The organism is Actinophytocola sediminis (assembly GCF_054779715.1).
On record NZ_BAAGXS010000035.1, the window covers coordinates 1 to 56,605 of the forward strand.

The 56,605-nt window shown below is 69.4% G+C and carries 55 protein-coding genes and 1 pseudogene (1 of these 56 cut by a window edge); 25 read left to right on the plus strand and 31 right to left on the minus strand.

All coding sequences use genetic code 11. The features are described from left to right. Positions 1–237: 237 nt before the first annotated feature. Genes ACYVIP_RS21880 through ACYVIP_RS21895 form a run of 4 tightly spaced genes read left to right on the plus strand, consistent with a single transcriptional unit; the run spans position 238 to position 1,701 of the window. The gene (locus tag ACYVIP_RS21880) at positions 238–531 is read left to right on the plus strand and encodes a VOC family protein (protein WP_460399195.1); all 294 of its coding nucleotides are present in this window, start codon (positions 238–240) and stop codon (positions 529–531) included. Next, positions 528–881, plus strand: a complete 354-nt coding sequence (locus ACYVIP_RS21885) for an ArsR/SmtB family transcription factor (protein WP_460399198.1) — start codon at positions 528–530, stop codon at positions 879–881. The genes ACYVIP_RS21880 and ACYVIP_RS21885 overlap by 4 nt, the downstream gene beginning before the upstream one ends. 23 nt (positions 882–904) lie before the next feature. After that, on the plus strand, positions 905–1,405 hold the full coding sequence (locus ACYVIP_RS21890; RefSeq protein ID WP_460399200.1) for an SRPBCC domain-containing protein: 501 nt from the start codon (positions 905–907) through the stop codon (positions 1,403–1,405). Continuing rightward, positions 1,402–1,701, plus strand: a complete 300-nt coding sequence (locus ACYVIP_RS21895) for a YciI family protein (protein ID WP_460399202.1) — start codon at positions 1,402–1,404, stop codon at positions 1,699–1,701. The genes ACYVIP_RS21890 and ACYVIP_RS21895 overlap by 4 nt, the downstream gene beginning before the upstream one ends. On the opposite strand, the gene ACYVIP_RS21900 is transcribed toward ACYVIP_RS21895, so the two are convergent. From ACYVIP_RS21900 to fxlM, 5 genes are all read right to left on the minus strand, one after another. Next, positions 1,665–2,612 (minus strand): thiopeptide-type bacteriocin biosynthesis protein, encoded by a 948-nt coding sequence (locus ACYVIP_RS21900; protein ID WP_460399204.1) that lies wholly within the window; start codon positions 2,610–2,612, stop codon positions 1,665–1,667. The genes ACYVIP_RS21895 and ACYVIP_RS21900 overlap by 37 nt on opposite strands. A gap of 20 nt (positions 2,613–2,632) precedes the next feature. Beyond that, on the minus strand, positions 2,633–3,868 hold the full coding sequence (locus ACYVIP_RS21905; protein WP_460399206.1) for a lanthionine synthetase C family protein: 1,236 nt from the start codon (positions 3,866–3,868) through the stop codon (positions 2,633–2,635). Continuing rightward, positions 3,869–6,934: a lantibiotic dehydratase gene (locus tag ACYVIP_RS21910; protein ID WP_460399209.1), complete on the minus strand. Its 3,066-nt coding sequence runs from the start codon at positions 6,932–6,934 to the stop codon at positions 3,869–3,871. It abuts the gene before it with no gap. Positions 6,935–7,006: 72 nt separating this feature from the next. Beyond that, positions 7,007–7,156 carry an FxLD family lanthipeptide gene (locus ACYVIP_RS21915; RefSeq protein ID WP_460399211.1) on the minus strand — a complete coding sequence of 50 codons (150 nt, stop codon included), beginning with the start codon at positions 7,154–7,156 and terminating at the stop codon, positions 7,007–7,009. A gap of 12 nt (positions 7,157–7,168) precedes the next feature. Then, a complete protein-coding gene (fxlM, locus tag ACYVIP_RS21920; protein ID WP_460399213.1) occupies positions 7,169–8,443 on the minus strand; it encodes a methyltransferase, FxLD system in 1,275 nt (424 codons plus the stop codon). Between the two features lie 740 nt (positions 8,444–9,183). On the opposite strand from fxlM, the gene ACYVIP_RS21925 reads away from it, so the two are divergent. The 3 genes from ACYVIP_RS21925 to ACYVIP_RS21935 are packed head-to-tail and all read left to right on the plus strand — an operon-like array spanning position 9,184 to position 11,688. Further along, entirely contained in the window at positions 9,184–9,672 is a 489-nt protein-coding gene (locus tag ACYVIP_RS21925; protein WP_460399215.1) for a YbaB/EbfC family nucleoid-associated protein, read from the plus strand. A gap of 4 nt (positions 9,673–9,676) precedes the next feature. Beyond that, positions 9,677–10,000: a type VII secretion target gene (locus ACYVIP_RS21930; protein ID WP_460399217.1), complete on the plus strand. Its 324-nt coding sequence runs from the start codon at positions 9,677–9,679 to the stop codon at positions 9,998–10,000. Then, the gene (locus tag ACYVIP_RS21935) at positions 9,997–11,688 is read left to right on the plus strand and encodes a WXG100 family type VII secretion target (RefSeq protein WP_460399219.1); all 1,692 of its coding nucleotides are present in this window, start codon (positions 9,997–9,999) and stop codon (positions 11,686–11,688) included. The genes ACYVIP_RS21930 and ACYVIP_RS21935 overlap by 4 nt, the downstream gene beginning before the upstream one ends. A gap of 7 nt (positions 11,689–11,695) precedes the next feature. Here the strand turns inward: ACYVIP_RS21935 and ACYVIP_RS21940 are convergent, their stop codons facing one another. From ACYVIP_RS21940 to ACYVIP_RS21955, 4 genes are read right to left on the minus strand one after another with little or no spacing between them, the layout of a single operon-like run. After that, complete coding sequence (locus ACYVIP_RS21940) at positions 11,696–12,214, minus strand: hypothetical protein (protein ID WP_460399221.1); 519 nt, start codon at positions 12,212–12,214, stop codon at positions 11,696–11,698. A gap of 15 nt (positions 12,215–12,229) precedes the next feature. After that, positions 12,230–12,799, minus strand: a complete 570-nt coding sequence (locus ACYVIP_RS21945) for a DUF3558 domain-containing protein (protein WP_460399223.1) — start codon at positions 12,797–12,799, stop codon at positions 12,230–12,232. Positions 12,800–12,822: 23 nt separating this feature from the next. Continuing rightward, positions 12,823–13,215, minus strand: a complete 393-nt coding sequence (locus ACYVIP_RS21950) for a hypothetical protein (RefSeq protein ID WP_460399225.1) — start codon at positions 13,213–13,215, stop codon at positions 12,823–12,825. 5 nt (positions 13,216–13,220) lie between these two features. Next, positions 13,221–14,351, minus strand: a complete 1,131-nt coding sequence (locus ACYVIP_RS21955) for a hypothetical protein (protein WP_460399227.1) — start codon at positions 14,349–14,351, stop codon at positions 13,221–13,223. Positions 14,352–14,417: 66 nt separating this feature from the next. On the opposite strand from ACYVIP_RS21955, the gene ACYVIP_RS21960 reads away from it, so the two are divergent. Next, positions 14,418–15,203 (plus strand): class I SAM-dependent methyltransferase, encoded by a 786-nt coding sequence (locus ACYVIP_RS21960; RefSeq protein WP_460399229.1) that lies wholly within the window; start codon positions 14,418–14,420, stop codon positions 15,201–15,203. 114 nt (positions 15,204–15,317) lie between these two features. On the opposite strand, the pseudogene ACYVIP_RS21965 reads toward ACYVIP_RS21960, so the two are convergent. Then, positions 15,318–15,596: pseudogene (locus tag ACYVIP_RS21965) on the minus strand (nuclear transport factor 2 family protein); the annotation flags it as partial. A 9-nt stretch (positions 15,597–15,605) separates the two neighbouring features. Next, entirely contained in the window at positions 15,606–15,944 is a 339-nt protein-coding gene (locus ACYVIP_RS21970; RefSeq protein ID WP_460399231.1) for a hypothetical protein, read from the minus strand. A gap of 171 nt (positions 15,945–16,115) precedes the next feature. Here ACYVIP_RS21970 and ACYVIP_RS21975 point away from each other — a divergent pair, with 171 nt between their 5' ends. From ACYVIP_RS21975 to ACYVIP_RS21985, 3 genes are all read left to right on the plus strand, one after another. After that, positions 16,116–16,997 carry a helix-turn-helix domain-containing protein gene (locus tag ACYVIP_RS21975; RefSeq protein ID WP_460399233.1) on the plus strand — a complete coding sequence of 294 codons (882 nt, stop codon included), beginning with the start codon at positions 16,116–16,118 and terminating at the stop codon, positions 16,995–16,997. After that, positions 16,960–17,139 (plus strand): DUF397 domain-containing protein, encoded by a 180-nt coding sequence (locus ACYVIP_RS21980; RefSeq protein WP_460399235.1) that lies wholly within the window; start codon positions 16,960–16,962, stop codon positions 17,137–17,139. Before ACYVIP_RS21975 ends, ACYVIP_RS21980 begins: the two co-directional genes overlap by 38 nt. Positions 17,140–17,417: 278 nt before the next feature. Next, on the plus strand, positions 17,418–18,149 hold the full coding sequence (locus tag ACYVIP_RS21985) for a dienelactone hydrolase family protein (RefSeq protein ID WP_460399237.1): 732 nt from the start codon (positions 17,418–17,420) through the stop codon (positions 18,147–18,149). Positions 18,150–18,154: 5 nt separating this feature from the next. Here ACYVIP_RS21985 and ACYVIP_RS21990 read toward each other — a convergent pair whose 3' ends face one another. From ACYVIP_RS21990 to ACYVIP_RS22035, 10 genes are all read right to left on the minus strand, one after another. Beyond that, entirely contained in the window at positions 18,155–19,018 is an 864-nt protein-coding gene (locus ACYVIP_RS21990; protein WP_460399658.1) for a Vgb family protein, read from the minus strand. A 165-nt stretch (positions 19,019–19,183) separates the two neighbouring features. Continuing rightward, positions 19,184–20,398: an ABC transporter permease gene (locus tag ACYVIP_RS21995; protein ID WP_460399239.1), complete on the minus strand. Its 1,215-nt coding sequence runs from the start codon at positions 20,396–20,398 to the stop codon at positions 19,184–19,186. Beyond that, complete coding sequence (locus ACYVIP_RS22000) at positions 20,395–21,087, minus strand: ABC transporter ATP-binding protein (RefSeq protein ID WP_460399241.1); 693 nt, start codon at positions 21,085–21,087, stop codon at positions 20,395–20,397. Before ACYVIP_RS22000 ends, ACYVIP_RS21995 begins: the two co-directional genes overlap by 4 nt. Next, on the minus strand, positions 21,084–22,130 hold the full coding sequence (locus tag ACYVIP_RS22005; protein WP_460399243.1) for a peptidoglycan-binding protein: 1,047 nt from the start codon (positions 22,128–22,130) through the stop codon (positions 21,084–21,086). Before ACYVIP_RS22005 ends, ACYVIP_RS22000 begins: the two co-directional genes overlap by 4 nt. Positions 22,131–22,270: 140 nt before the next feature. Next, positions 22,271–22,840 (minus strand): hypothetical protein, encoded by a 570-nt coding sequence (locus ACYVIP_RS22010; RefSeq protein WP_460399245.1) that lies wholly within the window; start codon positions 22,838–22,840, stop codon positions 22,271–22,273. 48 nt (positions 22,841–22,888) lie between these two features. Next, positions 22,889–24,667, minus strand: a complete 1,779-nt coding sequence (locus tag ACYVIP_RS22015) for a sensor histidine kinase (RefSeq protein ID WP_460399247.1) — start codon at positions 24,665–24,667, stop codon at positions 22,889–22,891. Continuing rightward, a complete protein-coding gene (locus ACYVIP_RS22020) occupies positions 24,648–25,337 on the minus strand; it encodes a response regulator transcription factor (protein ID WP_460399660.1) in 690 nt (229 codons plus the stop codon). Before ACYVIP_RS22020 ends, ACYVIP_RS22015 begins: the two co-directional genes overlap by 20 nt. A gap of 20 nt (positions 25,338–25,357) precedes the next feature. After that, complete coding sequence (locus ACYVIP_RS22025; RefSeq protein ID WP_460399249.1) at positions 25,358–26,104, minus strand: SGNH/GDSL hydrolase family protein; 747 nt, start codon at positions 26,102–26,104, stop codon at positions 25,358–25,360. A 35-nt stretch (positions 26,105–26,139) separates the two neighbouring features. After that, positions 26,140–27,351 carry an acyltransferase family protein gene (locus ACYVIP_RS22030; protein ID WP_460399251.1) on the minus strand — a complete coding sequence of 404 codons (1,212 nt, stop codon included), beginning with the start codon at positions 27,349–27,351 and terminating at the stop codon, positions 26,140–26,142. Positions 27,352–27,490: 139 nt separating this feature from the next. After that, entirely contained in the window at positions 27,491–28,111 is a 621-nt protein-coding gene (locus tag ACYVIP_RS22035) for a DUF4190 domain-containing protein (RefSeq protein ID WP_460399253.1), read from the minus strand. A 166-nt stretch (positions 28,112–28,277) separates the two neighbouring features. On the opposite strand from ACYVIP_RS22035, the gene ACYVIP_RS22040 reads away from it, so the two are divergent. From ACYVIP_RS22040 to ACYVIP_RS22050, 3 genes are all read left to right on the plus strand, one after another. Next, on the plus strand, positions 28,278–29,474 hold the full coding sequence (locus ACYVIP_RS22040; RefSeq protein ID WP_460399255.1) for a sensor histidine kinase: 1,197 nt from the start codon (positions 28,278–28,280) through the stop codon (positions 29,472–29,474). A 19-nt stretch (positions 29,475–29,493) separates the two neighbouring features. Then, the gene (locus ACYVIP_RS22045; protein WP_460399662.1) at positions 29,494–30,150 is read left to right on the plus strand and encodes a response regulator transcription factor; all 657 of its coding nucleotides are present in this window, start codon (positions 29,494–29,496) and stop codon (positions 30,148–30,150) included. Between the two features lie 175 nt (positions 30,151–30,325). Further along, positions 30,326–30,790 carry a helix-turn-helix transcriptional regulator gene (locus tag ACYVIP_RS22050; RefSeq protein ID WP_460399257.1) on the plus strand — a complete coding sequence of 155 codons (465 nt, stop codon included), beginning with the start codon at positions 30,326–30,328 and terminating at the stop codon, positions 30,788–30,790. A gap of 26 nt (positions 30,791–30,816) precedes the next feature. Here the strand turns inward: ACYVIP_RS22050 and ACYVIP_RS22055 are convergent, their stop codons facing one another. Next, on the minus strand, positions 30,817–31,389 hold the full coding sequence (locus tag ACYVIP_RS22055; protein WP_460399259.1) for an SRPBCC family protein: 573 nt from the start codon (positions 31,387–31,389) through the stop codon (positions 30,817–30,819). 272 nt (positions 31,390–31,661) lie between these two features. On the opposite strand from ACYVIP_RS22055, the gene ACYVIP_RS22060 reads away from it, so the two are divergent. Next, the gene (locus ACYVIP_RS22060) at positions 31,662–32,705 is read left to right on the plus strand and encodes a medium chain dehydrogenase/reductase family protein (RefSeq protein ID WP_460399261.1); all 1,044 of its coding nucleotides are present in this window, start codon (positions 31,662–31,664) and stop codon (positions 32,703–32,705) included. Between the two features lie 30 nt (positions 32,706–32,735). Then, on the plus strand, positions 32,736–33,290 hold the full coding sequence (locus ACYVIP_RS22065; RefSeq protein WP_460399263.1) for an ester cyclase: 555 nt from the start codon (positions 32,736–32,738) through the stop codon (positions 33,288–33,290). A 16-nt stretch (positions 33,291–33,306) separates the two neighbouring features. Here ACYVIP_RS22065 and ACYVIP_RS22070 read toward each other — a convergent pair whose 3' ends face one another. The 3 genes from ACYVIP_RS22070 to ACYVIP_RS22080 all read right to left on the minus strand — a co-directional run bounded on the left by ACYVIP_RS22070 (position 33,307) and on the right by ACYVIP_RS22080 (position 37,592). Further along, entirely contained in the window at positions 33,307–35,085 is a 1,779-nt protein-coding gene (locus ACYVIP_RS22070; protein ID WP_460399265.1) for a hypothetical protein, read from the minus strand. Between the two features lie 133 nt (positions 35,086–35,218). Next, complete coding sequence (locus ACYVIP_RS22075) at positions 35,219–36,574, minus strand: flavin monoamine oxidase family protein (RefSeq protein WP_460399267.1); 1,356 nt, start codon at positions 36,572–36,574, stop codon at positions 35,219–35,221. Between the two features lie 172 nt (positions 36,575–36,746). Continuing rightward, entirely contained in the window at positions 36,747–37,592 is an 846-nt protein-coding gene (locus ACYVIP_RS22080) for an NmrA family NAD(P)-binding protein (RefSeq protein WP_460399269.1), read from the minus strand. An 80-nt stretch (positions 37,593–37,672) separates the two neighbouring features. Here ACYVIP_RS22080 and ACYVIP_RS22085 point away from each other — a divergent pair, with 80 nt between their 5' ends. Beyond that, positions 37,673–38,665, plus strand: a complete 993-nt coding sequence (locus tag ACYVIP_RS22085; RefSeq protein WP_460399271.1) for an AraC family transcriptional regulator — start codon at positions 37,673–37,675, stop codon at positions 38,663–38,665. Here ACYVIP_RS22085 and ACYVIP_RS22090 read toward each other — a convergent pair. The 3 genes from ACYVIP_RS22090 to ACYVIP_RS22100 form a co-directional block, all read right to left on the minus strand. Continuing rightward, a complete protein-coding gene (locus ACYVIP_RS22090; RefSeq protein WP_460399273.1) occupies positions 38,635–40,245 on the minus strand; it encodes an FAD-dependent oxidoreductase in 1,611 nt (536 codons plus the stop codon). The genes ACYVIP_RS22085 and ACYVIP_RS22090 overlap by 31 nt on opposite strands. Before the next feature lie 109 nt (positions 40,246–40,354). After that, a complete protein-coding gene (locus tag ACYVIP_RS22095) occupies positions 40,355–41,197 on the minus strand; it encodes a helix-turn-helix transcriptional regulator (RefSeq protein ID WP_460399275.1) in 843 nt (280 codons plus the stop codon). A gap of 401 nt (positions 41,198–41,598) precedes the next feature. After that, positions 41,599–42,786 (minus strand): Nramp family divalent metal transporter, encoded by a 1,188-nt coding sequence (locus tag ACYVIP_RS22100; protein WP_460399277.1) that lies wholly within the window; start codon positions 42,784–42,786, stop codon positions 41,599–41,601. Positions 42,787–43,162: 376 nt separating this feature from the next. Between ACYVIP_RS22100 and ACYVIP_RS22105 the strand changes: the two genes are divergently transcribed. After that, the gene (locus tag ACYVIP_RS22105; RefSeq protein ID WP_460399279.1) at positions 43,163–45,934 is read left to right on the plus strand and encodes a helix-turn-helix transcriptional regulator; all 2,772 of its coding nucleotides are present in this window, start codon (positions 43,163–43,165) and stop codon (positions 45,932–45,934) included. Between the two features lie 10 nt (positions 45,935–45,944). Here the strand turns inward: ACYVIP_RS22105 and ACYVIP_RS22110 are convergent, their stop codons facing one another. After that, positions 45,945–46,154, minus strand: coding sequence for a DUF5988 family protein (locus ACYVIP_RS22110; RefSeq protein ID WP_460399282.1), 210 nt, complete (start codon positions 46,152–46,154; stop codon positions 45,945–45,947). Between the two features lie 446 nt (positions 46,155–46,600). Here ACYVIP_RS22110 and ACYVIP_RS22115 point away from each other — a divergent pair, with 446 nt between their 5' ends. Genes ACYVIP_RS22115 through ACYVIP_RS22125 form a run of 3 tightly spaced genes read left to right on the plus strand, consistent with a single transcriptional unit; the run spans position 46,601 to position 48,829 of the window. Next, the gene (locus tag ACYVIP_RS22115; RefSeq protein WP_460399284.1) at positions 46,601–47,377 is read left to right on the plus strand and encodes an AfsR/SARP family transcriptional regulator; all 777 of its coding nucleotides are present in this window, start codon (positions 46,601–46,603) and stop codon (positions 47,375–47,377) included. Positions 47,378–47,401: 24 nt separating this feature from the next. Then, on the plus strand, positions 47,402–48,364 hold the full coding sequence (locus tag ACYVIP_RS22120; RefSeq protein ID WP_460399286.1) for a ribonucleotide-diphosphate reductase subunit beta: 963 nt from the start codon (positions 47,402–47,404) through the stop codon (positions 48,362–48,364). A gap of 3 nt (positions 48,365–48,367) precedes the next feature. Next, a complete protein-coding gene (locus tag ACYVIP_RS22125) occupies positions 48,368–48,829 on the plus strand; it encodes a hypothetical protein (RefSeq protein ID WP_460399288.1) in 462 nt (153 codons plus the stop codon). Between the two features lie 50 nt (positions 48,830–48,879). On the opposite strand, the gene ACYVIP_RS22130 is transcribed toward ACYVIP_RS22125, so the two are convergent. Beyond that, on the minus strand, positions 48,880–49,383 hold the full coding sequence (locus tag ACYVIP_RS22130; RefSeq protein WP_460399290.1) for a flavin reductase family protein: 504 nt from the start codon (positions 49,381–49,383) through the stop codon (positions 48,880–48,882). 180 nt (positions 49,384–49,563) lie between these two features. On the opposite strand from ACYVIP_RS22130, the gene ACYVIP_RS22135 reads away from it, so the two are divergent. Then, on the plus strand, positions 49,564–50,751 hold the full coding sequence (locus ACYVIP_RS22135) for an acyl-CoA dehydrogenase family protein (protein ID WP_460399292.1): 1,188 nt from the start codon (positions 49,564–49,566) through the stop codon (positions 50,749–50,751). A 66-nt stretch (positions 50,752–50,817) separates the two neighbouring features. Here ACYVIP_RS22135 and ACYVIP_RS22140 read toward each other — a convergent pair whose 3' ends face one another. Continuing rightward, the gene (locus tag ACYVIP_RS22140; protein WP_460399294.1) at positions 50,818–51,183 is read right to left on the minus strand and encodes a YybH family protein; all 366 of its coding nucleotides are present in this window, start codon (positions 51,181–51,183) and stop codon (positions 50,818–50,820) included. A gap of 180 nt (positions 51,184–51,363) precedes the next feature. On the opposite strand from ACYVIP_RS22140, the gene ACYVIP_RS22145 reads away from it, so the two are divergent. The 3 genes in view from ACYVIP_RS22145 to ACYVIP_RS22155 are tightly spaced (at most 28 nt apart) and all read left to right on the plus strand, a layout consistent with a single transcriptional unit that may run on beyond the window. Beyond that, positions 51,364–52,938 (plus strand): aminotransferase class III-fold pyridoxal phosphate-dependent enzyme, encoded by a 1,575-nt coding sequence (locus ACYVIP_RS22145; protein WP_460399296.1) that lies wholly within the window; start codon positions 51,364–51,366, stop codon positions 52,936–52,938. A gap of 9 nt (positions 52,939–52,947) precedes the next feature. Continuing rightward, positions 52,948–54,234: a PucR family transcriptional regulator gene (locus tag ACYVIP_RS22150; RefSeq protein WP_460399298.1), complete on the plus strand. Its 1,287-nt coding sequence runs from the start codon at positions 52,948–52,950 to the stop codon at positions 54,232–54,234. Positions 54,235–54,262: 28 nt separating this feature from the next. Beyond that, positions 54,263–56,605, plus strand: the beginning of a protein-coding gene (locus ACYVIP_RS22155; RefSeq protein WP_460399300.1) for a type I polyketide synthase. 5,775 nt of this gene lie beyond the right edge of the window; the window shows 2,343 of its 8,118 coding nt (coding positions 1–2,343); its start codon is at positions 54,263–54,265; its stop codon lies beyond the right edge, outside the window.

Below are 56,605 nucleotides of genomic sequence, written 5' to 3' on the forward strand. Positions count from 1 at the left end.
CCTGTCAGGCGGGAACAGCCCCGCGTGCGCGGGGACGACACTTTCTGAGCTGCGATGATACCTGCCTGGCTCCAGGTTTTGCTTCACTTTGACACTTTTTCAACTCTCGTTGGATTACTGCCCCGGGTGCTCGTGGCCATGCGCCGGGATGGCTGTTAGCCGCGTGGACCAAGAACCCCTTGTGTAAATGTCAGCGGATGCTAACGTTAGCCAATCCAGACGTAAGGGGGCGCGATCATGACGCAATCGGTGGCGTTCTTCGAGGTAGTCAGCACGGACCACGAGCGGACACAACGGTTCTACCGGGAACTGTTCGGCTGGCGAGTAACCGCCGACCCGGACATGGGCGGCTACGGCACAGTCCCCACCGACGCCGAGGAAACCCCAGTCGGCGGTATCGGCCTGAAGGTCTACCTCCAGGTACCCGACCTCGACACCTACCTCGAACGCGCCGAATCCCTCGGCGGTACCCGCGTAATCCCCCCGACCGGCCTCCCCTGCGACGGCAACCCGGTCGGCCTGTGGGCATGAGCACCGACCCAACCGACGACCCAACCGACGCTGCACTACGCGCCCTCGCCGAGCCCCATCGACGCGACATCGTGCGACTCGTCGCGCACGACGAACTGCCGGCGGGCGAGATCGCCTCGGCGTTCGACGTGAGCCGTACCGCGATCAGCCAGCACCTCACCGTCCTCAAGAACGCCGGCCTGATCACCGAACGCCGCGACGGCACCCGCCGCCTCTACCGCGCCCGCCCGGAGGGACTGGCTGGCCTGCGCGAACTCCTCGACGAGCTGTGGGCCGACTCGCTCGACACCGCGCGCCGCCTCGTCGAAGCCGACCGCGGGCTGACGGAAACCGACGAGCGGACCGGCTGACCAAACCACGCCAAGGAGCCAGATTGCCCACCGACAACGACTCGTCCGTCACCCGACTGCGACGCCCGCCGATCCGCCAGGCCACCACGGTCCGCAGCGACGTCGACCACACCTTCGACGTCTTCGTCCGAACCATGGGCGTCTGGTGGCCGAACCAGTTCTCCGTTGGCCACCAACGGGTACGGGACGTCACGGTCCAACCCCGCGTCGGCGGCCGCGTCTACGAGACCTGGGACGACGGCACCGAAGTCGACTGGGGAGTGCTGCTCGCCTGGGCACCACCCGAGCGGTTCGCCATGACCTGGGTGGTGACCCCGGCACCCACCGAGGTCGAGCTGAGCTTCACCGCGCTCGGCCCCGCACTGACCAGGGTCGCCGTCGAGCACCGCGGCTGGGACGCGCTCAGCGACCGCCAACTCGCCGAGGCCTGTGCCCTGCCAGCCGGCTACGACGGCGGCGCCTACGTCGAAGGCTGGGCCACCATCCTCGCCGCGTTCGCCGCCCACCCGGGGAGCCAACGATGAGCCACTTCCTGTACCAGTTCGTGCCCCACCGGCCCGACCTGCCGACCACCATGTCCGACGCCGAGGCCGCGGTGATGGGCGAACATGTCGGCTACTGGCAACAACTTGTGGACCAGGGTGTCGCCGTCGTGTTCGGTCCGGTCGCGGATCCGGCCGGCGCGTGGGGCATCGCCGTGGTGGCGGCCGACGACGAGGAGGACGTGCGCGGCATCAGCGCGGCCGACCCGGTGACCCGGGAAGACCTCGGCACTGTCCACATCTATCCGATGCCGGGCGCGATCGCCCGACGTTCCTGATCCGGTGACGCGCCGGGCAGTCCCAGAATCAGGGTGCGTGCGGCCAGCGCGAGCACGCTCTGGGTCCTGACCGGCAATCCCAGGCGGTTCCAATGGAAGATCACGTGGTAGCTGAGGACATCACGCAGACCTCGGCTCAGTGTTCCCCCGCCGGCCGCGGCCCCGAGGCGGGCGCCGGCGTCGGCGAACGCGGCGGTCCACCCGGCGACCGCGGCCAGCGGGCCCGTTGCGCCAAGCAGCGGCCCGTCCGGTGTGGTGTCGGCGAGGAGGAGCCGTTTGAGGTCGTCGGCCATCGACGTCAGGCTCGATCTCGGAACATCGCCCGGGGACGGTCGCTCCTGGGCGACCCGGTGCCAGACATCGCCCTGTTCGTACCACTCCAGTCCTGCTGCGCGCAGCAGGGCGCCACACAACAACAGCGACAACTCACGGCGGCCAAGCACGGGTTCGCCGTCGCGGAGCACATCCAGAATCGCCTGACTGTCCACACAGAACAGGTCGTGTGCGATGTCCATGGCCGGTCCGCCGCCGAAAGCGGCTGTTTCCGCCTCATAGATTCCCGGCCACCAGCGGGCGATCCGGCGGTTGGCCGCGAGCTCGTCGAGTGCCGCGCGTAGGTCGTCGAGCACGGTCGGCCCGGCGCGAAGTCGCAGCCGCCAGCAGGGGTGTTTGCGGATGAACCACCAGGCTTCGGCCCGCCCCAGCAGCGGAGCGAGGTGGTCGACCGCGGTCTGTTCGGCGGTGCTCCAGTCGGTGAACTGGATGTGGACCTGCCACCAGCCCGTGGCGGCCTGACGGGTGAGGGCGTCGAGCCCTGCCTGCCGGTAGATCTCGACGGCGTCGGCGAGTTCCGCTGGGGCCAGCTCGTCCGCGGCCTCGGCCAGCGGGGTTCCGGTCAGTACTCTCAGCACGGCGCGCTCGGTGGCCCGCGCTAGTCGATCAGTAGGCATGCGTCCCATCCGGAGATCGGGGCGACCTGGTGGGCGGCGGTGTGCATGACGAGAGCTGTTCCCGCGGCGCCCTCCAGAAATCCGGGTCCCGCCGCGGGGCCGAGGTTCGCGGCGAGGCGCGGCAGGTGGCCGGCGAGTGCGGTGGCGATGACCTCGGTGGTCGCGTCGTGTGCCGCGCGCCAGACGGTGTGATAGATCCCGGCCCAGCCGTGACACAGCCCGCTGTCGGTCACGCTGGCCTGCTGTGCGGGATCGGCGAGGCAACCCAGCAGCGCCTGTTCGAACCGCCGCTGACGGTGTGCGTCGCCGGTAGCGATCCCGGCCAGCTGTCCCGCGCGGGCGATCCCCGGGGTGCCGTAGCACCAGCTGGGACGGGCCGGACCGGGCTGGCTTGGCCGGCCGCCGCGGTTATCGGCCAGGGTGAGCCACTCCGGCCACCACGGGCCGGTTTCGCCGTACTGCTCCCAGTCGTCCAACCACGCGCAGATGGTGGCGATCGCCTCCTGGTGCCCGGTCACGGTGATCCCGTGGCGCGCGGCCCTGCTCAGGAGCGCGAGCGGTCCGGCGATGCCGTGCGCGGCCCCGAGGTTGGCGTGCCCACCCGGATACGCGGCGGAGCGCCGTCGGTGCGGGTCATGGCCGACCCACCAGCCGGGCAACAGGTCATCGCCACGCCGCAGCGGACGGGTCAGCGCCACCAGGTAGTCGAGAATCCGTTCCAGCGCACTGCCAGCGGGGTCCCGGCGCAGCAGGAGCGCGCCGATCCCGCTCAGGCCGAAGAAGATGTCGTACTCGCGGAACGCCGGGAGCCGCCCGGCCGCGATGCGTGCCATCGCCGCGGTGGCGCGGTGGTGCGCGAGTGCGGTCACTGGTCCGTTGACGTCGGTGAGCGCGTCCCGGTAGTGCCCCGAGTCGCCCGCCGCCGCGGCGGCGAGCATGAACGTGATCGCCGGTGCGCCAAGATAGAGGCCGGTGTCGCTGGCGGAGCTGATCGGTCCGGCCACCGCGTGGGTGATCCAGCGATGGGCCTGTGCCCACGTCCCGTGCCCGGCATGGGCACGTTCGATGTGCAGCAGAGCGATCCCGGCGGCGCCCTTGCTGAGGGACTGCGGAGACCATGGCTCGCTCTCGTGGGGAGGTCCTGGCCGTGCCAGCTGGGTGGCACAGCGTTCGACGCACGCCGCGAGATCGGCGTGTGTGGTGACGCGGCCGGCCACTCAACCCTCCTGGCGGGCGGTGTGCTGGAGGGCGACGGTGCGTGCCAGCCGCAGGGTGACGCGCTCGCGCTCCGGCTCCACCGGGACGGCACGACCGTGGTGCAGGTGCAGCATCGAGCGCAGGACCGTCAGCGGGTCACGTTGCGGGGCAAGGCTTTCCCGGTAGGCGGTCAGCGCGACGCCGCGCGCGTCCCACGCGGCCAGCACGTCGTCTCCGCCGGGCAGGGACCGCAACGTCGTCCACGTGCCATGTGGATCGGCCAGCTCCAGCGTCCGCGCACGCAGTGCCGGATCCAGTCGCCCGTACTCCCGGGGAAGTTCGTCGACCAGCCAACCCAGGCCCGCGCGCGCGGACCCGGCGAAGCGCACCGCCAGGTCGACCAGACTGGCGGCGACGAGGGCCTGCGCGGAGACGTCCACGGTGGCGACCCAGCTGATCTGGCTGAGTGCTGCCGCCGAGTCGGCGGTGAACACCTGCTGTGCGCGTTCCAGTGCCCCACCGTGGCCGTAGCGTCCCGGTTGGGGCTCGTTGGTGGTCAACGTGAGCCGCGCGAGCAGCCGGTCGGCACGCAGCCTGTCGGCCCACGCGGTGATCCGTTCGGCGGCCTCGCCGTAGGCGGCCGGCGTCGGCAGGTAGACGGCGAGGTACTGGTCGGCCTCTGGCCGGCGCAGCTCACGATGCCGGCGGAACCACCAGCGCACCGCCCAGCCGTCCACGGTGTCGAGCAGACCGGGGAGGTGCTCGGTCAGGATTTCGTCGAAGCGCCCTGGATGCCCGTAGAGCTGCGCGCACAGGATCGTCGAGTTGCCAGGGGGTTCGTGCTCGACGGCACGTGGCGGGGCGGTGCCCGGTCGCGCGTCGGGGTTCATCACCAGCGGGAGGAGTAGCTCGTGGGCGCGCCCCAGCCAGCCAAGCTCAGCTGGGGCCGCTGTCTCGCGTAGTTCCAGGCGGCCCGCGCGTTCCAGGCGGGTGCGCAACAGCCACCGATGAAGGCGATGGCGGAGATCCACCGGTTGCCGGCGGTCGTGCTCGACCACGGCGACATGCTCGGGAACCCGCCACCTGTCCCGCCACAGATCCAGTCCGGCAGCCCACTCGGCCGCCGACGCCGTCCGGCCGGGGAGATCGCTGGCGGTGAGTAGCCACCGTGCCGGGGACAGCGTGGTACGGCGGAATCGGATGCGGGGAAGGTAGGGCAGCCGAGCCGCGGCACCGAAATGGAACGCCTGGTAGACCCCACACCGGGCGGTCGTGATCTCGGCGAGGAACCGCGCGAGCGGCGGGGTGTGCACACCGGCCTCGAGCGCGTGCGGGACGCGCGGCTCGACTCGCCTGCCGGTGGCCGTGTGCACGAGGTGGAACCGGTGATCGTCAGCCGTGACCCCGAGATCTGCCAACCGGAGGAGGCGCTCGTGCGGTTCGCGGTACTCGGCGACGGGGATGACGTGCGGTAACAGTTGTTCGGTGCGGGAGATGTTCTCGTTGCGCCGTTTGCGCGGCGCGAAGGACAGTTGGGCGGCGATGGCGGCCGGTCCAGTGGCGGCAAGGCTTTCCGCGATCAGGTCCCGGACGTCGGCGGGCAGCAGCTGGGCGTGGCGGCCCGCCATGCTGCTGCCAGGCCTGGGAGTCCCGGTCACCGTCAACGCGAAGCGTCCACGGTTCAACGCGGCGACGGACTCCGCACGAAGCTCCACGGCCACCTCGACCCGGGCCGGCAGGTCCACAATGTCCTCACGGTCACCGGAAGTCAGGTCCTTGATGACCTGATCGGTGAGGAGGATCTCGCCGCCGCCGTCCAGAGTGGCCCGTTGGATCAGCGCCAGCAGGGTCTCGTCGCGTTCGCTCACCTTGCGGGCGGTGCGCCCGAAGGCCGAACCGAGGTAGTCCGCGGGAAAGCCGAGCCCGCTGTCGGCGACCAGCGTCAACAACGGCACCAGCGCACCGGTTCCATAGCGTGCCCGGAACCGGTCGTGGTAGTCGCGCCAGGCCGGATATCCCCACGGATACGGCGAAAGGCGAAACAGGACGTCGACGGCGTCCTCGGCGTCCCGGGCAACCTGTTCTGGCAGTTGGACCTCGCAGTCCACCATCGTGTCGACGACCAGTGGCAGCCGCGTGGTCTCGCTCAGCGTTCGCATCCGTTCGATCACGGTCGCCTTCGGTGCTGTCGCGGCGCGGAGTTCCCGGTGAATCGCGAGTAGTTCCCGCACCGTGTCCCTGATCTCGGGAATGGCGTTGGCGTCGGCGGCGGTCAACTGGGCGCAGGCGTGGCCGAGCGGGTCCGGACAGGTCATCGGCGCCCACAGGTTGCAGATCAGCAGTCCGTTGGCGAGCAGACCGGCGATCAGGTCGTCGATGCGGTCCGCCGCGGCGGGAAACTCGTCCAGTAGGAGCGCGTGTAGCTCGCTGACGCGCACCGGTTCGCGCGCGGCGGTCACAGCGGCGCGCACCGGGCGACTGTGGCGTATGGACACCTCGATCGGGGCCAGCTCGGCAACGGACTCCGTGGCGTGGCCGTCCGGTGTTGGTCCCGGTGCCACGAACCGTGCGCCGCGCACGGCACCGGCGTCGTTGGCGACCACGGACAGCCGTGCCCGTAACTGTTGGCAGCTGTGTAACTGACGTAGCACGTCGCCGAGCCAGGCCGTGTCCGCGCGCACCGTCGTGCGGTGTTCGTTGCCCCACCGCACCGACGCGTTGGCTCCGGCCCTGGCGGCGGCGACCCCGGCGAACAGACCGAACGGCGTCGGCCGGCGTTGCCAGCGAAGCAGATAGGACGCCACCGCGAGTACGGCTCGACGGATCGCCCTGGCGTCCTCTCGGTCACCGTTGGCGGTGCCGGCCACCAGCTTGTCCACCTGCCGGACCAGTGCGGGGCTCGCCACCCCCAGCGCGCCGCGAACGTCCGCGCGCTGCCACAACGACGACAACCACGCCAACCCGTTTCCGTTGGCGTCGAAGGACAGTGTCGGGTCGTCCGGTAGCTCCAGCCCGCCAGGGTCAGTGCTGGCGCGCAGCAGTGCCGCGCCGTTCCACCGGTACATCGCTGATGATCTGACGGCCACTTCTCGCCTCCATGAGGACCGCGCGGCACACCGCTGCCGGTGCGCCGGCTTGGCGCACCGGCAGTACGTTGTTCAGGACGGGGCGTCCGCGAACGAGTTGCAGGCGCTGGCGTCGCCCGCGCAGGTGTTGCCGCAGCCGTCATCGGTGGGGCAATCACCCATCACTGGGCCGTAGGCCACGACAACCCGCACGTCCAGCGCGAACTCGTCGATCTCCGGCATGGGGCACACTCCTTATTCGGTGGGGCGAACCGGGACTGCCTGACCGGCCGGGGCGATCGCCACCTGCGGCCAGGAGATCGTGATCCGGCTGTGTTTCTTGTCGATGACACGTTCGGCCGCCAGCCGGGCATCGGGAGTGCCATGTGGATAGACGCGGATCTGCGGGCCCGGTCCGCGGCGGTGGTCCCGTGCCCAGATCCGAAGCTGTTCGGCCACTTCCTCGGCGAGTTCGATCGCGTGCGAGCCGAAGGCGTGCACGCCGAACTCGACCTCCGTCTGGTCGGCGGTGTCGCGGGTCGTGACGTAGGCGAGGTTGCCGCCGGAGATCGCCGCCGCCGCGGCCGTGTGCCGGCCAGGGGGAGTGATGAGGCCGGTGTCGCGCTCGCGGTCGACCACGACGCGGCAGAACCCGGGAAGCACGGTGGCCAGCCACATCTGCGCGGTGGCCCACGGCTCGAACCGTCCGATCGTGGCCCCGCTCCACACTTCCACTCTCGGCGTGTCCAACACGCCCTGGTCGAGGTTGAAGCCAGCCGGGGGCGCGTCGTCGAAGCGGAGGGTGACTTCGCCACCGCGCATCACCAGCAACGTGCTCTCGTGCACCCCTGCACCCCGGATGGGGACAAACCCGAACAGCTTCGATGACCTGCTGATCAGGCATCCGTCGGCGCGGTCGAACGCGATCGTGCGCGACAACCCGCGCAGCGACAGGGGAACCACCAGACGTCCGCGGTCGGTGAGCTGGTCGACCCACGCCGGCGGAATGTCCCAGACGCCGGCGGTGACCAGAATCCGGTCGTAGGGCGCATGCTCGGGCACCCCGTGCTCGGCGTCGGCACGCACGACGTTCACCCGCGGGTACCCGGTCCTGGCCAACAGCAGGCTGGCCCGGTCGGTGATGTCCTGGTCGATGTCGACCGTGGTGACCTGGCCGGTCGTCCCGACGAGCTCGGCCAGCAGCGCGGCGTTGTATCCGCCGGAACCGATCTCCAGAACCCGCATGCCGGCCGTGATCTCCGCCTGCTCCAACATGTGGGCCTGGAGCTGTGGCGAGGACACGGAACTGATCGAGTTCCCGTCCTTGTCCCGTTTGATGACCACTCCGTTGTAGGGGTGGTACACGTCGTCCAGGCACACGCCCGGGACGAACGACTCCCGGGGAACTCGGCGCATGGCTGCCGTGACCTGCGCCGAGACGATCGTGCCTTCGGCAATGAGGTCGTCGACGACCTTGTGGCGCACGCGAGTGGCGCGCTCGGAATCGACGGAATCGTCATTTGTGGTCATATCAGTCACCGCGTTGTCGTCATTGTGGTCGTCGTGATGACCAGTGCGTGGTGGGTGCCAGCACGCCGGTGGCGCACAACACATCGTACCGACTTGGTGACCCTCCGCAATACGGCGGGAGTTAACTCTGTGGCGGTGGTACGGAGAGTGATGCAATCGGGCGTTGTTCGATCGCGCACGAGTGACGGGTGACATTCGCTGCCGGCGAGAGTTGCTCGCGGGCAACCGGCGAGTTGATGGGTGTTGGTGAATTCGGGCAGATTTCTTGGTTTCTCCGAAGAATGGCTGGCCAACGGCCGTTCGGCTGGTGCGTGGCCGGGATGTCGGCGACGCGACAGTTGTTCGGCGATGACCCCCATCGAGGTGCCTCCGACCTCAGCGATGTCCCTCGGTTCGACTGAGTATCGCGGCAATTGACACAATGTTTCATCCGCCAGATGGTTGGCAGATTAGTGATATCTCGGTGGGGCCACCGTGTCCGGTTTATGACCGGTCAAAGTGCCCCGAAAGATTCCCTGTGGTGGGGCCCAGGGGCGCGTAGGCGATGCCCCTCTGGTTACCGGCCCGCCTGCTGACGACTGGATCTTGCGACGCCCGATCGGGTTGGACAAAGCCGTACGTGCGGCTGGCCCGCCGCGGTGAACGATTGAGGAAAGTTCCGGGGTACCGACCGTGGCCCGTCCGCCAACGGTCGTGTGATTGTGGGGAACAAGGATCACACGGCCGTTTGGGGGCAAGAGATGACCGACAGCCGAGACTGGCAGTCGCGGATCGCCGAGGACGCGCGTCGTTACCGGGAGTTGCACGAGCGGCTCTCCCGGCTGGCGATCTCGGAGTCGTCACCGGACGGGGCGGTGCGGGTGACCGTCTCCTCCGCCGGTCTGTTGACCGACCTTGTGGTGCGGGAAACGGCGCGCGATGTCGGCAACCAGGTGCTGGACTGTGTCCGCAGGGCGCAGGCCAGGATCCCGGATCTGCTGCGACGGACGGTGACGGAACTGGTCGGCACGACCGACTCGAACGCGCACCTGATCGTGACCGAAGCCCAAGAGCGGTTTCCAGCACCGCCCCAGTCCGCGCAGCGCGGGTGGGGGCCGGCGGAGATCCGGTTCACCGTGCCGGAAGACCTACCGACGCCGCCGGCCCGTGCCACCACCACCCCCACGCGGCCGCGGCAGGCCAAGGAAGAGACGTGGGACGAGGAGCGCTCGGTACTGGTGGAGGCGTGAAACGATGCCAACGGTTGACTCGTTCGAGGTAGCTGACGCGGCGCTGAACGATCACGCGCGTGGCGTGACCGGTCTGGCCGACGAGTTGCGCGCGGCGTTCGACATCGCGGGCAGGGTCACGTTGACCTCGGGGACGTACGGACAGTCCGGCGAACAGGTCGTCTCGCTGCTCAACGCGGTAGCCGAGGCCGCGGAAGAGGTCGTCCGCAGCGGGATCGACGCGCTGGACGGCGCCGCGACCGAACTGCGCGCGAGTGCCACCACCTACACCGACAGGGACACCGGTGCGGCAACCTCCTTCACCGGAGTCAACGGGGAACGCGCATGAGAACCACCGACGACACCGCCAGCAAACAGGGTGGCACCGGCGCGGTCGCGTCGGCGCAGGCGCTGCGCGACACCGTCGACGGCGGTGGTTGGATCGCCTCCGGCCTGAACGTCGAGGCCGGCCTGACGGCGTTGAGCGCGACGATGCGGCCCGTCGACGCCGTGGCGAAGGCCGGGCTGCCCTGGCTGACGCCCAAAGTCCAGCCACTACAGGAGGTCCTGGACCGGCTCGCCGGAAACGCCTCGGTGCTCCGGACCTTCGCCGATGCCTGGCAGCGGGTGTCTCCCACGGTTGAACAGGTCGGCCAGCAGTTGACCCGCACGTCGTCGGCCACGGCCGGACAGTGGCAGGGAGTCGCGGGGGACAGGTATCGCGGTCGCGCGGCGGAGATCGCCGACGTCCTGCACGGTTCCGCCACGACGTTCGCCGCGCTCAGCGCCGTCGCCACGCGCATGGGCGAGGTGGTGGCCGGCGCGCGAACGCAGGTGAACGAGCTGATCACCGATCTGGTCAACCGGCTGGTCTCGTATGTCGGACAGGCCACCGCCGCCGAGGGCGGTGTCACCTCGAACGTGATGGCCCAGGCCACCAGCATGGTCAGCTCGTACACCGGTCCGATCGCGGACATCGAGAGCAAGCTGGCGCAGACCGTCAGCAACCTCGAACCACTGCTCACGGGGAACAACACCACCGGCGACACCCGGGGCATCACGAAGGACTCGGGCGTCCAGTACGCCTATCTGCATCCCGACCACCGCAATCCCATGAGCAAACACGAGCGGATTCTGGAGAGCGGCGGTGGCGGTGGCGGCAGTGCCGGGGTGTCGCTCGCGGCGCTCCTCGCCTGGCTACGGAAACTGTTGCTGGGCGAGTCGAAAGCCATACCGCCCGCCACGCCGCCCGGTCAACAGCCCGGTGACACCCCCACGGCCACACCCCCGGGGACGCCGTCGAATCCGGACACATCCCCCGCCACGCCACCTGTCCCGCAGCCGGGGACACCACCCATCCAACAACCGGGCACACCGGAAACACTCCCGCGGCCTGGCGACACACCTCCCGCGCGACAACCAGAAGCGCCAGCCGTTCAGGAACCGGGCACGCCGCCGCGCCAACAGCCGGCCACCCCCGCGATCCCGCCGCCCGGTGACACGCCAGGCCAACAACCGGGTACCCCGCCCACCCCGCGGCCGGGAACACCCGAGACCACCCCGCCCCAGACGCCACAGGAGGGCAGCCCGCCCCAGATGGCCGACCCGCCGGCCAAGGACCAGCCAGAACCGCCGGCGCCGAAAATCAGCGACGAGGAGCGGAGAAGGCAGGAAGACCTGGCCTGGGGAGGACTCGAGGAGTCGACTCCCCAGCCGCTGGACGATGACGAAATAGATCAACGGTTCCGGCAGAACAGCGATGGCGTGGTGCCCTCGCAGGAGCGGCCGGCTCAAGTGGTAGGGGAGGACTGGGTAGTGCGCAATACAGTCTCCTCGGAGAAAGAGCTCCTGGAGAAACTGGGAGTACCTGGTGCCTCAGTCGAGCATCTTGGGCGCACGAAAGATGAAAAGCTTATTGCCCAAGGTTTCACCGAGGCTTACCAGGTGCTGGACAAAAATGAGATCTATCGGACATTTTTCTCGAACAAGGCTGGCACGAGGCTGACTTTCCCGCACGGGTCATCTGCGAACGATTGATCGTCCGTCATTCGCGCTTCCGGAAAACCCAGGTCCAGAAGCGCCACGAAATCGGGTTGCTCAGTCGAATCCAAGCCAGGGTGAATCTGGGGAAGAACAGCAAGATCCCAACGATGATGATGGCAACCGGCGCCATGATCAGCGGGCTTTGGACGGCTGAGGTCACAGCGGACGCGGTGCCCGTGAGGAGGATCGCGTCCTGATCGCAGTCGATGGTGATCTCGGTCGAGGATCGGGTGCTGTCGGCCCAGTTGAGTGAGCGGTACTGCGGCTCGCCGTCGGCGTCCAACACCTCGCATTCTGTGGTGCCGGGCTCCTGCGGGCCAGGTCGCTTGTGCACGGACGCCTGTTCGCCGGCCGGCCAGACACCTGGCCGGCCGGGACCGATGTCCTGGCCGCCGGCCAGGAATACCAGCCCGGTACCAACCATGACGACGAGTGCCGCTATCCCCCCGATCAGCAGGGTCAACGACGTTCGCCGCAACGGTTTGCGTTGCCGAACCGGCTCGTCCGGTTGCTCACTCACCACTGGTTCCTGTCGTCAACTCAACGCCGCGATCGTCATGGTTGCTGCCCGGTCCGCACGCTCGCAGCCCGGACCGTCCGCGTCGGGGTCGTGCGCGGCATTGGTGATGGCCACCGACGCGTTGTCGGCGACGCCCAGGAAGATCTTGCAGGAACCGGACTTTGACGTCAGGTCGTCCCGCGCTCGGATCACCGGATAGCCGTCGACGCTGTCGGTGGTCCACTGCGAGCAGTCCAAGGTGTTGCATTTGGCGTACTGGTCGGCGAGCCCTTCATCACCGAAGACCACGAGCTGTAGAAAGTTCAAAGGATCTGTGCGTTCCGTGTCAACGTGTAGGTAGCAGATCTTGTAGTCCGGGAAGTACTCGGGGACAGGAGTTGGTAGACCGAGTTCGCGACGTTGAGAGTCGTCAAGAAGCGCGCAGGGGTCGGCGGCGAACGGGCTCACGTCAAGTGGTTGCGCGACCGGTGGAATCTCCAGCGACGCGGGTGCCGGAATGGTCGTCTTCGTCGGCGACGGTGTCGACGATCGTGCCTCGCCTGATCGTTCCGAGCATCCGGACGCGGCGATCACCAACGCCAGCACCACGCCGAGTGTCGATGTCACCCTCATCGTGGTCGGCCTCCGCCCCGGTTTTTGAGCACGCTGCGGGTGAACGGCTCGTCCTCGTCCTGCGGCCGCGCCTTCTCGGCGGCCCGCTCGTTGGCCGCCCGCTCAGCGGCCAGCGCGTCGAACGTCGCACCGAAATCGAAGTCCCGCATCGCCTGGACACCACGTTGGAGATAGTCGGAATAGGCCCCGGTGGAGCCCACCGTGCGCCAGGACATGGTGCCATCGGCGATACCGGAGCCGATCTCTCTGGTCATCGGGTCGTCGCTGGCCTGCATCTCCTTGAGCAGTAACTCTTCGAGCTTCTGTTCGTCGCCGGCGACGGACTCGAACTTGGTGCCCTTCGCGAGCTGGATCAGTGCGTTCAGGTTGGCGGGAATGTGATCGCTCATCGGTTCTACCTCGGCAGGTTGAGTTGGCGAGAGGGCATGCCGGGCAACGAGAGTGGCCCAGGACTGGCGAACCCGCCCTGGGCGGCTTTGAGCGCGCTGGTAGCGGTGGCCAGATTGCTGACGATGCCGAGCAGATTCTCGATTCCCTCGACCACTTTGCTGATTCGGTATCCGGCATAGAATACCGCACCCACCGCGAACGGCGTGCCGACTCCGGTGGCCGCCGCACCCCCGCCTACGGCACACGCGGCAGCGGCTGAGATCGCAGCGTCCATGATCGCGCTGAGCACCCCCACAGCGGCATCGCGGAGGTTCACCATATCTTCCGATGCTTCGACGTATTGCTGAGCGAGGGCGTCGATCGGGCGCCAGGCGTTGTCCACGTCAAACCGGGTGGCGAGGTTTATCAGATGGAAGGTCGCGCCGTCGCCGGCGTTGCCCTGCCAAACCTGTTCGGTTCCCTGCGCGGCCCACTGGATGTTGAGCCCGATGTCATTCAGCGCGCGACCGACGTTGCGGAGGATGTCAGCGGCGGCTCGCGCACCGGCCCAGTCGCCGACGAACTCCTCGGCGAGTTCCTGCATCGGGTTGAAAGGCTTGTCCAGCCAGCCTAACCAGACCGCGACCTCACTGACGAGTTGGATCGCCGCACAGACATCGCTGGACATACTGGGGATGTCCCACCAGGCAAGCGTGCCCAACAACTCGGCGGTGTAGTCGTGCGGTTCGTTCAGGTGGTCGGTCGGCGCGGTGATGTCGGCGAACCGTGCCGAACCTTCGGACTCGAGGTCGACGTAGTTGTTGTTGTCCTTGTACTTCGGGATGTCGAAGTCCGAGTAGGTGGCGTCCAGGCTCGCGGCCGAGTTGGCGTCTGTTCGTTCGTAGTAGGCCGCCGACTCGGAGACGGCCTTGGACGTGTCGGACACCATGGGGCCGGCGACCTTGTCGAGCCAGTCCGACAGCGTCCGGTACGCCGCCTGGTGCCCGTCGAGGCATCCGCCAAGGTAGCCGGTACCGCCCTCGAAGTTCTCCATCTTCGCCAGGTAGATGGCGACCTTGCCCAGGTCGGCGTGGGCACGATCAAGCGTCCCGGCGAGTTCCCGGAGCGCGGTAGGTTGAACGTCGAAGTCTGCCACTGTCGATCCCCCAGTTGAAGTTCCCCGTACGCTGGACCAACTGGCGATGCTAGCGGGCGGCCCTGGGTGCTTCGCTCCGCGGCTGACCAGTCGCCGAAAATCGGTTACGCCATCCGCGAGGCGCGACCTAGAGTCTGCCTAATGGATCTGACCAGAGTTGCTGTGCCGCATACCCTTGCCCACCTGAAGCCGCTATTGCCGGCGCCGCCAGCGCGTGTTCTTGAGGCCGGTTGTGGTCGTGGTCACCTGGCCGTCGCGTTGGCGGAGTTGGGTTACGCGGTCACCGGTGTGGATCGCAACGCGGAGATGGTCGCGGCGGCGGGTGAACTCGGTGTGTCCGTTGTCCAGGCGGACGTGCACGACGTCTCCGGCGAGTACGACGTCGTGCTGTTCACCCGTTCCCTGCACCACGCCGAGGATCTGGATGACCTCCTGGGCCATGCCGCCACGTTGCTCGCGCCGGGCGGGCAGGTCATCATCGAGGAGTTCGCCTGGGAGCGGGTGGACCACGCCGCCGCCGGCTTTCTCCACGACAACCGTGCGCTGCTGGTCGCCGCTGGTCTGCTTGACGCCGAGATCCCGTCCGGTGACCTGCTCGAGGCCTGGGTGGCCGGGCACGACTTCCTGCACCAGGGATCCGCCATGCTCACCGCGTTGCGCCGCGTCGGCGGCGAGCTGACCACTGTGGACACTGCGATGCTGTGGCGTTTGGTCGACGGCCGCGGCGGTGTGTGGACCGAGCCGGGTGCCCGTGCGGCCGATGCGCTCGATGCCATTCGCGTGGCCGAGGAACGACGTATCACCGGTGGCGCACTGCCTTCCGTCGGTCTCATGGCATCTGTCCGCCGGTGATACCCGTCTCTGCCGGCTCCTCGATGTCGGCAAGGACGCCGAACGACTCGTCGATCGCGGCGTGTCGCGCGGCAACGTCAAGGAACCAGCGCTCGACGGGGTAACCACGGTCAGCCGGCAGGCGGCCATGGTCTCGTTGCCGACCCGCGCATCGAGCCACACCGCAGCGTGGTGGCCGTCGGCGACGATGCGGCGGGCGTGCAGGTGCCAGTCGCCTGGGTACTCCTGGTTGAAGCGGAGGAAGGTCGACTTCCCGTGGAGGCGTTCTCTGGTCTGGGGCATCTCGTACACCACGTCGTCGGTCAGCAACGTCCGCAGGCCGTCCCAGTCGCGCCGTTCGGTGCGGGTGACGTACTCCTGGGCGGTGCGGCGGGTACGGGTGGTCTCGTCCATGGCTGGACGTTATGGCTTGGCACCGACGGTTCCGGGTTCTTGGCGAGCCGTCTCGGTGGCGAGTTCGTCTCGGTAGCGCTGTGCGCATCGGGCTACGAGGGTGCGGATGTCGTCACGCCAGCGCTGTTCGGACGCGTTTGCCGGCTGGTCGGTCGGGGCTTCCAGTGCGGTGCGGTAGGCATCGAAGTAGGCGAGCAGCTGTGCGGTGCTCGGGTAGTCCCACTGGGGGTCGTGCCACAGGAAGTGGATCACTATGTCGCTGAAGTCGTCGTGGGCCGGCCATGGGGGGACCAGCCAGCGGTCGGGGTTGTCGGGGTCGCGGACGCCGGTGGTGGTCGTGTCGGGCATGAGGTCTCCTGGCTGCTGTGGCGCCTGATAAATTGCTTGTTGTGCGCTCGCTGAATCCTGTGGCCGGTTGGCAGGTTGGACAATCCGCTTGCTTACGCGCAACGGGTGACATCGACTTCAACTCGGTAACTCTTCGCTGTTACCGGCCGACAATCCTGGAGATTCACGGTGGTGCGCACTCCCAAGGCACGAGCGCTCGGTGGCGCGCTGCGGCAGGCCCGCGAGGAGAAGGGTCTGTTGTTGCGTGAGCTTGGCGTGGCGATAAGCAAGGACAACGGGGTGATCTCCCGTTGGGAGACCGGCGCGCGGACGCCGAAACCCGAGCAGGTGGCGCAGATCCTGAGCACCCTGGGGGTGACGGGTGATCGTTATGACGAGATCATGACGTTGGCGTACGGCACGAACGAGTCGCAGTGGGTGGCGACCACGTTGCCGGAGCAGAAGCAGCAGATGGTCGCTTACGTTGACTGGGAACAGAACGCGAGCCGGATCGTGGAGGTGGCGCCGCTGTTGGTGCCGGGGATCCTGCAGACCGGCGACTACGTTCGGGCGATCATGACCGCGCCTGGGGTGCCGGTCGGTGAGGTGGCGTCGCGGGTCACGACGCGGATCGGGCGTCGCGAGGTGATCACCAGGCAGCAGCCGGCGGAGTTGCTGGTGTTGCTCGGGCGGGCGGCGCTGAACCAGGGCATCGGCGGTCGTCAGGTGATGATCGGCCAGCTCGCCCACCTGCTGGAGATGGCCACCCGACCCAATGTCGACCTGCGTATCGTCCCTGACGACGCCGGCTGGCACCCGGGGTTGGAAGGCGCGTTCGCCCTGATCGAGAAGAAGAGCCCGCCGGTCACCGATTCCATCGTCTTTGTGGAGACTCGCCGATCCGAACTCATACTCCACGAACCCGGCGACGTGAACGCCTATCAGTGGGCGGTCGACCAGATCATAAAGGTGTCCCTGCCGCCGGAGATGTCTGTGAGTTACATCGCCGACCTCCGCACTCGAATGGAGAAACGCCGTGGAAAATCATCCCGTCTGGCGCAAGTCGAGCCGTAGTCAGAACGGTGCGAACTGTGTCGAGTTGTGTGACACGCTTGACCTGGTGCGTGATTCGAAGAACGTTGCTGGTTCGGCGTTGCGTGGGAACGTGCCGGATCTGCTGAACGCCATTCGGGCAGGCCGGTTCGATCGCTGGTAGCCGGCGCAGTTGTACTCGTCGACGCACCGGCCCGGGTCAACTCTCCTGCTGGCCGCGACGCTGACCTCGTCCGGTTCCAGTCGCAGGCGCGAAGTAGACGTAGGGCCGGATGCGCACCCCGCAGACGGTTTCGAGTATGGTGGGCGGCGCACGCGAGCTACCGGAGGAGGTGAGTCCCATCAACGTTGTCAGGTTGGGTGCTCCCTCTCCGCACGCTGCACGGTCGCTCTGAGACAGGTGGCCGGGAGCCCCGTAGGCATCCCGAAAGGTCCACCTTCATGCACGTCATCTCCCAGTCGACGACCGACGGCGTTCTGGAACGCCGCTTCACCCTCGGCGAGATCCCCGGCGTCTGCTGGTCCCCGGCCGGCGCGACCACGCCGCGTCCGCTGGTCCTGCTCTGCCACGGCGGCGGTCAGCACAAGACCGCGCCGCCCGTGCTGGCGCACGCCCAGCACCTCACCACCGTCCACGGCCTGGTCACGGCCGCCATCGACGTCCCGGGAGCAGGGGACCGTCCGATGCCCGACGAGTGCGCGCGGCTGCTCGCGACCGCGAGAGAACGTATGGCCGCCGGCGAGTCGCCGGCTGCCGCCATCGCCCCGTTCAACACCGCCGTCGCGGCCAGGGCGGTCCCCGAGTGGCAGTCTGCGCTGACCGCGCTGCACCAGCTCGACGAGGTGGACGAGACGGCTCCGGTCGGCTACTGGGGCGTGTCTCTTGGCACGGCGGTCGGTGTTCCGCTACTGGCCGCCGAGGCGAGGATCGGCGCGGCCGTTCTGGGGTTGGCCGCCCACGAGCACCTGTCCGCGTACGCCGACAAGGTCACGGTGCCGGTGCTTTTCCTGCTGCAGTGGGACGACGAGTTGGTGCCCCGGTCCTCGGCGTTGGCGCTGTTCGACGCGTTTTCGTCCCCGGAGAAGACTCTGCACGCCAATCCCGGCGGACACCGGGCGGTCCCGACGGCCGAACTGGAGCACGCCGGCCGTTTCCTGGCCGGTCGTACGTAGCCGTGTTACGTGGCCAGCCGGGCGATTGAGCCGAGCTCGAGAGCGACCCACAGCGCGCCGTCCTGGCCGAGCGTGATGCCGTGCGGTTCGGCGGCCGGGTTGGGCAGCGCGCGGGTCTCGATGTCTCCCGCCTGGCTGACCCGGCCGACACGGCCCGCACCCCATTCGGTGAACCAGCAGCACCCGTCCGGGCCCGCGGTGATGGCGTGTGGTCGCGCGGCCCGGTCGGGCAGCGGGAACTCGGTGATCCGCCCGTCGGTGGTGATGCGGCCGAGTTGGCCGGCGGCGATCTCGACGAACCACAGTGCGTCGTCGCCGCCACGGGTGATGCCGACCGGGCCGGCGCCGGCCGTGGGCAGCGGGTGGACGGTGACCGCGCCGTCGGTGGTGATCCGGCCGATGGCGTTGGCCTGGTTCATGGTGAACCACAGCGCGTCGTCGGGGCCGTCGGTGATCATCGAGGGGAAGGTTCCCGTCGAGGGGAGCGGGAACTCGGTGACGGTTCCGTCGACGGTGACGCGACCGATCCGGTCGGTGTTCATCTCGGTGAACCACAGTGCCTCGTCCGGCCCCGTCGTGATGCCGAACGGCGCGGCGTCGGGGACGTCGAAGCTCGTGTGCACGCCGTCGGTCGTGACCCGGCCGATCCGGTGCCCCTGCGACTCGGTGAACCACACCGCCCCGTCCGGCCCGGTCGTCACGATCGACGGCCGGCCCGTTGGCGGGTCAAGCTGGTAGGAGGTGTACTCGCCGTTCAGTGCCATTCGGGCGATCCGGCCGTGATGTACCTGGGTGAACCAGATCGCGCCGTCGGGCCCCGCGGTGATGCCATACGGTCCCGAGCCCGGCTCGTGAACCGGGAACTCCACGATCGACGCCGCCAGCTCGTCCGCCACGTAACCCTCCCCGCCTGATCTTGGCTCCAGGGTAGGTGGACGGGCCGGTTTCCACGCAGCGAAGGGTCCCTTCGCTGCACTGGGCGCAGTGAAGGGACCCTTCGCTGCGTTCGTTCGTTACCCCACCACCGGGGGGCGTCAGGGTGTGGTTAGTGCTGCTGTTGGGGTCATCTGTGAGGCGCGGACGGCTGGGTACAGGCCCGCCAGCACGCCGACGACCAGCGCGGCGCCCACGCCGCCGAACGCGGCGACCGGCGGGATGGTGGCCGGCCAGTCGCGGGCGGCGGCGTAGCCCGCGGCGCCCAGCACCCCCAAGGCCACCCCGGCCAGTCCGCCCAACAGGCACAGCACCACCGACTCGGTGACGAACTGGGTGCGGATCTGCCCCTGGGTGGCGCCCAACGCCCGCCGCAGCCCGATCTCACGGCGGCGTTCCAGCACGGAGACCACCATCGTGTTGGCCACGCCGACCCCGCCGACCAGCAGTGCCACCCCGGCCAGTCCGAGGAACAGCCCGGAGAACGTGGTCTCCGCGATCCGCTTGGCCGCCAACGCGTCCGACGGGCGGCTGACCGCGATCCGCGCCGGGTTCTCCGGGAACACGGTCGCCGCCAGGACCGACCGGACGGCCGTCAGCTCCGGCTCCAGCGCCCGCACGTACACGACCGTCGGGTGGCCGTCGAAGGCGAGCCAGGTGCTCGCGGCCGACCAGCCGACGAGCACCGCGCGCTCGACGTCCGGCGCCAGCGGGATCGGCGCGAGCACCCCGACGACGGTGAACCACCGGTTGCCCAGCCACACGGTGGGCGCGGGCTCACCGCGCCGCAGCTCGGTGATCCCCAGGCGGGTGGCGGCCTGGTCGCCGAGCACCACGACGGGCAGCGCGGCGTCGCCCTCGTTCAGGTAGTGCCCGGAGGCGACCCGCGCGCCGATGACCGGCAACAGGTCGGTGCGCGCGGCGAGCACGGTGAGCCCGGAGGACTGTTCTGCCGGGATGCGGTCGGAGCGCCGGACCTGGGCGTGGGTGTTGGCGACCGCGCTGGTGTGTTGCACGGGACCGATCCTGGCCGCCATCGCGGCGGCATCGGCCGGCACCGGCGGCAGTTCCTGGGTGCGTTCGTCGAAGACGGCCTGGGCCTGGAGCAGGTTGGTGCCCAGCGCGGACAGTTGGTGGTCCAGAGCGCGCTGGCTGGAGGCCGGAATGCCCACGACGACCACCAGCGTGGCGATCCCGATCGCGATGCCCAACGCGGCGAGCACCGCGCGCAGCGGCCGGGTCCTCGGCCCGACCAGACCGAGCCCGAGCAGGTCTCCCGGGCTGAGCCGGACCGGCCGGGTCGGGTCGTCGGTCATCGGAGAACTCCTTGGAAGGAATGGGAGTCGTGGTGGATCCGGCCGTCGCGCAGCGCGACCCGGCGGGGGAGGGCGGCGGCGATGTCGCGGTCGTGGGTGATGACCGCGATGGTGGTGCCGGCGCGGTTCAGTTCGGTGAGGACGGTCAGCACGGCCTGGCCGTTGGTGGTGTCGAGGGCGCCGGTCGGCTCGTCGGCCAGCACGATCGCCGGCTCGTTCACCAGCGCGCGGGCGATGGCCACCCGCTGCTGTTCGCCGCCGGAGAGTTGGTGGGGGCGGTGGGCCAGTCGTTCGGCCAGGCCGACTCTGGCCAGCGCGGCGGCCGCGCGGGCCCTGCGGTCGCGGCGGGGCACGCCCGCGTACAGCAGCCCGGTGGCCACGTTCTCGGCCGCGGTCAGCCCGTCGGCCAGGTGGAAACGTTGGAACACCAGGCCGATCCGGCGGGCGCGCAGCGCCGAGAGCCGGCGGTCGGACAGGCTGGACACGTCCTGGCCGTCGATCTCGACCGTGCCGCTGCTGGGCCGGTCCAGGGTGCCCATCAGGTGCAGCAGCGTCGACTTGCCCGACCCGGACGGGCCGACGATGGCCAGCAGCTCACCCGGCTCGACGGTCAACGACACGTCGTCCAGGGCTGTCACGTCGCCCGGGTAGCTCTTGCTCGCGTGCCGCACGGCCAATGCCGGGGTCACGACGCCCGCACCACCCGCGTGCCCTCGGTCAGGCCATCGCCGGTGACCTCGACCAGGTCGCCGGCGAACAGGCCGGTCCGCACGCCCACCAGGCGGGTCTTCCCGTTCGCCGGCACGACCTGCAGCGCGTAGCCGCCCTCGCCGAGGCCGAGCAACGTGGTCACCGGCACGGCCAGCACCCCGGTGCGGGACTCGGTGACCACCGTGATCTGCACCGGGCCGGAGTCGACCTTCGCGACCGCGGCCTGGTCGTCGAGCGTGACCGCCGCGACCGCGGCCTGGTCGCCGCCGTCTGGACCGGCCGACTCCGTCGGCTGGTTGGTGACCGCGCCGACCGTGCCGGCGGTGTGCACCCCGCCGGGCAGCGTCAGCGTGACCTTCGTGCCCGGCTTGACCACGGCCGTGTCGAGCTGTTGGGGGTCCAGGGGCGCGGTGACGGACCGCTGCTGGGAGGTGTAGGCGAACAGTTCGGCGTCCGCCGGCGCGCCCGGCTGGACCGACGTCGAGTCGATCCGGACGCTGCCGGGCAGCACCACCGCGTCGCCCGCGTCCAGCACGCCGGTCTCGGGCAGCCCGGTGTTCTGCTGCCAGCGTTTCAGGGCGGCGTGGGTGTTGTCGCCGAACTCGTCGTCGCGGCCGGGGTCGCGGTAGCCGAGCTCGCGGAGGTTGTCGATCAGCTCCGCGACGTCCGGGCCGGGGGGCACGCCCGGCTTGATCGTGCGGTAGAGCGGGGTGTCGCCGAACAGCAGCGGCACCGGCTGGGCGTTCACCGCGTACAGCTCCTCGCCTCGGCCGACGACCGTGCCGACCGAGGGCAGGCTGGTGACGGTGCCCGGTTTGCGGCCGGTGAACGTCGTCGGGGTGCCGAACCCGAGCGTGCCGCTGATGGTGACCGAGTTGGTCAGGTCGCGCCGCTCGACGGCCACGGTGTCCGCCGCGGCCGGGCGGGTCGGTCCCTGGTCGGGCGGCGGTTCGGTGAACCGGCTGTAGGCGAACACCCCGGCGGCACCGAGCACCAGCACCGCCGCCAGAACCGGCAACACCCAGCGCCGTACCGCCACCCCGGATTCAACAGTCTTGGTTGCGCTGGGGAGTTGTGTTCCGGTTTCGGCCGTTTCTGTGGCTGGGTCGCGTTCCGTTCCCCTTGGGTGCGGTTGGGAGGTGGGCGGCTTCTGCTGGTGGCTCAACGGTTTGTCTGTTCCTTCTCGCAGGTGCCTATCAGGCTGAGGCCCTTGGAGATCGACTCCTGGTCGTTGTTCTGGCCGCCGAAGGACAGCACGCGCCGGTCGTCGCCGGGGGTGGCCGGTTCCTCATCGACATAGCGGACGCCCTTGTCCCGCAGGCACTGCACGACCGCGTGCAGGAAGTCGGCGGACTCCGGGTTGGCGATGTCGTACTCCCAGGGCGGCAACGGTTTCGTGGGCAGGCAGGCGGTCTCCGCCGCCGCCATCTCCTCCGGGGTCCCCGACCGACGCGGTGCCATCTCGGCGTCTCCCGCGATCGCGCCCTTGCCGCCGAGGTGTTCGGACAGGCAGTCGTTGTAGGCCTGGTTCTGCTCGATGAGCTCGTCGTTGGTCATGTCCAGCCGCTCCCTCGGGCGGCTCGGGGGCGGCGCCACGCTGGACACCGACGTCGGGGCCGACCCCGTGGTCTCCAGGGTCGCGACCTTGTCTTCCTGGTCGGGGGGTGGCGTCGAGCAGCCGGCCAGCATGATCAGGACGGCGAGCCCGGCGACGCGCAGGACTGGGTTCATGTGGTCCAAGGGTGGTCCGGCGATGTCCAGATCCTCTTCGGGCGGTGTTCAGGAATCTTCATATCCGGCGGGTAGTCGGATGGTGAACGTCGTGCCGACCCCGAGCGTGCTGGCCACCGCGAGCACGCCGCCGTGCGCCTCGACCAGCTGCCGCGCGATGGCCAGCCCGAGGCCGCGCCCGCCGGTGGCGCGGCTGCGGGAGCGGTCCGCGCGCCAGAACCGGTTGAACACGTGCGGCAGATCCTCGGGCGCGATGCCGCTGCCGGTGTCGCTGACCTCGATGACCACCTCGTCGCCGACGCGTGTGCCCCGCAGGGTGATCCGGCCGTCGGGCGGGGTGTGCCGCACGGCGTTGGTGACCAGGTTGCCCACCGCCTGGCGCAGCCGCACCGGGTCGGCCGACAGCCGCAGGTCGCCGGTGGTCGCCACGGCGATCGGCGCGGGGGCCGCGCCGGCGACCTGGGTGAGCAGCTCGCCGGCGTCCACCGGCACCGGGCGCAGCGGCAGCTCCCCGGCCTCGGCCGCCGCCAGGTCCTGCAGGTCGTCGACCAGATGCTGGAGCACCAGGGTTTCCTCCAGCAGCGAGTCGACCAGCGCCGGGTCGAGGTCGGCGACACCGTCCTGGGTGGCCACCAGCCAGCCGCGGATGTTGCCCAGCGGCGTGCGCAGCTCGTGGGACACGTCGTTGACCAGGTCGGTGCGCTGCCGTTCGCTGCGCGCGACCTGCTCGGACATCTGGTTGAACGCCGCGGCCAGCTCGGCGACCTCCCACCTGGCCGCCACCTCCGCCCGCGCGGTGCGGTCGCCGGCCCGCATCCGCTTGGTCGCGGCGGTCACCGCGCGCAGCGGCGCCAGCACTGGCCGGGCCAGCAGCATGCTCACCCCGACGGTGAGCACGAGGACGATCGCCGCGGCGATGACGATCCGCAGCGTGCCGGCCGCGGGCAGCCCGACCACCGCCGGCTCGGCGGGCGTGCTGACGAACAGCAACGCCGCCGGCGTGACGTACGGGGACAGCAGCAGCTGCCGGCTCCAGCTCAGGCACTCGAAGAAGACCTGCCGGTCGGCGTCGCGGTCGGCGGGCACGAAGCCGCCGGCCGCGGTGAGCAGCGCCTCGTAGGGGCGGATCGCGCGGTCGTCCAGACAGGTGCCCAGGTATCCGTTGAGGACCAGCAGCGCCTGCTCCTCGGTGCCGGTCGGCAGGAACACGGGGGCGTCCTCCGCGACGCCGGTGCGGTCGCAGTCCCGGTCGGGCAGCCCCGGTGAGCGCACGAACGACCGGCCGCTCGCCGTCGCCACCACCGTGGCCGCCGATCCCTTGGCCTGTAAGCATTTCGCCGCCAGGTCCGCTTCCGTGCGCAGGTCGGCCCGTTCCTTGGGGAGCAGCCGGAACGGGCCGATCGCGCGGGCGTCGATCCGGTCGTCGGGGGCCTTCGGGGCCAGCGTGACGTCCACGGCCAGCGGGTCGGCCACCGCGGCGGGCTTGGCCGGCAACGGCGGGTCGTCCGCGCCGAACGCGCCGGCGATGGGCACCCGGTTGCCGGTGGTGAGCCCGATCCGCAGCCCGGTGTCGTGGCTGAGCGTGGCGAGCACCGGGGCCACGTCCGTCCAGCTCGGGTGGGTGGCGGCGTAGGCGAGGACGCGGTCGTAGACCTGGGCGACGGCGGCCTGGTTCTGGCCCTGCGCGGCCTGGATGGTGCCGGTGGTGTTCTGCACCGACAGCCACGCCGTCGCGCCGATCGAGCACATGGCGACCAGCACCGTCCCGGCGAGCAGCCGGGCGCGCAGCCCGTGCCGCCAGCGGGGTTCAGCCGCGTCGGCGGCCATCGGTGACCTTGTAGCCGACGCCGTAGACGGTGCGCAGGTAGTCGGGGTCGCGCGGGTCGGCCTCGATCTTCCTGCGCAGGTTCATGATGTGCACGTCGATGGTCCGCTCGGTGAGGTGGCCGTCGATGCCGAACGCCTGCTCGACCAGCTGTCCCCGGCTGAACACCTGGTCGGGCGCGGCGACGAGGATGGCCAGCAGCCGGAACTCCGTCGGGGTGCACGGCACCTGCCGGGCGCCGACGCGCACCTCGTGCCGCACGGGGTCCAGGGCCAGGTCACCGATGCGCAGGGGGGCGTCGGCCGGGCGGTGGGCGCGGCGCAGCAGGGAGCGGACCCTGGCCATCAGCTCGCGTGGGTCGTAGGGCTTGGTGAGGTAGTCGTCCGCGCCGAGGTCGAAGCCGAGCAGCTTGTCCTCTGCGCTGGTGCGGGCGGTCACCATCAGCACCGGGAGGTCGTACTCGCGGCGCAGCACCCGGCACACGTCCAGACCGTCGACCCCGGGCATCATCACGTCCAGGACCAGCAGGTCTGGCCGGTCCCGGCGCACCTCGTCGATCGCCGCCCGGCCGTCGCCGACGACCCGCACGGTGTGCTCCTCGCGGCACAGGTACCGGCGCACGAGCTCGGCCTGTTTCGGATCGTCCTCGGCCACCAGCACATAGGCACACACGCGCGCCATGATGCCAGCGGTCAGCAACCCGTGAAGTGGTCGTCGGCTGACCAGCCGGTGTTGGCCCAGGCCCGGGGCTGGGCGGGGGTGAAGTCGGGGAACAGCGTCGCCAGTTCGGTGAGCAGCCAGTTGGCGAAGCGGGCGGCTCCCTGTGGGCAGGTGTGGATGCCGTCGGCGCTGCGGTCGGTCCTGCCGTCCCGGTCCCGCTGGTAGGTGCTGCCCCACACCGCGTCGGCGTCGAGCAGGCTCGCTTTGCCGGCCGACGCGGCCGCGACCGCGCCGGCGACCTCGGGGGCGCGGTCCAGCTCGGCCAGGTGTGGGCGGTAGAAGTCGTCCGGCCGGATCGGCGGTGAGGTGACGAAGACCAGCCTCGCGCCGGCGTCGGTCACCGTGGTCAGCAGCCGTTCGTAGCCTGCTCGCTGTTCCTGCTCGGTGCCCCAGTCGTAGGTGGTGAGCTGGTAGACGACCACGGCGGGGTCGGCGGCGGTGATCTGTGCCGGCAGCTGCTGCCAGTTCTTGTCGGCGAACGGGCCGACGACGTTCCCGCCGCCCTCGGCGGCGACGGACGCGAACTCCACGCCGCTGGCGTCGAACGCGGCGGCCAGCGGCAGCGCCTCGCCCGCCGCGATGGAGTCGCCGAGGAGGAGCACCGGGCCGAGGCCCGGTCCGGCGGGTGGTTCGGTCGCGGTCGACTGGCCGGGCGAGCAGGCGGCGGCCAGGCAGGTCGACAGGAGCAGGCCGAGGACGAGGTTTCGGTTCGTGGTCATGGTGTTGACGGTGCCGTCGCCGTGTCCCGGCGCCTTCACCGCCAGGTCGCGGTCGTGTCGCGGGAAACGGCGCCGAGGTCGGTGATGTCGATCGTGGGTGGCGCCGGGGCCGGCAGCGCCCACCAGAGCACGGCCAGGCCGATCATGAGTGCCACGAAGGCGAACAGTCCACGTCGCCCGCGCGCCCAGCCGGCACGGAAGCGCACCGGGTCCTCGACCAGGTACCTGGACAGCGCGGCCAGGCCGATCGACACGAGGCAGGCGACCACCGTCCACTGTGGTGGGAACAGCACGAGAACGGGCCAGTGCCACAGGTACAGGCTGTAAGAGATCATTCCCAGCCAGCGAAACGGCGGCCAGGCAAGGACGGTGGCGACCACAGTGGACGGTGCGGCGACACAGAGCCCGACCAGCAGCGCGCCGGCCAGCGAGTGCGCGAAGAGGCCGCCGGTGAACAGCCACGGCGAGCCCACCCCGTCGACCAGCACCCACGCCGTGCCGATACCGGCCGCCAGCATCGCCAGCACGGCACCGGTCCAGCGGCCGACCGCCCGGCCAAGCGCCGCGCGCACCGGTCCGGTGGCCACCGCGGCGCCGAGCAGCAGCGAGAACGCCCGGGTGTCGGTGCCGGTGTAGACCCGGGTCGGGTCGACGGGGTCGACCAGAATGATCATCAGGACCAGTGAGCCGATCGACGCCAGGCAGGCGACCACCGCGACCCCTCGGTGCCCCCACCTGGCGATGACCGCCAGGAGCACCGGCCACACCAGGTAGAACTGCTCCTCGACCGCGATGCTCCACAGGTGCTCGAACACCCTGGCCGCCCCGAACCGGTCCCAGTAGCTCGCCGACTCTGCGAGCAGGTGCCAGTTGACCAGGTTCAGCTGCACCCACGGCCCGTCCGCGAGCGTCGTGCGCACCACCTCCGGCGGCGCCACCGCCCAGACCAGCACGGCCACGCCGGCGAGCATGGCCGCCAACGCGGGCACCAGGCGCCGGATCCGCCTGCCCCAGAAGGCGATCAGCGACACGCCACCGGTCGCGTCGAGCTCCCGGAGCAGCAGGTCGGTGATGAGGTAGCCGGACAGCGCGAAGAACAGGTCCACGCCGAGGAAACCGCCGGGCAGCCAGCCGGTGTGGAAGACCAGCACGCCGAGGATCGCGATCCCGCGCAGGCCGTCCAACGCGGGCAGGTGCACCCCACGCCCGGTCGGTCGCGGGGTGGGGGTCGGCCGGATTCGCGTCATGGCGCCGACTGTGGCGCGCCCGTGTGCCGGTGCCGTCCGACCGAGGTCGCAGCCGTGTCGCAGTCGTGTCGCGGCCGGGCGCCGCGCGGTCAACAATGCCCCTGGCCCGGTTTCGGGACAGGGGCATCGTTTCTGCCGCTCAGAAGCCGGAGCAGTCGGCGATGGCGAACGGGCCGGACGCGGTGGCGGTCTGGACCTCCTGGCCGTCGATCTGGACCTTGCAGCTCACCGAACCGCCCTGCTCGCCGGTCGTGACGATCAGCGAGCCGCCGGACATCAGGCCCTTGGTCTCGACCTCCTTGCTCCACGGCAGGGTGTCGATGGTCTCGTTGTGGCTGACCACGGTGTCGCCGTAGGTGCTGTAGTCGATCTCCACGCCCGGCGCGTCCCCGGTGACCTCATAGGACACGATGACCTGCTCGTTGGCCACCTCGTCGAGCGTCTCGTTGACCTCGTCCACCGCGGAGTCGATCACGAAGGCCCACACGATGCAGATCGCCAGGCCGATGATCGAGGTGACCATGCCGGCGATCGCCAGGCCCTTGTTGGTGGCCTTCCCCTTGCTCACCTTGGAGAAGCCGATGGCCGAGAAGATCAGGCCGAGGATCACCAGTGGCCAGGCGATCACCCCGATGAACGGGATCGGGGACAGCACGAGACCGATGAGTCCGAGAATGAACCCGGTGGTGCCAAGGCCATTGCTCGGCGCGGGTGCGGCGGCCGGCTGCGAGTAGGAGTGGGTGGGAATCTGCTGGCTCACGAATGTTCCTTTCACGATGTTGACGGCAGGGATACAAGCAGTGGAAACCGGGTCACCGCGTCGTACGCGGGCATGGCGGCCGTCATCCGAAAGTCGTCAACTTCCGGTCGGTGCGGGCGATCATCGGTTGATGGGGCGCGGCCCGCGGACCCGTAGGCTCATCCGTATGGGACGGTCCGTGCGCGGCGTCGTGGCGACGGTGATCGCGGTGGCGATGAGCGTGATGAGCAGCATCTACGTCTGGGGCGCCGACGGTTCCGTGCCGGGCGACGACCGGGTGCACTCGACCTGGTTGTCGACGTTGAGCCTGCTCGCCGCGTTCGGCGCGGCGGTCATGCTGTGCTGGCGGCACCGGTGGCCGCTGCTGGTCACCGGGATCGCGCTGGTGCCGCCGTTGGTGCTGTCGGACTCGCTGGCCGCGCTGGTCGCGTTGGCCGCGCTCACCGCGCACCGCACGGACGCGGTTCGCTGGCTCGGCGCCGCCGCGGTCTATGTGGTGACCGCGCTCGCGGTGTGGCGCGACTCCGGCTGGACCGCCGAGGTCACCGTGGCCGGCCGGCTGATCGGCATGGAGACGGTGGTGGGCAGGGTGATCGGCGTGCTGATCGTCGCGGCCGTGCTGACCGCGATCCCGCTGATGGTCGGCATCACCCGCCGCAACCGGTTGGACCTCGCGCGGGAGGAGGGCCGGGCACGCGCGCTGCGCGACGAGGTGGCCCGGCAGGACGAGCGGTCCCGGATCGCCCGCGAGATGCACGACGCCCTCGGCCACCGGCTGTCGCTGCTGTCCCTGCACGCCGGCGCGCTGGAGGTCAGCCACCAGAACGGGTCGCCGAAGACCGGCGAGGTCGCCCGCACGGTGCGCACCACCGCCCGGCAGTCGCTCGAGGACCTGCGGCAGGTGATCGGCGTGCTGCGCGACGGCCGGGAGCCCGTCGTCACCGACGGCGGACACCGCGACCATCCACAACCGACGCTGACCGACCTGCCGGCGCTGGTCGCCGAGACCCGCCAGGCCGGGCTCGCGGTCAACCTGACGGTCTTCCTCGACCAGTCCCGGCCCGCGCCGGCGCCCCTTGGCATGGCCGTGTTCCGGATCGTCCAGGAATCGCTCACCAACGTGCTGCGGCACGCGCCCGGACTGCCGGCGGACCTGGTTGTGCGTGGCGGTCCCGGCTTCGGCATCACGGTCGAGATCAGCAACCCGCTGCCCGCGACGGCGGCGCCGTCTCCCGGCTCGGGAACCGGGCTGACCAGTATCGCCGAACGGGTCGCGGTGCTCGGCGGAAAGGTCGACTCCGGGCCGACCGACCAGGGCCAGTTCATGCTCCGCGCCTGGCTGCCGTGGGAGCCCACCGCCTGACTACCATGTCCCGGTGACATTGCTGCGGGTCCTGTTGGTGGACGACGACCCGCTCGTGCGCACCGGTCTGTCCATGATCCTGGCCAGCGCCACCGACATCGTGGTGGTCGCCGAGGCGGGCGACGGGGACGAGGTCGTGCCGCAGGTCAACGCGCACGCGCCGGACGTGGTGATCATGGACATCCGGATGCGCCGGATGGACGGCCTGGCCGCGACCGCCGCCGTGATGGCCCAGCCGAACCCGCCGAAGGTGCTCGTGCTGACCACGTTCGACCTCGACGACTACGTCTTCGACGCGTTGGCCGCCGGCGCGAGCGGGTTCCTGCTCAAGGAGGGCTCGCCGCAGGAGATCGTCGAGGCGGTGCGGATCGTCGCGCGTGGGGAGATGATGCTGTCGCCGCGCACCACCACGAAGCTGATCGGCCACTTCGTCGCCGCGCGGGTCAACCCGCGCCGGCGGCGGGCGGCGGGGCTACTCGGCTCGTTGAGCGACCGGGAACGCGAGGTGGTGGTCGCGGTGGCCACTGGCAGGTCCAACGCCGAGATCGCCGCGGCGCTGTTTCTCAGCGAGGCCACCGTGAAGACCCACATCACCAGGACCTTCGCCAAGCTCGATGTCACCAACCGGGTGCAGCTGACGATCTTCGCCTACGAGGCGGGCCTGGTCTCGCCATGACCGGCCGGCCGGCGCGGTCGGGGAAGTGCGGCACGGTCGACCCGCTCGTCGGCAGGGAGCGGGAGACGCGGCGGCTCACCGCGCTGATCGATGCCGCCCGCGCGGGGCGGGGCGGCGGTCCTCACCGGCGAGGCCGGCATCGGCAAGACCGCGCTGTTGGGCCTGGGCACGGGGTTTGGTCACCGGCGTCGAGGAGCACTACCGGGAGGCGGTCGAGCGGCTCGCCGACGGTCCGTTGGTCCCCTACCGCGCCCGCGCGCACCTCGGGTACGGGGAGTGGTTGCGCCGTAAGGGCCGGCGCAGGGACTGCGTGCATCACCTGCGGTCCGCGCACGACCTGTTGTCCACGGCCGGTGCCGATGGCTTCGCCCGCCGGGCCGCCGACGAGCTGGCCGCGGTCGGCGAACGGGTCGCCAACCGGTCCGCGTCGACCTACGAGAAGCTCACCGCGCAGGAGCTCGCCGTGGCCAGGCAGGTCGCGGCGGGCGCCACCTCCAACGAGGTCGCGGTCGCGCTGTTCATCAGCAAACGCACCGTCGACGCCCACCTGCGCAACATCTTCCGCAAGCTCGGGATCAGCTCCCGCCGGCAGTTGCGCGACCATCCCGATCTCGCGCGCGGACGCGCGACGGAGGTCTGACACCTCCGCCACGCGTCCGCACACCCCTACCGGGCTTCGGCGGTCTCCTTGATGCGCAGCACCCAGTCGTCCAGTCCGGTCTGGAGGAGGTGCTGGAAACCGGGGACGTCGGCCTCGACCGGCGCACCCGCCCAGGACTCCTCGGTCGTGACGATCACGCCGCCACGAACCGGCGTGAAGGTCCACAGGTGTACGCCGTCGATCCCGTCGACCGGCGCGGCCCAGGCGATGCACCGCAGCGGCCGGACCGTCCGCACCGTGGAGGTCACCCGCATGTTCTGCGGCGACCAGTCGAAGACCGAGCCCGGCCGCAGCGGCCCCGGCGTCCGTTTGCTCGCCGGCGTGATCTCCGGGATCCAGCTGTCCCACTTGTCGATCGCGGTGTGCAGGCGCCAGAGGCGGAAGGAGGAAGCCCGCACGAACACCCTGGCGCGGGCGATCACCGGCGCGCCCTGGTCGACGGTCACGCCGCCGCACCGCGCGCAGGTCTCACCGCCGTGCCCGCCCGCGTGCGCCACCGCCTGCGCGGGCGCCACCAGGGCGATCGCTGCCCCGACCGTCGCCACCGCGACGGCAAGCGATCTGAACCGTACCCTCATTGACATCCTTTCCTTTGTTCACAAGGTTTTCCCGTCGACAGCCGCGAAAGACCGGTACGGCACGGGATGCGCCATGGTGCGCCACCCCCGGCGCGGCGCACATCGGCAAGCGTTGCCTATTTCCGGCCGGCGCCAGGCACACCGGCGGCGGATCGGACCGGGCGCGTGGTGCGCGTTGTCTGGGACCGCGCTACGTAGTTTCTACCGATGCGGCCGGCGGCCAGGTCACACAACGATGTGCCACGACATCGGGTCGAGTGAAAGGAGTACCAGTGACCAGCGCCGTCACCACGCGCGCCATCGAGGTCGTCCTGCCGGCCGTGGTCGAGCCGAGCGGCCTGGAGGTGCGCACCCGCGACCTCCCGGCACCCGCCGAGGGACAGGTCGTCCTGCGGATGGAGGCGACCGGCGTGTCGTTCGCCGAGCAGCAGATGCGGCTCGGCAAGTACTACAACCAGCCGCCGTTCCCGTTCGTGCCCGGCTACGACCTGGTCGGCACGGTCACCGCGACCGGGCCGGGGGTGGCCACCGGGCTGACCGGCCGGCGGTACGCGGCGGTCACCAAGACCGGCGGGTGGGCCAGCCATGTGCTGCTCGACGCCGAGGACCTGGTGCCCGTGCCGCACGGCGTTTCCCCGGCCGCCGCGGAGACCGTGCTGGTCAACGGGATCACCGCCTGGCAGATGCTGCACCGGTTGGCGCACGTCCAGTCGGGCGGCATCGTCGTGGTGCTCGGTGCCAACGGCGGCGTCGGCTCCACGCTCGTGCAGCTGGCCAGGTACGCGGGGGCCACGGTGATCGGCACGGCCGCGCAGCGCCACCACGATGCCGTGCGCGCGCTGGGCGCGAGTCCGGTCGACTACCGCGACCCGGACCTGTACGACCGGATCGCCGAGCTCGCGCCGGATGGCGTGGACGCGGTGTTCGACCACGTCGGCGGGCCGGGGCTGGCGCGGTCATGGCAACTGCTGCGCAAGGGCGGCACGCTGGTCTCCTACGGGACCGCGGCCACCAAGAACGAGCAGGGCAACTCCCAGCTGCCGGTGCTGAAGCTGTTCGGCCAGCTGAAGGTCTGGCAGGCGATGCCCAACGGCCGGAGCGCGTACTTCTACAACTTCTGGGCCGGTGAGCGCCAGCGGACGAAGTTCCGGCGCAAGCTGGCCGACGACCTCACCGAGGTGTTCGGCCTGCTGACCGCCGGCGTGCTCACCCCGCAGATCGCGGCGGAGATCCCGCTGACCGAGGCCGCGGCCGCGCTGGCACTCGCCGAGTCCCGCACGATCGCGGGCAAGGTCATTCTCATCCCGGACAAGTGATCCCTACCCAACCCAAGGAAAAAATCACCGATGAAAGCTTTGTTTCGCAGCCGCCGCACCGTGTTGCTCCTCGCCGGCCTCCTGGTCGCCGCCGGTGCCTTCGCACTGCCGGCGGTGGCGTCCCAGTCCGACGATGGTCGCGCGGGGGAGCGGCACCACGGCCGCACGGCGCACGAGAAGGTCCTTTTCCAGCAGTGGACCGACATCTGGAACGGTGACTACGCGACGGCACCGAAGATCATCGCCAGTGACTTCACGGTGCACGCCGCGCTGCTCGACGGCGGTGACGGCAGCGCCATCCGCGGTCCGGAGGGGCTGGTGGGTCTGGTCCAGCAGATCCGGGGCGTGTTCCCCGACCTGGAGTTCACCCTCGAGGTCGGCCCGCTGATCGACCACGACCACATGTCCGGCCGGTGGATCGCGACCGGCACCTACGGCGGCGGTTTCCCCGGTGCCAACGCCCCGGTGGGCACCGTGGTGACCTGGACCGGCACGGACACGCTGCGCCTGGAGCACGGGAAGCTGGCCGAGTACTGGTTCAACGCCGACAGCCACGTGCTGTTGCGGGAACTCCAGGTCGGGTAGCGCTCGCGGCACGCGTTCACCAGCGGGTCGGTTTCCGGTAGGTGAGCCCGAGTTTCTCGGCGCCGTCCTGGCTGCCGCCGACGATCTCCGCGGTGGTCTTCGGGTCGATGTCCAGAATGGACTCGATGACCGCCGCGGCCAGCGCCGCCGGGTCTTGGTCGTGGACGTCCACGACGAGGCCGAACTGCACCGACGGTTCGTCGGACGGGGTGCGTCGGGCCGGGTGCTCGAAGGTCAGGCGCACGCGGTCGAGGTCCCGTAGCCACGCGGTACACCAGCCGGGACGGCAGTCCCACCGGCCCAGGATCGTCGGGTCCGTGTCGAGTCGCTCGGCGACGAGCCTGGCCACGGTCCTGGCCGGCCATTCCCAGCTGTGGTCCCGTTCGGCGCGGGCGATCTCCCGGTCGTAGTCGGCCGCGTCGAACCGGGTCTCCTGTGGAGGGTCGCCGGGCGTCGACGAGCGCCAGTCCTGCCAGACCACCTCCGGCCCGTCCCGGGTGATCGTGACATACAGCCCCCCGCAACAACCCTCGGTGCAGTACGCCTCGGCGAGCCGGACCTCCCGGGGGTCGTCGGTCGCCCGTAACCGTCCACTGTGGAGCAGTTGTTCCGGGCTCTCGGCACCACCCCGGTCGAAGGCCGTCGCGACCACCGGCATCCCGTCGATCAGGATCCTGGCCTCGACGACCGGGAAGCCGACCGTTTCTGGTGCTGGCACGACGACCTGGACGACGAACCGGCCCGCCGGCACGCCGCCCTTGGCGGTCTGCGCGATGACCCACGCCGCGCGCCTGGCCTCGACCGGATCAGCGGACCGCGCGTCGCGGCGCAGCCGCGCCAGCCACGGCCCGGCGGACAGCAGGCTGCCGATCCGGTCGACGAGCCGGCCACGCGACTCGCCGACCACGGGTGCGGCCGGGCCGGTACGCAGGTCCTCGGCGACCGTGGCCAGCAGCGTGGCCCGCCCCAGGGTGGGCGGCCGTTGGCCGGCGAGGGTGACCCAGCGCTGGTAGACCGCCGGCGCGTCCGGGTAGCGGCCGATCTCGGACCGGTAGTTGCGGGTGCTGGTCATGGCGAGCAGGAGGTTTCCCGCCTGGTCCCACAGCGCGTCGTCGACCGCGGGCCCGTTCAGCAGCTCCGCCAGCGCGTGCGCCTGGGCGATCTTGCGTGCGAGGTCGCTGGAGAGCAACTCCCGTGGCGTGCACCGCACCCAGTCGCGAACGGCCGGATCCCGGTGCCCCAGCAGGGACTCCACGGCGCGGATGCGGGGATGGCTCCGTGATCGCTCAGCGAGCCAGATCAGGTCCCGCTCCGCGCCCGGGATCCTCGTCAGCGCCCCGATGGCGAGGTAGTCCGCGAAGCTCAACCTCCCGATGACCGTCAGCATGGGGATGTCGTGCTGTTCGGCGTGGCCACCCAGCAGGCCAAGGCCGACGATGACCGCCCGCCGGTCGGTGCCGTGGCGAACCAGCCACCGGGCGATGTCCAGCAGTCGCGGGGACGGCTGGGGCACGGTCTCGCTGACCCAGGCCACGTCTCTGGAGCTGATCGTCAGCCGGGTACAGACGTCGTGCAGATCCTGGGCCGACGACGGGGTGGCGAGGAACTCCCGGAGGGCGGCCGTCAGGGCCGGTTTTCGCTCTGGGTACGGGATACGGGGCTGGTCGCCATCGTCGGGGAACGGGCGGCCACCGGCCGGCAGCGGATCGTCCGGGGTGCGCCGGTGCAGCCGTTGCGCGTGTTCGAACAGGGAAACCGGGCGGTCGAGCGCACTGCGCTCGCTGGACACGCTCACCGGCTGAGTGAAGTCTCGATTCTCGTCGACATGCCCGGAAGAGTACACACCGGAAACCAGACTCGTCAGTCCGATTAGGTAGACGAACGGGCATCCTCCGCGCGTTCAGGACCTGAACGCGCGGAGGACGTCGCTACGAGCCAGCGCCTTTCGCGATCTCGGTCGCCTGCTCCGCCGCACGGATTCCCGACTCGAAGGCTCCCTCGATGAAGCCGATCCAGCCACTGGCGATGTCGGAGGTGGCGAAGACGAACCTGCCGTGCGGCCGCTGGATCCCGGGCAGCTGAGCGGTGAGCTGGCCGGGCTTACGCAGCGCCCAGGCACCCTGGGAGTACGGGTCGTTCCCCCAGTCGTGCGCGCGGAAGTCGACCAGGGTCGCCTCCGGCAGGACCTCCTTCACCGCCAGCTCGATGGCCGAGCGGTCCCTGATGTCCAGGGCGGGCAGACTGTTGATGGCGAACATCAGCTGGCCGTCGTCCAGCTTGCCCTGCGAGATCATGGCGGCGAACGGGTCGCCCTCAGCGCCGTTGACGACGACCTCGTCCTCGACGCCGCGCACGTGGAGCCACAGCTTGCTGATGTTGGGTACGCCGACGCCCTGCCGGGTCGCGGTAGCGTGCACCTTGGGGAGACCGGGAAGGAACTTGATCGTCTTCCACACGTTGACCGGAACGGCCATTACCACGGTCTTGGCCGTGTAGCTCTGGCCGAGTCCGGCGGTGACGACGACCCGGTTGCCGAGCTGGGTGACCGCACGGACCGGCGTGTTCAGGCACACCGTGGCCCGCGAGTCGTCGAGGACGGCCCTGATCAGTCCCGACATGCCGGTGGCCGGGCGCATGACCTGACTGGCATACCAGTTGGCGGGGTCCCAGCCGGCCAGCGACCACCACTGTGCCAGCGAGGTCAGCGCGCCGAAGGAACTGGAACCGCCGGACTGGCCCGCGGTGATGCCGGTGACCCACTTCTCGTCAGCGGGCGACAGCGCCAACTCGTCGAGCCGGTCGCGCAGCGAAAGGTGATCGAGCTCGCTGATCAGCTCCTTGCGGAAAAGCGGATTTCCGGGCTGGGGGAAATACTCCTTCGAGCCCTCGAACAGCCTCTCCAGGAGCCCACCCTGGCGGGTGAGAAGATCAGTGAGCGTGAAATTTTGTGGGCCGTCCAGCGTCGGCATCACCGCGCGGGTCAGTTCCGGCCCGGCGATGGTTCCGATGCCGTATCGGCGTAGCGCGTCCGCCACCAGTGGCTGTGAATCTGATACGAATTGACCCCCCAGCTCGACACTCTTTCCCGCGAAGGTATCCGTCCAGGTGCGCCCACCGACCCGGTGGCGCGCTTCGAGAACGAGCGTTTCGAACCCCTGCGCCGTGAGTTCGCGAGCCGCTGCCGCCCCCGCGAACCCGGCGCCGACGACGATCACGTCATAGCGTCTCTGTGTCACCGACGAGTCATCGGCGGCAATATGAGCCCCAGTCATGGTTTCCCCCATCTAAATTTACGTCCCCCTATAGGTTAGCACTCCCTATACTGGACGTAGTGCGCGTTTTGTTCGGCGTGCATCGAATAGACAGGTCGACCGGGGTGTGGACCCATCCATGATTCCTACTTCGTGGTCACGGCCGGGCCCCCGGCGCCGCGCGCTGTCGGGGGCCCGGCCGGGGTCAGACCGCCCAGCCGCCTGCCTCGGCGGTGGACTTGGCGAACTCGGCGAAGGTCCGTGGCGGGCGGCCGAGGGCACGCTCCACGCCATCGGAGACGTACTCGTCGGTTCCGCTCCTCAACGGCTCGACGATGTCGGCGAAGGCGGTGGCGTCCTCCTGGGACAACCCCTGCTGAACGAGTTCGGCGACATAGTCGTCGACCGACAGCGACACGTAGCGGACCTCGCGGCCGGCGGCCTCGGAGATGGTGGTGACCGCCTCGGCCAGGGTCACCCCGCGCGGGCCGGACAGCTCGTAGATCTCCCCAGCGTGCTTGTCCTCGGTCAGCGCGGCGACCACCACCGCGGCGATGTCCTCGGCGTCGACGAAGCTGGCCGCCCCGTCGCCGCCGGGCAACCGCACCTCACCCGCCCGGACGGCGTCGGCGAAGAAGCCCTCGCTGAAGTTCTGCGCGAACCAGCCCGGCCTGCTGATCGTCCATTCGAGACCGCTCTCGCGCACCGCGGCCTCGCTGTCGAGAAGGCCGTCCAGCGCACCGCTGCCGTCGTTCGCGTAGTCCTCGTTGTCGATCCCGCGCCCCGAGGCCAGCACGAGCCGCTGCACGCCGTGTTTCACCGCCAGGTCCACGAACGGGCGAACGAGCATCGTGCCGTCCAGCTGTACGATGTAGACCGACCGCGCACCCTCCAGGGCGGAGTCCCAGGTGCTGTTGTCGGTCCAGTCAAACACGTGTTCACCGCCGCGGGCCGCGGCGCGGACCGGCAGTCCCTTGGCTCGCAGTTGGCTCACGACGCGACGGCCAGACTTGCCGGTCGCCCCGGTGACGAGAATTGGATGGTCAGACATGACCTGAGTCAATCGGTTGACGTCGAGACAATCCATGGCTAATAAGCTCCGTTTGATGTCTGGACGTCTACAATGAGGCCATGGACGTCGTGTCGGACCTGTTGGCCGAGGTGCGGGCGCGTGGCGCTGTCTTCCGGCAGACGACCATGCGACCGCCGTGGGCCATGCGGATGGCCAGCGGCGCCCCGCTGACGCTGGCCATGATGCTTCGCGGCCAGGCGTGGATCGTTCCCGACCGACACGAACCGGTGCTCATCAGGACCGGTGACATCGCCGTCATCCGGGGCGATGTGCCCTATGCGGTGGCCGACGACCCCGCGACCACCCCGTCGCTGGTGGTGACCAGGGCCGACTACTGCCCGACGGCCGAGGGCGTCGAGTACGTGTCCAGGCCGGCCAGGGCCTGTGGAACGCCGGACGACGGGGCCGCGGTGTTGCTCAGCGGGGCCTTCGAGCGCCGGGGAGCACTCAGCGAACGGCTGCTGCACGCCCTGCCCGCCGTGCTGTCGGTGCCGGCCGAGGACAGCACCTGCCTGCCGGTGGAGATGGTGGCCGATGAGGTCGCCAGAGACCGCCCGGGGCAGCAGCTGGTGCTGGACCGCATGCTGGACCTGATGCTCGTCTCCGCGCTGCGCCGGTGGTTCGACAACCCCGAAGCCAGTGCCCCCGCCTGGTGCCGGGCGCTGGACGATCCGGTGGTGGGTACCGCGCTGCGGCTGCTGCACGACACCCCCGTACACCCGTGGACGGTGGCGGAACTGGCGACCAGGGTGGGGGTGTCGCGGGCCGCGCTCGCCCGGCGGTTCACCGCGCAGGTCGGCGAACCGCCGATGGCCTACCTCACGAGCTGGCGGATCGCCCTGGCCGCGGACCTGCTGCGGGAGACCGACCACACGGTGGGCACGATCGCGAAGAAGGTGGGCTACGCCAACGCCTTCGCACTGAGCGTGGCGTTCAAGCGGCTGCGCGGCACCCGGCCGAGTGATCACCGGAAGCCGGAGACCGGCGCGGCGGGCCGGACGCCCGCCGCGCTGGTCAACGGTCAGCTCGGTGGCCGCACGGAGAGCGCGTGACTGAACACCTCCCGCGGATCCCACCGGCCTTTCACCTGCTGCAACCTCGGGTAGTTCTCCTTGTAGTAGAGGGAGTGCCATGGCACACCTGAGGTGTTCCAGGCGGGATCGGCGAGGTCGGCATCCGCGTAGTTGATGTAGGCGCCGTCGTAGACCTCGCCGGGGACCGGCACGCCGCCGGTGTCGGCGTGCATCTCCCGGTAGAACTCCCTGATCCACCGCAGGTGCTCGGTGTCCTCGGCCGAGTTGGTCCAACTGTTGACGTAGACCACCTTGTTCACCGAGTCGCGCTGGGCCAGCGCGGTGGCCGTCGGTGCGACGGTGTTGACCCTGCCGCCGTAGGAGGTGATCAGCCATCCGCCGACCGGGTTGTCGTAGTCGGTGCTGGTCAGCCACCCGTACGCGATGTCGAGCTGCTCGTCGGGCAACGCCGTGCGCAGGTAGTCGGCCTTGACCTTCGCCCGGGTGCCGCTGAACGTGTCCGGGGTGCGGGACAGCAGCGTCGCCTTGAGCCACGGGTCGCGCCGCACGTCGTGGGTGAACGGCACGTTCACCCCGTCGTTCAGCGCGGCCAGGTAGTCGGCCAGCAACGTGTCGGCGTTGGGCAGCGTGCCGTCCAGGGTGGTGTTCAGGTCGAGGACGCCCGACTGCTTGCGTAGCACGGTGAACAGGCTGTAGAGGCTGGCGTAGGGCGAGTCCGGGGCGCTGTTGAGCTCGTGCCAACGACCGTGGTTGTGCAGCAGCCGACGGAAGGCGGCCTGCGTCATGTCCGCCCATGACCACCGCACCAGGCTGTCCAGCACGGTCGCGGGTGGCGTGGGCAGCAGGGTGGCCGGGTCGGTCCCGGTGGCGTCCGGGGAGCGGAACCAGTACCTGGTCACGATGCCGAAGTTTCCGCCACCCCCACCGGTGTGCGCCCACCACAGGTCGTGGTTGGGGTCGGTCGGCTCCCTGGTCGCGCTGACCAGCCTGGCCGTTCCGTCCCCGGCGACCACCACGACGTCGATCCCGTACAGGTGATCGACGCAGCTGCCGTGCAGCCGGCTCAGCCTGCCGTAGCCGCCGCCGCTGAAATGCCCGCCCGCGCCGACGGTCGGGGTCAGACCGGCGGGGATGGTGACGCCCCATCTCTTGTACAGCGTGCGGTAGACCTCGCCGAGACCGGCGCCCGGCTCGACGAAGAACGCTCCGCGCTCCGGGTCGTAGCCGGTCTCGTTCAGCTCGGACAGGTCGATGATCACCTGTACGGAGGGCGCGTGCACGAAGTCCTCCAGGCAGTGCCCTCCGCTGCGGACGACGACCTTCTTACCCGCGCTCACCGCGCCCTGTACCGACCGCACGACCTGCGCGGCCGAGTGGACCACGTGGATCTGTCCCGGTCTGGCGACGAACCGGGCGTTGGAACCGATGACCAGGTCGGCGTACCGGCGATCGGCCGGCGTGATCACGGTGGCGGACAGGTCCGGCGCGGTGGCGGCGGGTGTCGCGGCCGCGGTCCCGCTGGTGGCCGAGGGAACCACTGCGGCAAGCGGAATCGCCGCCGCTCCCAGCAGGACTTTCCGGCGTAGCTGGTCGGTCATGAATTTCCTTCCGTGATATGCCTGATGCCGATTTCAGAACCGCGATACGATGGCATCGCGTGCTTGGTGGACTCCACCGGGATATGACGTCGGCCGCGGCCGACGTCGCTCATAGTAGGTCGGAGAACTTGTCCTTCACCGCGTAACCGAACTGGAACCTGCTGGTCGCACCGAAACGGTTCATCAGCTGACCGATGTGTTTTCGGCAGGTACGTACGGAAAGTCCCAACCGCCGCGCGATGGCGTCGTCCTTCGCCCCGGCGATGAGCATCTTGATGATCTCGGTCTTCAGTTCCTCGCCGATGGTGTCGCTCTCGACGCGTCTGGTGTCGAACTCCTTCGCGCTCGCCCAGGTGTGCTCGAAGCACGCGTACAGGAATGCCACCAGGGTGGGGTCCTTGATCACCGCGGCCGCGCCGTTGTCCTCCTGGTAGGCTGGAATAAACGCCGTCTCCCCGTCGAAGATGATCAGCTTGCTGAACAGCGATTCCGTGGTCCTGAACTCGGCACCCAGGGTGAACAGCGTCTCCGCGTGCTCGCGGGTCGCCACGTCGAACCTGGCGGTGTGCTGGTAAAGGACCCTCATCCGGACGCCGCGGCCGAGCATCTCCTCGTCCCGCTCCTTGGCCTCGAGCAGCTCCTGAACCGATCGCCGACCGCCCGGTTGCATGCTGACGACCTCGATCGAGCTGTTGGTGGCGGCCTCGCGCAGCAGCGAGCGGACCGCCTCGACGTCCTTCACCAGGCCGATGTCCGCCCCGGCGTGCACACCGAACTGGCTGGTCCGGTGGTAGAGCGAGATGCGCTTCAGGTCGTTGCGCAGCTTGTCGAGCTCGGCCTGGCGTTCCAGCAGCTCCAGCTCTTTGGGCGTCAGCACGGTGGCGGTCGCGACGATGGGGTCCATCGGCAGGTACCGTTGTTCCGGGTAGGTGATGTAACGGAGCAGCTGCACCTCCAGCAGCCGGTTGACGAGGTCGTAGATCTCAGCTCGTGAGTATTCAGTTTCCGCGGCGGCATCGTCGATGGTGAAACTGGGTCTGCCGAGGCTCCACTCGTAGATTTTGAGACTGCCCTCAGGTAGCTTTGGGAAAGAGCTCGGCTCTATTGTTGCCACGTTCCCCCGATCACATCATGTGAATAGCTGACTGCTTGTCGCAGAGGCAGTCATGGGTCACTCAGCGAGAACCAGCACCACCCCCGGTGCTCCAATTATTGCGCACCCCCGCCGCGAGATTGTGTGACCATCGTGACCATCCCGTGCCCATCCCGTTGCTCGCGCGGCGACCCGCGTGGTCAGCGGATCTCCGTCGGGTAATGACACCGCCAACGGGAAAATCCCGATTTCCCGTTGGGTCACCCCCGGATGCCCTGGACGAGCAGCAGAAGGTTGAGTCCGGACACCAGCACCGCGCCGGTCGCGCCGACAAGTGTGGTGATCGGTCGGTTGACCATGCTTCCCATGATGTCGCGGCGCGCGCCCAACATGATGAGCGGCACCAGCGCCAACGGGATACCGAAGCTGAGCACGACCTGGCTCAGTACCAGTGCCTGCGTCGGATCCATGCCCGCCGCGAGCACCACGAGCGCGGGTAACATGGTGATGGTCCTGCGCAGCCACAATGGGATACGCCTGCGCAGGAAACCCTCCATGACCACCTGCCCGGACAGGGTGCCGACGCTGGACGCGGCGAGTCCGGATGCGAGCAGGGCCACAGCGAACGCCAGGGCCACGCCAGGGCCGAGCTGTGTGCCGAGACCCTCGTGCATGTCGGTGAGCGAGTCGCCGACGCCGCTGCCGTGGAAGACGTTCGCGGCCACGGCGAGCATGCTGAGATTGACCAGCGCCGCCAGTCCGAGTGCCACCCCGATGTCGACGCGGCCCGCCCGCAGGACCTGGCGCTGTCCCTCGGCGTCCGGTCGGTGGTGGCGTTGGGTGAGCGCGGAGTGCAGGTAGATGACGTGGGGCATGACGGTGGCGCCGAGGATGCCGGTGGCGAGCAGGATGCTGTCGACCCCGTCGAACCTGGGGACCAGTCCGGCCGCCGCGCCGGTCAGCGGCCCCAACTGCAGGGTCTGGTAGAGGAAGCCGCCGAGGACCACCGCGAGCATGGTCGCGATCACCGCCTCGAACGGCCGCCTGCGCAGCGGCTCCAGTGCCAGCACGGCCGCCGAGGCCACCGCGGTGATCAGTGCCGCCGGCAGCAGGGGGATGTCGAACAGCAGGTTCAACGCCAGCGCCCCACCGACGAACTCCGCCAGGTCGGTGGCCATCGCCACCACCTCGGCCTGTACCCACAGCATGGCGGTGACCGGTCGAGGGAAGTGCTCCCGGCACAGTTGTGGCAGGTTCCGGCCAGTGACGACACCCAGTTTGGCCGAGAGGTACTGGATGAACATGGCGAGCACGTTCGCGCACATGATGACCCAGAGCAGCAGGTAGCCGTGGGTGGCGCCAGCTGACATGTTGGTGGCGAAGTTGCCGGGGTCGACGTAGGCGACCGCGACCACGAACGCGGGCCCCATCGTCATGCTGGTGGTCACGATTCTGGCCTTCCACGCCCGACCTCGAGTGTGGCGCGCTTCGTCGACCATGTGGTAGACCTTTCGGCCAAGTTTCTCAGAAATGCTCAGATTGGCACGCGTTCCACGCTGAACGGTCGGCACCGCATTAACAGTCAAGCCTAGTTTGACAGATTTCTCGGCTCCACCCCCCGGCCCCTTCAGCAAGCTGCACTTCCATTTCAGGAAGCCGCTAATGTAAGGAATCTCATCTTTCGTCGCTGGTCAATAAGGTGAATGTTTGTAGTGGACTTGTCGGGTACGGTGAGGGAGTTCGGCAGGATCATTCAGGGATCGCGGGTGAACCGTTTGGGTTCATCGTTCTTTGGTCTAGGATGCGTAGGTCTCGCTGGGGAGAGTGTGCACGTTGGTCTGCCTGGAAAAGGAGATGGATCTGCTTCGCCTAATGCTCCGGCACACCACGTGTGGCCGGGGTGGCGTGGTGATGGTGAGCGGCCCGCCCGGCAGTGGCAAAACCGAACTGCTGCATGGTTTCGCCGATCACGTGGTCAGGTCAGACGCCTTGTTGCTCGGTGCGACCGCGTCGCGCAGCGAACGGGACGTCCAGTTCGAGGTAGTGGTTCAGCTCCTGCAGAAGATCCAGGAACTTTCTGGTCAGGTCGTCGCGGTCCAGGATCGGAGAGTCCTGGCGATGTGCGAGGACAACCTCCGGAGATCCGCGCGCGGGGCGAGCGACGAGGCATACGCACCGGTCGTGCAGGCATTGTGGACAGTACTCACCCGACTCGCCGGGACCAGACCGGTGGTGATCGCGGTCGATGACGTGCACTGGGCCGACGAGTCGTCCCTGCGTTGCCTGCTGGCCGTCGCTCGGCGGCTGCCGTTCACCCAGACGTTGCTGGTGCTCGGCATGCAGACCGGGCCACAGTACGACTACCACCCGCTGCACGCCGAGTTGCTCTGCCAGCCGCACTGCCATCGCGTGCGGCTGTCGCAGCTGTCAGTGGACGGCGTGCGCGCCGTGCTGGCAGGTGTTCTCGGTGATACCGAGGCGGATCGGCTCGCGGCGGTCGGCCACGAGGTGACCGGTGGGAACCGCCTGCTGGTGAACGCGATGGTGGCGGATCTGCGCGGTACGCGCTCGGCGGAGCCGGTCGGCGAGGCCTACGGCGAAGCCGTGCTGACCTGCCTGTACCACGGCAGTCCAAGGCTGCTCGCGGTCGCCCAGGTCATCGCGGTGCTCGGCGAATCGGTTGCGGACAGCCTCGTCAGCGGCATCCTGGGCATCGATCGTGATACGGCGGCACGCTACCTGGACGCCCTGGACGCGATGGGGGTGCTGCGCGACCGGTCGTTCCGGCATGACGCGGGGAGCCGGGCGGTCCTGGACCAGGTGGGTGCCGAGACGCGGGCCCGAATCCACCGGTCGGCGGCGATGCTGCTGCGTCAGGACGGGGCGGCCGACGAGGTCGTCGCCACGCAGCTGCTCGCCGCCGGGCCGCCGCTGCCGCCGTGGTCGGTCGGCGTGTTGCGCGCGGTCGCCGAACAGGCGCTGCTGAGCGACTCGCCGGACCTGGCGGTCCGTTGTCTGGCGCAGGCGCGCTCGACAACCCAGCACCGCCCGGAGCGGGACGCGGTCACGGTGGAGCTGGTGTCCGCGCGGTGGCGAACCGACCCGTCGACCGCGTTCCGTCAGCTGCCCGAGCTGTGCGCCGCGGTTCGCGACGACACACTGACCAGGAGTCATGCGACCGCCCTGCTGCCCCACCTGCTGTGGCACGGCCGGTTCGATGACGCGGCGGTGCTACTGCACCGGCTGGCCGCCCTGCCGGTCACCGCCGACTCGGCCGACGTGGAGTTTTCGCGACTGTGGCTGGCCTTTCACTACCCAGCCATGGCGTCGAGGTTCCCGATGCCGACCGACAGCCGGCCGGCGCCGGCGACCGCCCTCTGGCCGGACCCCCGGCTACAGGCGGCGCGGATCCTCCTGGCATTCCGTTCCGGGGATCTGGGCGACAACCTGGTCCGCCAGGCAGGACAGTTGCTGCACGGCAGCCGACTCTCCGAGATGACCCTGGAGCCGATCACCACGGTGCTCGCTGTGCTGGTCCAGGCCGACCACGTCGGTTCGGCGGCTCGGTGGTGCGATGCGCTGCTGAGCGCGACGTCGGTCCGCGACGCACCGACCTGGCAGGCGGTGCTGTCGAGTCAGCGCGCGGAGATCGCCCTGCGCGAAGGCCACCTGGTGGCCGCGCGGCGGTATGCCACGGACGCGTTGCGGGGGTTGGACGCCAAACAGTGGGGGGTCGGTATCGGGTCGCCGCTCGCGAGCGCGCTGCTCGCGGCGACCGAGCTGGGAGACCTCGCCGAGGGCGCGCGCCTGTTGCGCCAACCGGTGCCCGAGGCGATGTTCGAAAGCCGGTTCGGGTTGTCCTATCTGCACGCCAGGGGGCACCACCTGCTGGCGACCGGCCAGCCGCACGAGGCGTGCGACGACTTCGTGCTGTGCGGCGACCTCATGACGGCCTGGGGCATCGACCTGCCGAACAGCATCGCGTGGCGCCTGGACCTGGCCATGGGTCTGCTCGCGGTCGGCGACCGTGACCTGGCGCGCGCGTTGATCGAGGAACAGTCGGCCAGGACGACGGTGACGACGGCCCGTTCCCGGGGCACCATGTTGCGGCTGCTCGCGGCGACTCGCGATCAGCCAGACCGGCATCGGCTGCTCAGCGAGGCCTGCGACATCCTGCGGGCCGCCGGCGCGCAGCTCGAGTTGGCGAAGGCGCTCACCGATCTCAGCCAGTCCCACCGCCTGCGCGGCGAGGACGACCAGGCGCGGCTGAGCGCACGGCGCGCCTCGCGGATCGCCAAGCAGTGTGGTGCGGAGCCGCCGCGGACGGTGCTCACCCGCGGCGACATCCCGGCCCCCCGGCAACCGGACGTGACCAACGTCTGGCACCCGTCGGGCGTGGCGACACTGAGCGATGCGGAGCGCAGGGTGGCCGCGCTGGCCGCGCGGGGTATGACCAACCGGCAGATCGGCCTACGGCTGTTCATCACGGTCAGCACGGTGGAACAACACCTGACCCGGGCCTACCGCAAGCTGAATGTCAACGGACGCGCCGAGTTGCCCGCCGAGCTCGACTTCACGACCGTCGACCGAGACTGACGCCGGGTCCTCACTCCGCGATCTTCGTCTGCTGGAACCACCGGAAGACCGGCATCGTGGTTCCGTCGACTTCACGGTCTCCACCGGAGTACTCGAAGTGTTCGTAGCCATTGCCCCTGACCAGGCGGACCCGGTCCGACAGGTCGGTGACCTCGTACACGCGGTTGGCCTCGGGCAGGCTTACTGGACCACCTTCCAGCAACACCTTGATCGGTTCCATGTGCGTTCTCCTCTCGCGTCACCGCACCCGTGGGGAAAGACTCCGGGGTGGCCGCTGCCGGATTCTCGGCGCCGATGCTCACCACGGTGCTGGTGGATAATGGCCAAAAGGAACCCCTAACCCTGACCGGTACTGATCGACCTTTGTGTTCTAGGGGTTCGACTAGGGGCCTTCCTGGTCAAACTCCTGAAATGGAACAGCAGGTTCCTGAGCAGGTTCTCGACTGGTTGTCCGAATACACTGGCCAACGGCGGACAGGGTAGCTGGCTGCTGACTGAAATGAATGAACACGAGACCTCTGGAGAAAAGAAATGCGTGATACAGGCTGGGGGATTGGTGAGTAGAGTAGTGCGTCCCCGGATATTCGGAGACCAGGCCTGTGGCTGAGGTAATACATGCGATTTTATGTGTTGGGCCCACTGCAGGTCTGTGACGGCGACCGACTGATGCGCGTGCGCGGGGTCCGGCAGAGCGCGACGTTGGGCTACCTGTTGTTGCACCGCAACGAGATGGTGCCGGTGAGCAGGCTGATCGACGCTGTCTGGCCGGCGACGGTGCCGCAGACCGGGCGGCAGATCCTGCACAACGCCATCTTCCGGTTGCGCGGCATCATCGCTACCGCGCGCAGCGCCAACCGGCCGGTCAAGCTGTTGCGTGACGGTCCGGGTTACCTGCTGCTCGTCGACGACGATTCCCTTGACCTGGCCAATTTCCGGAGACTGGCCGCCGGCGGGCAGGCCGATCTCCGGGCAGGCCGGTGGGAACGGGCCTCGGCCACGCTGCGCTTCGCACTGCGGTTGTGGCGGGGACCGGCGCTGACCGACCTGGCCGAGCACGGATACGCCTGGCCGGAGCTGCGGGCGTTGCACAACGAACGGGTGGCGGTCCTGGTGAACCGCGTCGACGCGGATCTCGCGCTTGGCCGCTACGAGGACGTGATCGGCGACCTGGAATACCTGATGGAAACCGATCCACTGCGTGAGCAGGTGTGCGGGCGGTTGATGCGGGCGTTGTACGAGACCGGGCGACAGTCCGAGGCGCTTGGCCTTTACCGCAGAACGAGGGACGCGCTGATCAGCCAGCTCGGCCTCGAGCCAAGCCCGCAACTGCGGGAGTTGGAATACGCCATCCTCAATCACGATCTTGATCCGGTGGCCGCCGGGGAGTTGGTCCCGGTGACCGCGGGTGCGGTTGACACCGGATTGAACAAGAGAATGTGGTAAGACGAAGAGAATTGGAGATCCTGGATGGCGCAGATGTCACCGGCCATGCTCGCCGCGGTCGAGCAGGCAACGTTAAAGGAACTCAAGGACGTCAGCATCGACGACATGATCGACTATGTGCACAAGGATCTGAAGAAGCTGCCGAACTATCTCGACCTGTACAAACGGTACTTCACGCATCGGTGGAACGCCTATGACCTGGACTTCAGTCAGGACTCCATCGACTGGTGGACCAAGATGACCGATGTGGAGCGCAAGGCGTTCACCGAGATCGCCGCCGCGTTCCATCACGCGGAGCGTCAGGTGGAGATCGAGCTGCCCATCTTCATGCTGTCGGGCAGCGAGGAGGCCAAGATGTTCCTGGCCACCCAGCTGGAGGACGAGGCGCGGCACACGTTGTTCTTCGACCGGTTCTACCGGGAGGTCGTCGGCCTGCCGGGTGAGTCGGTGGAGGACCTGCTCGCCTCCTCCTTCCCGCACGTGCCGGAGACGTTCGTGGGTGCGTTCGGCCTGCTGTCCTATCTGTCCGAGGATCTGCGCCTCGACGTGGAGAACCCGGCCAAGCGGGTGCGGTTCGCCACCTCCTACTTTCTGTGGATCGAGGGCGTACTGGCCTTGACGATCATGAAGTTGACGCTGACGTACTGCCGTAACAAGGGCTACCTGCCCGGCTACTACACCGGATTCATCGCGTCCTGCCGCGACGAGTCCAGGCACGTCCAGTTCGGCATGCGGTTCCTGCGCGACTCGGTGCAGGAGGACCCCCGGCTGCTGAACGAGATCCACGAGACCCTGCGCACCGAACTGGCGATGAACGGCGGCGCGAGCGTGCCGGCCCCGCTGGAGCCCCTTGGCTTCTCCGAGGAGGAGGTCGTCCAGTTCATGATCCGGCAGGTGAACAACAAGCTGTCCGATGTGGGCATCTCGCTGCCGCCGGACATCCAGGAGATGGTGAACAGCATCCAGCCCGAGATCGCGGGAGGCTGACCGATGTCGACGATTGCGCGGACCTACGAGTTTCTCAGCGTCCCGTGGGCCGAGGCCGCTCGCGAGCAGCTCGATCGCGGCCCGAGCGAGGAGACGCTCGCCCGCAAACAGGAGAGCTACTGGGAGTGGATCGCGGCGACCCGCGAACCGTACTCCCACACCTGGGCGTTGGGGGTGGCCGACGAGCACGGCGACACCTCCTACCTGCGGCTGACCTGGCAGCGCGGCAAGTGTGCCAAGTCGGAGATCATCGCACCGGGCGCGCCGGTGTCGGCTGACTTCGTGATCGTCGGCACCAGGGAGACCTGGCGGCGGTTCCATGCCGGGGAGCTGAACCACCAGCGGATGGTGGTGGACAAGCAACTGCGGCTGACCCACGGCAACATCCTGATCTTCTTCCGCGCGGTCTTCTTCTTCATCGAGTGCCTGGCCGCGCTCCAGTTGGTGCCCACCAGCTTCGACTGACCACTGACTCGGCGCCGCCCCACCTTTCGGGTGGGGCGGCGCCGAGCCGGTCAGCCGATCAGGTCCGCGGCGGCGGCGAACGATCCGTACCGACCCCGGTGGAACACCAGTGGCGCCTCGCCGGCGGTCGCCGCCAGCTGGACCACCCGGCCGATCACGATCACGTGATCCCCGGCCGGATGCGCGTCCTCCACCGTGCAGTCCATCCACGCGATCGCCTCGGACAGCCGAGGTCCGCACGGGCCGGATGCCCACCGCACGTCGGCGAACCGGTCGATCCCCTTGGCGGCGAACTGGCGGCACAGCCACTCGTGTCCGGCCTCCAGCACGTTCACGCAGAACGACCCGGCCTCCCAGATCACCGGCAGGGTCGAGGAGCCTCGTGCGCCGCAGAACAGCACCAGTGGCGGGTCCAGGGAGACCGAGGCGAACGAGTTGCACGCCATTCCCGCGGCCTGATCCGGTGGCCCGCCGGCGGCGATGATCACAACCCCGGTCGGAATATTTCCGAGAACCTGCCGAAAGTGGGCTGGATCAATGGCGGACATAGCCATCCTCTCCGCGAACGGTTACTTCTGAGAAATCGTAGGCAGGTCGCCGGTCCGAAGTTTTGGTACAGCCGACCAGAACACTGGTCGAAATTTGGGACGCCGGCGCACCGAATCATCTCCCCGGGTGGTGTTCACTAAAGCATCGGAACCGGGCGGATCTGCCTCTACTGAAAGGTGAACAGCGTGTCCACGGACCTGGATATGGGATATGTGCCAGCGGTACAGAAGTATGTCGACAGGGCGCAGGGACTGATCCCGCTGCTGCGCGCCAACGCCGCCCGCGGCGAAGAGGACCTCACCCTGGCGGCGGAGTGCGTGGACGCGCTGCGCGACGCCGGGTTCTTCCGGATGAGCGTGCCCAAACGGCTCGGTGGCGACGAGCTGGACATTCGTACCCAGTCCGCGATCATCGCCGCGCTCGGCCGTGGGGACGCCTCCGCCGGCTGGCTGGTCAGCATCACCGGCGCGGCCGAGGTGCTGGCCAGCCTGATCTCCGAAGCGGGTGCCAAGGAGCTGTTCGGCGCCACGGCGGACGCGTACGTGTGCGCCAACGGTGGGCATCACAGCGCCACCGCGACCAGGGTGGACGGTGGTTACGAGATCTCCGGGCGGTTTCCCACCATCTCCGGCTGCGAGATCGGCGACTGGATGATCCTGGCGGTCGTGCCGGTCGTCGTCGACGGTGAACCCACCGGTGAGTTGATCTCGGGGGCCGCCCCGCCGAGGGCCGGCCGCATCGACCGCACCTGGAACGTCGCGGGCATGCAGGCCACCGGCAGCCACAGCGTGGAGTACGACGAGCTGTTCGTGCCGGACAGCCGGGTCATCGAGCACACCGTCGACGCGGCCGGGGGCCTGACCAACTTCCCCGGTCCGGACACCTTCGCGGTGATCGCGCATCGATCCATCGCCTCGCTGGTCGGCGCCGCGCACGGGGCACTGGACACCGTGCGGGCGATGCTGGACAAGGGCAAGCCGTTGATCGACACTACCTACACCAGTTCGCTGGAGTCGCCGGTCGTGCGCCAGTGGCTCGGCCAGGCCACGCACCTGGTGGACATCGCCTACCGGAACCTGCTGACCGCGTCGGACCTGTACGACTCGGCCAGGGCCGAGGGGTCCATGTCGCGGGAGGAGCGCACCCGGGCCCGGATGCACGGGGTCTCCGCGCTGGAGTCCGCGCGCCAGGCCATGTTGCGGATCCTCGACCTCGGCGGAACCAGCGGTTTCGCCAACACCAACCCGTTGCAGCGGTACTGGCGGGACTTCGAGGTGGGCAGCCACCACATCCACTTCAGCAAGTTCGTGGCCCACGAGGACTACAGCCGGGCGCTGCTGGGGATCGATCCCCCCGTCTCGGTCATTCACTGAACGACGGCGCGAACGACCTGGCTCGCCCACCGGATCCGGTGGGCGAGCCAGGTCGCGTTCGGGGGGTCAGCTGGAGCCGAAGCGGTTGTCGATGGCGAACTTCCACGCACCATCGGCGTCGCGCACCAGCACGTCGGTGGCCCGGCCGTGTTCGGTGCCGCGGGTGCCGTCCTCGCCGAGCTCGTCCAGTGACCAGTCGGTCACGATCAGAGCCACGTCGCCGGCCAGGTAGGTGTGCACGAACGTGAACTCGACCTGTGGCTTGGACTTGGCGAAGTACTCGGCGAGCGCCTCGCGCAGGTCGCCGCTCTTGGACAGGGCGACACCCCGGTCGATCACGGTGACCCCCTCGTCGGTGTAGTGGGCGAGCACCGCGTCGGCATCACCGGCGTTGAACGCGTCCTTGTACATCTGCTGGAGTTTGGTGAACATCTGTTGCTCCTCGGCGCACGGGGGGCATCATGGGCTGTCGTCATGATAAATTCCCGGTCGCGTTTCCCGATAACTGGTCACTAATTGACCGCTAACCAGGTGGGTGGATTATCACTCGGTTAGTGGGCGGTTATCCCGGTACTGAATGATGAATTTCAAGCCAAGGGAGAAGGGGTGACCATGACGTCCGAAGTCAACGAACTGGTAGATGGCGTCCTGCACAGGGCGACGGGCGAGGTCGGTCTTGATGTGGAATACGTACGGGCCACCGGCAACACCGTGTTCGCGAAAGGTCCGAATGGTGCCGAAATTCCGGTGAGCGACTTTCTCGGCGGGTTCGGGGCGCTGCTGCTCGGCCACAACCACCCGAACCTGGTCGCCCATGTGACCGGCCTGCTCCAGCGGGACGCCCCGGTGCTGACGCAGCTGTCGTTGCGGCCGCAGGCACACGAGGTGGTGGGCACGCTCAACCGGATCCTGCACCGGGAGTTCGGCAGCGACGAGCCGTACTTCGGGGTGTTCGCCAACAGCGGGGCAGAGGGCGTCGAGGTCGCGGTGAAGCACGCCGAGTTGGACCGCGGGCTGCGGGTGGACGCCCTGCGCGCCGAGATCGACAAGCACATCGGGGTCGCGCTGGCGGCCGCGGCGGCCGGCGCCGGGGTCGACGGAACGGTGATGGGCCTGCCAGCCTGGGCCGCCCCCGAGGCGGTGGTCGCGGAGGTTCGCCGGCGCAACGAGGAGGCGTTCGCCAGCCCGCCTCGGCTCATCGCGCTGAGCGGCGGTTTCCACGGCAAGCTGATGGGCTCCAGCCAGCTCACCCACAACCAGGACTACAGGCTGCCGTTCACCGCGCTGGCCGCGCAGGCCACCTTCACCCAGGTCAACGATCCGGAGGCGTTGCGGGCGACCTTCGAGAACGCGCGCGTCACCGGCTACGACCTGGGGTTCACCGAGACGGGAGTCGAGGTGGTGCGGCGCGATGTGCCGGCCTTCTGCGCGCTGCTGCTGGAGCCGGTGCAGGGCGAGGGCGGCATCGTGCCACTGACCGCCGAGTTCGCCAAGCAGGTCCAGGCGCTGAGCGCCGAGTTCGACTGCCCGGTCATCGTGGACGAGATCCAGAGCGGCACCGGTCGCTCCGGGAGCTTCTTCGCCTCCGCCCAGTGCGGTCTGCTCGGGGACTACTACGTGCTGGCCAAGAGCATCGGTGGTGGGCTGGCCAAGCTCGCGGTGACCCTGGTGCGGGCCGGCCGGTACCGGCCCGAGTTCGAGATGGTGCACAGCTCGACCTTCGCCAAGGACGGGTTGTCCACCTCGGTGGCCGCCGCGGTACTGGATCTGCTGGAGGCCGACGACGGGGCGATCTACCGGCTCGCCGGTGAGCGCGGCCGTCGGCTGGCGGAGGCGTTGCGGGAGGTACGGGCGGACTATCCCGCGATCATTGCGGATGTCCGCGGCCTCGGCCTGCTCCAGGGCGTCGAGTTCGGTGACCTGTCCGCGTCGGGTTCCGCGCTCGCCGCGCAGCTTCAGCGCGCGGGCCAGTTCGGGTTCCTGGCCTGCGGCTACCTGCTGCATGAGCACCGGGTCCGGCTGTTCCCCACCGGTAGCGCACCGAACACCTTGCGGCTGCAGCCATCGGTGTACGTCACCGACGAGGAGATCGACCGGTTGGCCACCGGACTGCGTGCGCTGTGCGCGCTGCTGGCTGCCGGTGACGATCATGGACTCACCGCCTTCGTCGGCGAACGCGCCTTCTAGGGGACCGGGATGGCGAACACGGCGCGCTTGCTGCTGTCCGCGGCCCCCGGGGTGGCAGACGAATCCGCCTGCCACGCCGAGGTGATCGCGGAGGCGATTGTCCACTGTGGACATGAAGGGGTCGGCTGGGCGGTGTCCACCGGAGGCGACCTGCGCAGGGCCATCACCCAGGAGTTGGCCGAGTGCGGTGACGTCCGGCTCACCCCGGTTGACCACGCGTTCCTGGAACTCATCGCGCTGTGGTGTGCGCTGCGGCTGTGCGGCGCCCAGCGGCTGCCGGCGGCACTGACCAGGGATGTCGAGGCGGCGGTGCGGACCCACGTGGAACGCGGCTTCGAACTCGACGCGTCGCTGGCCATCATCCGCATGGCGCATGCCCGGATCACCCAGGACCTGATGGGCAGATGTGGTCGGCTGGGTGCGGCTGATCGCCCGACGGCGGTGATGGGCGAGCTGTCCGAGGCGCTTTTCGACGCCATGGAGACCCTGTGCCGGCTGGTGTCCACCCGGTTCCTCCGGGAGCGGGAGAAATGGCACAGTGGGCTGGTCGCGCAGCGCCGGGAGTTGGTGCGCGGCGTGCTGCGCGGTGAACCCGTGCCCGAGGACAAGGCCACGCGCAGGCTCGGGTACGACGTCGCCCAGCAACACCTCGCCGTGCTGGTGTGGTCCGAACGGGACGACCGGCGGGACGCGGACCTGGAACGCGCCGCGCTGAGCCTGCTCGGCCGCGCGGGCTGCGCGGCGAAGCTGCTGATCCCGGCCGGCGCCGCCGGCCTGTGGGCCTGGGGCGCGCAACCGGCGACGGGTGCGGTGCTGGTCGATGTGCCGTTGCCAGGGGACGTGCGCGCCGCGGTCGGGCTCCCCGCCTGCGGGGTGGGCGGACTGCGCACCTCGCACCTGCAGGCCGTGACCGCGGCCAGGATCGGCACCCGCTCCGGCACGGCCACCGTGCACGAGTACCGCACGTTGGAGTTCATCGCGCTGTTGGCCGCGGACGAGCAGGCTGCGGCGGCCTTCGTGGCCCGCGAGCTGGGGCCGTTGGCCGAGGACACCCCGACCGCGCGGATGCTGCGGGCCACGTTGAAGAGCTACCTCGACGAGGACCGCAGCCCGGCGGTCGCGGCCCGACGCCTGCACGTCGCGAAGAACACCGTGCTGTACCGGGTGAAGAAGGCCGAACAGCTTCGGGGCAGCCCACTGGGAGACAACCGCCTGCAGTTGCACGCCGCGCTGCATCTGGCGGAGGTTCTCGGCACGGGTGGCGCGCGGCCCGTCGGCATGGCGGCAACGGCCTGAGCACGTCCTTCGACGCGAGGGGAAGCGGATGAGCACGTCCAGCGTGGTGGACCCGGCGATCGCGGTCATCGGCCTGTCCTGCCGGTTCCCCGGCGCGTCGGATCCGGTGGAGTTCTGGCGGCTGCTGGCCGACGGGCGCAGTGCCGTCGTCGACGGGCCGGCCGGGCCGGCCGGGGTGCTCGCGGACACCGATCGATTCGACGCGGAGTTCTTCGGCATCTCTCCACGAGAGGCCGCCGCGATGGATCCGCAGCAGCGGATGTTGCTTGAGCTCACCTGGACGGCGATGGAGAACGCCCGACTACGGCCGGCGGCGTTACGCGAGCGCCCGGCCGGGGTGTTCATCGGCGCGATGGCCGACGACTTCGCGGTGCTGGCCGCCCGGCGAGGCCCGGACGCGGTCACCCGGCACACGCTGACCGGGGTGAGCCGGGGACTGTTGGCCAACCGCCTCTCCTACCATTTCGGACTGCGCGGTCCGAGCCTGACCGTCGACTCCGGACAGTCCTCCTCGTTGGTGGCCGTGCACCTCGCGGTGGAGAGCCTGCGCCGCGGCGAGTCCACAGTGGCCATCGCGGGCGGGGTCAACCTGAACCTGGCGCTGGACAGCACGGTACGGGCGCGGCGGCTCGGCGCGTTGTCCCCGGATGGCCGCAGCTTCACCTTCGACGCCAGGGCCAACGGTTACGTGCGGGGCGAAGGCGCGGCGGTGGTGCTGCTCAAGCCACTGACCTCGGCGATCGCGGACGGCGATCCCATCCACGCCGTGATCCTGGGCAGCGCGGTGAACAGCGACGGGGCCAGCGACACCCTGACCACGCCGACGGCGGCCGGCCAGCAGGCGGTGGTGGCCGCGGCCCAGCGCCGGGCGGGCGTCGAGGCGGGCGAGGTCGCGTATGTCGAGCTGCACGGCACCGGCACCAAGCTCGGTGATCCGGTGGAGGCGGCGGCCCTTGGCGCGGCCTTCGTGCACCGGGAGGAGGAACTGTCCGTCGGCTCGGTGAAGACCAACATCGGCCATCTGGAGGGCGCGGCCGGTATCGCCGGCCTGCTCAAGGTGGTGCTGTCGCTGGCCAACCGGGCACTGCCGGCCAGTCTCAACTTCGCCGTGCCCAACCCGGACATCCCGCTGGCCGAGCTCGGGCTGCGCGTGGTGCCCGAGCTCACCGAACTGCCCGCGCACGGCCGGATCGTCGCCGGGGTGTCCGCCTTCGGCATGGGCGGCACGAACTGCCACGTGGTGCTGTCCACCGCGCCCGAACCCGCTCGAGCCGGCGAGCCGCGCCGGGCCGCCGGGGCCGCCAGGGCCGCCAGGGCCGTGGCCTGGCCGGTGTCGGCTGCGTCCCTGCCCGCGTTGCGCGCGCAGGCGGCGTCGTTGCGCGCGCACGTCGACGCGGACCCCGACCTCGACCACGTGGACGTCGGACTCTCCCTGGCCACCACGCGTACCCACTTCCGGCATCGCGCGGTGGTCGTCGGCCGGACCCGGCACGAGTTGCTGACCGGCTTGGACGCGTTGGGCACGGACGCGCAGTCGCCCGATCTGGTTCGTGGTGAACGAGGCGCGGCGGCCGGCGGCACCGTGTTCGTGTTCCCCGGCCAGGGCGCGCAGTGGGCCGAGATGGCCGTGGCCCTGCTGGACGAGTCCCCGGCGTTCGCCAGCGCGCTCGGGGACTGCGCGGCGGCGATCGAGCGACACGTCGACTGGTCGGTCCGGGATGTCCTGCGCGCGGTGCCGGGCAGCGCCTCGCTGGAGCGGGTCGATGTGGTTCAGCCCGTGCTGTTCGCCGTGATGGTGTCGCTGGCGGCACTGTGGCGGTCGGTGGGGGTGCGCCCGGACGCGGTGATCGGTCACTCACAGGGCGAGATCGCCGCGGCGGTAGCCGTCGGCGCACTGTCCCTTTCGGATGGTGCGGCGGTGGTCGCGTTGCGCAGCAAGGCGATTGCGCAGCTTGGCGGCACGGGCGGCATGCTCTCGGTTCCGCTGCCCGCCGTCCGGGTGCGCGCCGACCTCGAGCACGGGGACCAGCCGATCAGTGTGGCGGCGATCAGCGTGGCGGCGATAAACGGACCCGCCAGCACGGTGGTCTCCGGCGCGGTCGGGGCGGTGCGCGCGCTGCTGGACCGTTACACCGCCGAGGGCGTGGACGCCAGGATGGTCCCGGTCGACTACGCCTCCCACTCCGCGCAGGTGGCACCGCTGCGCGCGGACCTGCTGGCCGCGCTGTCGGGGATCACCCCCCGCCCGGTCGATATCCCGTTCTACTCCACCGTTACCGGTGACCTGCTGGACACCTCCCAGTTGACGGCGGACTACTGGTACCGCAACCTGCGGCAGACCGTGCGACTCGATCAGGCCGTGCGCGCCGCG

Excerpts from the sequence above, each read along its gene's own strand:
- ACYVIP_RS22120 (WP_460399286.1), top strand. The coding sequence starts at position 47,402 with ATGGCGCAGATGTCACCGGCCATGCTCGCCGCGGTCGAGCAGGCAACG.
- ACYVIP_RS22110 (WP_460399282.1), bottom strand. The coding sequence starts at position 46,154 with ATGGAACCGATCAAGGTGTTGCTGGAAGGTGGTCCAGTAAGCCTGCCC.
- ACYVIP_RS22015 (WP_460399247.1), bottom strand. The coding sequence starts at position 24,667 with ATGGCCGCCGACGCGGCTGAACCCCGCTGGCGGCACGGGCTGCGCGCC.
- ACYVIP_RS21950 (WP_460399225.1), bottom strand. The coding sequence starts at position 13,215 with ATGAGCGATCACATTCCCGCCAACCTGAACGCACTGATCCAGCTCGCG.
- ACYVIP_RS22085 (WP_460399271.1), top strand. The coding sequence starts at position 37,673 with ATGGACGTCGTGTCGGACCTGTTGGCCGAGGTGCGGGCGCGTGGCGCT.
- ACYVIP_RS22150 (WP_460399298.1), top strand. The coding sequence starts at position 52,948 with ATGGCGAACACGGCGCGCTTGCTGCTGTCCGCGGCCCCCGGGGTGGCA.
- ACYVIP_RS22065 (WP_460399263.1), top strand. The coding sequence starts at position 32,736 with ATGAAAGCTTTGTTTCGCAGCCGCCGCACCGTGTTGCTCCTCGCCGGC.
- ACYVIP_RS22010 (WP_460399245.1), bottom strand. The coding sequence starts at position 22,840 with ATGAACCCAGTCCTGCGCGTCGCCGGGCTCGCCGTCCTGATCATGCTG.
- ACYVIP_RS22130 (WP_460399290.1), bottom strand. The coding sequence starts at position 49,383 with ATGGCTATGTCCGCCATTGATCCAGCCCACTTTCGGCAGGTTCTCGGA.
- ACYVIP_RS21915 (WP_460399211.1), bottom strand. The coding sequence starts at position 7,156 with ATGCCGGAGATCGACGAGTTCGCGCTGGACGTGCGGGTTGTCGTGGCC.
- ACYVIP_RS22090 (WP_460399273.1), bottom strand. The coding sequence starts at position 40,245 with ATGACCGACCAGCTACGCCGGAAAGTCCTGCTGGGAGCGGCGGCGATT.
- ACYVIP_RS21995 (WP_460399239.1), bottom strand. The coding sequence starts at position 20,398 with ATGACCGACGACCCGACCCGGCCGGTCCGGCTCAGCCCGGGAGACCTG.
- ACYVIP_RS21885 (WP_460399198.1), top strand. The coding sequence starts at position 528 with ATGAGCACCGACCCAACCGACGACCCAACCGACGCTGCACTACGCGCC.
- ACYVIP_RS21935 (WP_460399219.1), top strand. The coding sequence starts at position 9,997 with ATGAGAACCACCGACGACACCGCCAGCAAACAGGGTGGCACCGGCGCG.
- ACYVIP_RS21985 (WP_460399237.1), top strand. The coding sequence starts at position 17,418 with ATGCACGTCATCTCCCAGTCGACGACCGACGGCGTTCTGGAACGCCGC.
- ACYVIP_RS22115 (WP_460399284.1), top strand. The coding sequence starts at position 46,601 with ATGCGCGTGCGCGGGGTCCGGCAGAGCGCGACGTTGGGCTACCTGTTG.
- ACYVIP_RS22025 (WP_460399249.1), bottom strand. The coding sequence starts at position 26,104 with ATGACCACGAACCGAAACCTCGTCCTCGGCCTGCTCCTGTCGACCTGC.
- ACYVIP_RS21970 (WP_460399231.1), bottom strand. The coding sequence starts at position 15,944 with ATGCCCGACACGACCACCACCGGCGTCCGCGACCCCGACAACCCCGAC.
- ACYVIP_RS22080 (WP_460399269.1), bottom strand. The coding sequence starts at position 37,592 with ATGTCTGACCATCCAATTCTCGTCACCGGGGCGACCGGCAAGTCTGGC.
- ACYVIP_RS22140 (WP_460399294.1), bottom strand. The coding sequence starts at position 51,183 with ATGTTCACCAAACTCCAGCAGATGTACAAGGACGCGTTCAACGCCGGT.
- ACYVIP_RS21925 (WP_460399215.1), top strand. The coding sequence starts at position 9,184 with ATGACCGACAGCCGAGACTGGCAGTCGCGGATCGCCGAGGACGCGCGT.
- ACYVIP_RS21895 (WP_460399202.1), top strand. The coding sequence starts at position 1,402 with ATGAGCCACTTCCTGTACCAGTTCGTGCCCCACCGGCCCGACCTGCCG.
- ACYVIP_RS22030 (WP_460399251.1), bottom strand. The coding sequence starts at position 27,351 with ATGACGCGAATCCGGCCGACCCCCACCCCGCGACCGACCGGGCGTGGG.
- ACYVIP_RS22075 (WP_460399267.1), bottom strand. The coding sequence starts at position 36,574 with ATGGGGGAAACCATGACTGGGGCTCATATTGCCGCCGATGACTCGTCG.
- ACYVIP_RS22125 (WP_460399288.1), top strand. The coding sequence starts at position 48,368 with ATGTCGACGATTGCGCGGACCTACGAGTTTCTCAGCGTCCCGTGGGCC.
- ACYVIP_RS21930 (WP_460399217.1), top strand. The coding sequence starts at position 9,677 with ATGCCAACGGTTGACTCGTTCGAGGTAGCTGACGCGGCGCTGAACGAT.
- ACYVIP_RS22145 (WP_460399296.1), top strand. The coding sequence starts at position 51,364 with ATGACGTCCGAAGTCAACGAACTGGTAGATGGCGTCCTGCACAGGGCG.
- ACYVIP_RS22055 (WP_460399259.1), bottom strand. The coding sequence starts at position 31,389 with ATGAGGGTACGGTTCAGATCGCTTGCCGTCGCGGTGGCGACGGTCGGG.
- ACYVIP_RS22040 (WP_460399255.1), top strand. The coding sequence starts at position 28,278 with ATGGGACGGTCCGTGCGCGGCGTCGTGGCGACGGTGATCGCGGTGGCG.
- fxlM (WP_460399213.1), bottom strand. The coding sequence starts at position 8,443 with ATGACCACAAATGACGATTCCGTCGATTCCGAGCGCGCCACTCGCGTG.
- ACYVIP_RS21880 (WP_460399195.1), top strand. The coding sequence starts at position 238 with ATGACGCAATCGGTGGCGTTCTTCGAGGTAGTCAGCACGGACCACGAG.